This window comes from Anaerotruncus sp. AF02-27, from assembly GCF_003465835.1.
Lineage (GTDB): Bacteria > Bacillota > Clostridia > Oscillospirales > Ruminococcaceae > Anaerotruncus > Anaerotruncus rubiinfantis.
Window position 1 is genome coordinate 1 of the sequence record NZ_QSBX01000005.1, and the last position, 55454, is coordinate 55454.

Consider the following 55454-nt stretch of genomic DNA (forward strand, 5'->3'; position numbering starts at 1 on the left):
GCAGATACACACACTGGCGCATGAGTGCGCACATATCGCTCTGGGACACATTGGCCCCAGCGTGGACGCAGAGGAACAAGCGGAGCGGTTATCGTGCTTTATTCTGGGCTTTGCAAAGATGATGGCGCGGGAGGCGGCACTATGACGGCGAATGACTACATGGAAATTGTGACCCCGCTTATCAAAGAGGCATGGAGCGACGGGAAGGCCGGGAAGTACCGGGATGTCTGGGAATCATGGGCGACAGACAAGGCGGATACGATACAGAAGGCCATTGGTCATGTGCCCGGTGTAAATACAGTCGAGTTAATTCACATGATAGGCCGGGACTGTCTCGAAGCATGGGACAATGGACAGGCAAGCAATGGAGCACTCCGCTGAATTGAAAGTTTAAGCCAATGCCATTGGGCCCAAAATTGGGCTCAATGGTTCTTCTCATTGTGGGTATACCGTAAAGCGCAGGACACCTTATTGCAAGTCAATACGATTGACGCGCAAAGGGACTATCAGCCACCTCGTCCACAGGGGGGTGCGTCAAATTTGACGCAGGGGGACGATTTTTCATCTTCATTGTCTCCTGCCCGCCGTCAAGGCTCGGGAAATTTCCCTATACCTGCCGACAGCAGTGTCGCAAGGTTTGCTATCGACAGCGTTGTAGATACCTATTCGCCATTTTTGTCGAAAACTCCTTGTTTGCTTTATAAGCACCTAAAAAAACTAAGTGCAGCGCTGCACCTAGTTTTCAACCTTGTATATCTGGCGTTACAAAGTCTATAAGGCATATACAAATTAACCGCAGCGCTGCGGTTAATTTTGAACCTCGGTTCAGCGCTGAACCGAAGTTGATTATAGACAGCGGTGTCGCATACCAATCAGCTAGACAACACTGTCGCATTGAACCTACCGACAGCGGTGTCGTTAGTTTCGGTGCATGAAATTTCGTGCAGGGGGAGGGCTTGCCAAGCTAAACCTTCTTTCAGTATCTTGCAAATTGCAAGGTACTGACGGAAAGCTTCACAGTACCCGCGTTTTCAATGAGGACGGCATTGTCGTGGGGTGGTGAAACGCTACCTTGCGGTATCCACCACAAGTGGTGGGGCCGTACCAAAAAGTACAGGGATAGCGGGCGACACCGCGAGCCCCAGTTCTTCATAGTAAAATTTCCCCACGGGAATTTAAAATCTCATTTCGGGGATTTTCCATAAATGGCAGGGGCCTTGTGGTGTTGGCGATTATGGTTAGCCACTTGCCCGCTACCGGGGGACTTCGCTGTGGGTACTATTTGGCTAATTTGTATCCCTTAAAAGATAAGATTTAGGAAAGATAGAATAACAATTAACCTTTAACCTTGTGGTGTAGCGGGCTCCTGACAAGCTCGGTTTCCTAGTCATCGTAACGGGTTCGCGTGTACGAATTCCAAAAGATGGGTTCCTGCATTTCATACGCTACGGCAAGCCCGCAATGGAACACCTATCACATAGATTGAAAAATGCAGAACGGGAGCTTATATATGGTGTTGGGGGACAGCAAGCAGCGCCTGCAAGACCGCATGGACAAGGTTCTGAAAGGCGAATGCGCCCCGATGGGATTCGACTATGCGACCACGGCAAAACTCTGATCCGCCCGAAACGGCGGCCGTTCGACCGATGTCTTTGTTTTGGTTGCCGTTTTTTGTATCCTCTCCTTGCCGGTGGCAGTTCTCTTTTTCATTAACGACTATGAAACCATCTAAAAATCACCCTGAAAATAAAGATTTTCTATTGACATTTTTATAATGAACTGGTAAACTGCATTTAGGGAACGTTCCCAAATGATGCGGGAGGTGATTCTGGATGCAATTTTCCATCTGGGATGTGGCGGAACGGGCTGGCGTTTCAAAAAGTACAGTATCTCGCGTTTTGAATGGCGGTTCTGTCAGTGAATCCACCCATCAGAAGGTGATGGAAGCGATCCAGGAGATGGGTTACCGTCCCAATTATAACGCTCGCAACCTGCGTGGGAACAAAAGCACGGTCATTGGCGTGCTCTCAATGGGCGGTGCTATGTTCCGGGAACATTCCTTGTGCATTCGCTTTTCAGGTGTATCCGATATTCTCCAGCAGCACGGCTATGACCTGATGCTGGTTCACGACGATTACGAAAGTTTGAACGGCATCTATACCCCCAAATGCATGACCTATCTGAGTGAAAAGCGCATAGACGGCCTCATTACACTCGGTACCACTGACCAGATCGAGGAACAGATCAAAAGTGCGGCCAGCGTATTCCGCAATGTTGTCTATACCGGTGAGCGTGTCCTGAAAGACAAGGGCTTCCGGGTATATTTGGGGAATTATCACTACAGCTACGACTTATTTTCCATCCTTTTGGAGCAGGGACACCGCCGTATCCTGGTGATCTACGGCGATCAGAACAACACTCTGCAGAAATTCCGCAAACAGGCTTTTCAGGACGCCTGTAAAGCCCTGCACACGCCGGAACAAGACATCTGCCGGTTCTATAACCCCTATGTCGAGGACAGGTGGATCGTGGGTCCAGCGCAGGCGATGGAAAACCTTTACAAAACCTACAGGCAGGGCGGATATACCGCGCTCTTTGTCGACGAGACCACCGACACCCGCCAAATTCTGAGTACCTTCGGCCGTTATGGAATGTCCCCTATGCGGGACTATTCCATCGTGTCCATCGAGGGTGAGATAGAAGGTAGCCAGCAAGGGATGGAGATCATCACTTCGGTACATCTGCCGGACTATGAGTATGGCCGCCGGATTGCCGAACTTATGACAGAAGTGATCGAGAATGAATCCTTGGTCTGCAAGGATGTGCATATGGCTTATACGCTTGTCAGGGGCAAATCTGTTCAGAAGCTCGCCCCCAATAAGTGAGGGATTTTTTTGATTTCTTTTGGGAACGTTCCCAATTTGTTCTGTATACACTTTGCGTTCCGGAACCGCAGTGTGATAAGCAAAGATATGGGAGAGGAGGACTTTTTCCAGCGCAAAACCACTATTTTATAGGAGGATAGATGTGATGCAAAACAAAAAAGCGTTTCACTATGCCTTTGCCGTTGCAGGCGCTTACTGCTTAGTGATTCCGGCAATTTACCTGTTTAGCAACCCGTTCAGCCTGTATATGCTGCCAATTGTGGAGGATTTGGGAATCAGCCGCGGCATGTATTCCCTCCATCAGACGGTGCATGAGCTTATTTCCGCGGTCGCGTACTTTATGTATGTGCGCATCCAGAAAAAATTCGGCCTGCGCGAACTGGCCACAATGGGCCTTCTGTGCGCGGCGCTCTCGGCCATCTGTTATTCCACCGCACACAGCCTGCCGTTGCTTTTTATAGGCGGCGCACTCTCCGCAATGATCTGGCCGCTGGCCAGCCAGGTGACCGCGGGAAGCATCGTGAACAACTGGTTCGCCAAAAAGAGCGGTACTGTTATTTCGATCATCTTCGGATGCGGCAATATCGCTGGCTTCTTTAATGCCAAGATCATTGCCCACTGGATCGAGCACTATGGTTGGCGCCGTTCCATGTTCTACACCATGATCATCATGCTGGTTGTCGCTGCAATTGCATATCTGGTGATCCGCAGCCATCCCAGTGAGAAGGGTGTCCGGGCCTGGGGAGCTCCCGAGGGTACCGAAGGCGAACCGGCGATCACCGCCGAACCTGATCCCAACACGCTTCCGGGAGCGGTATTCAAGGACTCCGTCAGAAACGTCAAGCTTTACAGCGCTTATGCCTGGTGCTTTATCACCGGCATTATCGTGTACCCCGTCCAGGGTATCATCCCCGCCCAGCTTCAGGACATCGGCTTTGATGCCGCAGCCGTCAGCAGCGCGGTCGGAATTATGAGTATTGGTTCCCTGGTGCTGCTGATCCCGCTGGGGCAGGTGATCGACCGCTGGGGCATCCGTCTGGCCACCGTGGCCTGCGTCGCCTCCTATATCGGGATGATCGTGCTGCTTCTGACCATTACCCCCAGCGCCACCTTCCTTGCCACCGTGGCGGGCTTCCTCATGGGAGCGGCGATCCTGCTGTACACCATTCTGCCGCTGTTTATGAAGGAGGTCTTCGGATTCCGGGAATTCGCCAAGTTCATGAGCTATTCGGTCATCTTCCGAACAATCGGCAACGCACTCGGCTCGCCGATGCTGAACTTTGTGTATGACCACGTCGGCTCCTACCGAATCGTTTTGCTGATGTTCGCAGTAATCTCTGTGTTGCTTCTGGTGTTCGGTGTAATCGCCACAAGCAAAAAGAATCCGCTTTGGGTGGAAACCCGTCCCGGATATCCTGGCTATGTCGCTCCCAAGGAATCAGCCTCGGTTTAAAAGTGAGATCAGAAAAGAGGAGAAGTAACCATGCAATATACCCGTAAATTGGGCGCTTATGCCGCGGGCCTAAAATATGAAGACCTTCCACCCGAAGTGATTGAGCAGGCGAAAAAGATCACCCTTCATGTGATTGCTGTCGCCATCGCCAGCATGAACGTCCCCACCGCCCAGCGTACCGTGGATATGGTCCGTCAAAAGGGAGGAACCCCTGAGGCAACTGTCTGGGGAAGCGATGGGCTGAAAGTGCCTGTGGAAGAGGCTGGGTTTGCCAATGGTACGACCGCCGATACCCTGGATTGGGAGGACTGCACATGGACCGGGCATGCGTCCGCCGGCGTCATCCCCGCGGCCTTTGCACTGGCTGAAAAGCTTGGTTCAGGCGGCAAAGCCTATCTGGAAGCTGTTGTGGCCGCCTATGAGGTGTACCAGCGCATTGCCATGTCGGTACAGCCCGACCTGTCCAACTACTTCGGCAAAGGCAAGGGCTGGGGGCTGGTCTGTTGGCAGATCTTTGCTTCCACCGTGGCCGCCGCCAAAATGCTGAACCTCGACGGCGACGGGATTGCGGCCGCAATCACCAAGGGCGCTTATCTGACCCCGTTGACCCTGGGGGACACCGGTCTGACGGATACCTACCATGTGGCGCACGGCGTTTCCGCCCGGTGCGGCATCAACAGCGCCCTGCTCACAGAGATCGGCTTCGAACCCTATCTGGACGGCCTGGACGGCAACAGCGGCTTCTGGCGCCAGATCTGTGACCGTGTGGATTGGAGCTGGCTGGACCGGGATCTGGGATCCGACTATCTGATTATGCAGACTTTGTTGAAGCATTGGCCGGTAAACGTCTGGATCGAAGCCCCGCTGGACGGCCTGGATATTCTGCGCCGCCGGCATGGATTTGAAGCAGACGATATCGAGAAGATCCGCGTTTCTCCGCAGCTGGATATCTATACGGATAAGGGGATGACCCGGCCCTATGTCTTTATGCAGGCGCAATACAGCGTGCCGCATTGCTTCGCAGCCTATCTGGATAATCCCAACCCCTCGGAGAACTGGTTTACCCAGGAGAGCCGGGAGCCGGTGGGCCGTGTGGCGGAGCTGTCGCGGCTGGTGGAGTTCTTTGGGCCTGAGATGGATCGTTATGAGGCATTCCTGATCTTTATGGATCGGGATTTCCCTGAAACCACAGTGGAAGTTGTGCTGAAAGACGGGCGTACTGTGCGGGAGACGCTCAAATTCCCGAAAGGGCATCCTCAGAACAACTTCACCTTCCAGGAGGAACGGGAGCATTTCATGTATTGCGCGGCCCCCTTTATTGGAGCGGAGAAGGCACGGAAGTTTGTGGATGCGGTGGAGCATTTGGAGGAGTGCACTGACCTGCGGCAGCTTGCCCAACTTCTGATCCGGTAGCTGGAGCTTCGACAGGCTGGCGCCTAGGCGCCAGCCGTCCGCAGCTTTACGATTGAGGAGGGGTATCATGAGTAACAAAACTGAAAAAGCGAATGAAAAGCTCAGCTTTGCTGAATGTTATTCAACCGGGATCGGCATGGTGATAGGCGCAGGCATTATTACAATGACAGGCGTCTGCATCGGATTCACCGGCAGCGGTGTTTTTATCGCATATCTTTTGGCAGGTGTAGCGGTTCTGCTGGCGAACGGGCCGCTGCTGCTGACCGCGGCGGTGCTGCCCCGCACCAGCGGCAACTATGTGTACGCAAGCATGCTGAACCGAAAGCTTGGCGGAGTCTATGCCTGCATCATCTTTCTCACCGATGTCACAATCGGATATATGGGCATTTCCTTTGCAAATTACCTGGAAAGCTTGGTTCCAATCAACAAGACGGTTACCGCTCTGGTTGTGGTTACCATCTTCTTTGTGGCCAACCTGTTCGGTGGAAAAAGCGTGGCCCGGGTACAGACCCTTTTGAATATTGTGCTCGTATTGGCATGGGGGAGTTTTTTGGTATTGGGCCTGCCCCAAGTGAATCCTGCAAACTTCTCTCATGAAAACCTGTTCCCCAACGGTGCGGAGGGGATCAAAGACTCGGTGACCATGCTGGTATTTGCGATGGGCGGCGGTCTGTGGCTCACCAACAGCGGAGGTCGGGTGAAAAAGCCACACAAGACGATTCTGTTGGGCAACTTGGCAATTACCGGGTCAGCAATGCTTCTGTTCTCGTTGATCGCGGTGGTGGCAGCCGGCGTCCTGCCTTTGAGTGAAACGGCAGGACAGCCGCTCACTGTCGTGGCGCGGCAGATCTATCCCGGCAATACATACCTGTTCTTTGTGGTGGGCGGTGCCCTGATTGCCCTTGCAACCACCATCAACGCTTGCTTTCTCAACACAGCCAACGCGCTGGTGCGCAGCAGCGAAGAGGGATGGTTCCCCGGTTACTTGGGCCGGCTGAACCGGTATGGTGTGCCCTACATCCTGTTGAGCCTGCTGTTCGTCATCACCATTGCCCCCATCATCTTCGGCATCGACACCACACTTTTTTCCCGCATGACCACCGGACTCACCTATCTGACCAAAATTGTTCCGAACGTTGCATGTATCGCGGTTCTGCGGAAATACCCACAGATCTGGAAGGACTCCAAGCTGCATATGAGCACGCCCGTGCTGACGGTGTTCCTGTTGGTCTGCTATGGCACGCTGGGATGGATTGTTTATGAAAACATGAAGACCTATCCGCCTGTTCTGCTGGCCGTCGTTGTTGCGGTGCTGGGCATCACGATCCTGTTTATTACCTTCCGTGAAAAAGAGCAAATTCGTATCAAGGCGGAACGGAATATTTCTGATGATGACATTCGGTTTTAATCCCTTCCCGCGCCCCGTCCGGGAACATTCCGAACCTATAAAAATCGCCGGTCATTCGACCGGCGATTTTGCTTTCGTAAGGCAACCGCTGGCTCTGTCAGTGGTAAGGAAAAGGTTTTGGCTATGGACGAAAAAGGAACTCCCCGATAGATTAAAGTAAAGATCTGCCAACCTAACAAGAACAACGGGGAGGTCTTTTCTATGACAGAGAAAGACATAGGTGTCTTCCTTGTCCTCGTCGTCAGTGGTAATGCACTCAATCCAATGGTTCAGCAGGTCCATATCCCAAAAGACATTCTTCATCAGGTCCACCCGTTTGGTGTCCATCGTCGCCACATCCATGCTGATTTCGTCGGCCGGAATGGACTTGACCGCGAATATTGCCACAACGTCGGTCCAGTTGTTCGGGACGGTACGGCCTTCGGCCCGGCGCGGAACTTCCGCGTCTCAAAAGGCCGTCCGGCTTTCTGCGAAGTACGGACGGCTTCTTTCGCCAACTTTGAATTGCGGCCTGGCGTGTGGTTTCGCTGTAGCCGGTTGGAAAAGAATTGTCCTGTTCGCCGCGCCCATTGGGGAAGCCGCGCTGCTTCAGAACTTTTCCAGATCCGTACTTCACTGTCCGGCCTGTACCGGAAGCCGCGCCCTTCACAGACGCCTCCACCCGGCTCGCCGCCTCTGCGTTGGGGCTTTCCTCCTGCTCCCAGTCGGGCGCGGCCTGGTTCATCAACAGTAGGAATTCACTGTTGGAAATTATGCTTTTTGCTTTTTCAGATTTCAGGGCTTGGCCGAGATTCTGGAAGATTCCGGTTGCCAACGCTCCGTACTTTTTGTATCTCTTCCAGCTCACATCAAGGAAGCTGGTGAACCACTCGTAGGAGAACAGGACGGACAATTCATCAAAATAGAGCCATGTACGGCGGCCCTGCTTGCGGTTGTCCATGACGCGGTTCATCATGCTCTCCATGAGAGCGAGCATTCCAAAAGGCCGCAGTTGGGTCCCCAGGTCGGAAGTGTCAAAGGACGGGATGCGGTTTTCGGTGTTTAGGTTGGTGGGCTTCGCAAAAATATCCAGACTTCCCTTGATGAACAGTTCACTTGCTAGAGCTATTCTGTGCGCTTCCGGCTCCGGTTGGGCCGGTAGGATTTCGTAGAGGTTCACCAGAATGAGGGCTTTTTTGCGCCGGAATGCTTTTGGTAACGGATCGGCAATGAAAAATCCTATCAGGGAGTGCTCAGCGCGGAGCGTCACGCATTGGAGAAGCTGAGAAAATCTTTGCGGGCCGCGCCTCCATCGAATGCAATCAGGTTGACCTAAAGGGTCTACAGACCGAGCTTGCGGAGATCGACGAGAACCTTGTGCGGCACAACCTGAACCACATCGACGAAGCGGATCAGCTTTTGCGGCGCAAGGAGATTTACGAAGAACTGCACCCGGACACTAGGCCTGGAGGCGACAGAAAAAGCGAAAGTTTCAAACGGAAACAGTTTCCGTTTGATTCCACAAAATCTTTTGCCGCAGATACGGCTGCAAAGACCGGAATTACAGAGAGGGCTGTTAGAGGCAAAATACAGATCGCCAAGAACTTGACATCAGCGAGCGTAACGCAATCAAGCTGGCGCAGATCAAGGACGAGGACAAGCAGAAAGCGGCGGCACAAAGGCCCTTCTAACCTTGTTGTTTCCACATTTGATAAAGGTTACGGCCAGACCGTCTAAAGGCCGCTGCGCGGGCTTGCAAGCCGTTCACGCGCTAAGATATGGCTTTGTCACGACCGAAAAGTTTTCGTTTGCGATAATGTCCCCACTTGTGGCAGAAGCCGTCTCTGATACAAAGCCGTGCCCACTTGTGGGTACGCTCCACAAAAAATGGAGCGTCGCCACCAATGGCAACGATTGATAAAATAATCAACCGTGAAAAAATTCGTAGTTACTCTCCGTCCTTCGGGGCGGCTTTTTATTCTCGTTATGGTGGAGCAAAAATAGCAAAAGTAGCAAAAATGGAGTTTTCCCCACAAGTGGGGATGCTCACCAAATTTGGCGACCGTCGGCGATATAGATATAAAATTAGCGGGCAACCCACGAAGGGAAGCCCGCTTTCTTTATGCTTATTGAGCTTTTTTAATCTCTCTGATTTGGGAAGTATGAGCAGACACAACTCGCTCAAGGGTACGGATTCTGTCTTTGAGTTCGTCAATCTCATAGACCCGTTCGAGTTTTCGAGTGATTTCTCCGTACTGTTCAGCAATCAAGCTAATATTGTGGTCTTGATGCTCCAGTAGTACCCGTGTTTGGCGGCTATCTGTTTTGACCTGTTCAACGTCTTGCCTTACCTGCTCCACGTCATTCTCAATGCGATCTAGCCGCTCTCCGATGGGCTGTAATTTTATGTCCATCAGCTGTGAGAGCTCAGCGCGTAAGGAATCGTTATTTTGCTGCATCAACTGAGCAAGGGCCTTTAAATCATTCTGATCTAACATGGGGTTCCCTCCTACCTGACAGTTACGCTTTGCCTTTGATGAGCTGCAATTCAAAGGTGTTTCTGGCGGTGACGGTCTCCACGTCTTTGATGGAGCGCTCCAAAGCGTCGACTTTTTCAGACAGAGCTTCAGAGACGTGCTCGCTCGCCTCAGTGACAATTTCTGCAATTGCGGAATTGTTCTTTTGCAGGGCGCTGGCTATTTCCTCTTTTACGTATTCCTTCATTTCGGCAGTCTGCGCTTCCAACATGTTTTTTATTGATTCCAGCAGCATTTTTTCATCCATGTGCTCAACTCCCTTACTTTGTGAGTTAGATTATACCACGTTAAGGATTAGCCCACAATGGGCGATATTGCCAAAAGCGAACGGTTATTCTTCCGTCTGTTCCTCTGGGACATACTCCATGATGTCCCCCGGCTGGCAGCCTAAAGTGCCGTAAGGCATTGAATTCAAATAAAGGCCATGCTATAATCGCACTAGGCACTGTCGATCCCAGCGGCAGGCGGTTAAGTCTTAGCCCCTGAAAGGGGGCGTTGCTTATGGATTATGGTTGGGTCATCCTTGTGTTGATCGCAGCAACCGGATACATACTCGCAATAAAAAAGAAGTAGCCGCCCACACTCCTACATGTAGCGGCTACTCTTTGTAACTCTACTGGGGCGTAACCGTCTGTCGGCAGTGCCCTTTTGTATCTTTATTATATGAATTTTTTGTTGTATTGTCAAGCCGGGGCTGCTCCCCGGCCTTTTCTTTATCTCGCTCGATCTGGTTGCGGATTGCGCAAATTAATATTTCCATAAATAACTTGACTTTTTGCGTGACACTAATTATACTTTAGGTGTGGCAAAAAGTGAGGTGATGAAGTGTCCCCACGTACAGGAAGGCCAAAAGCAGAAAAGCCCAAGGATATCCGATACAGCGTCAGGCTGGACACGGAAACCGAAGCCAGATTGCAGGCGTTTTGCGATGAGCATAAAATCTCAAAGGGCGAAGCGATTCGGCAGGGAATCCATTTGCTTTTGGCACAAAAAAAATAAGAGCAACCGGGTGATTGTTTGGCGACGCTCCCCGATTACTCTTTGAACCAAACCCACAAGGGGCTTGATGAATCTATTATACATCAAGCCTTCTGTGAGTGCAACCAAAGGTACTGTAAAGTAAACATGAAAAAATAGGACCCGAAATCAGCCAATATCGCTATGCAACGAGCTGAAGCTCCCGTTTACGCTTTTTGGATAGCCTGAGTCCGGCGCACTGGGCCGGGGTAAGGTTGTTCAAGGTGGAATGAGGGCGGACGAAGTTGTAGAAGAAGATGAACATGGAAATGAGGTTGTTGGCAGAAGCGAAAGAGGAAAACCCCTGCTTGGTTTTGTACCATGCCTTAAACTGCTTGTTAAAGCACTCTATGAGGTTGTTGGTAATATCATCGTGGAAGCTCTCCACGCGGATATGCCGGACCCCATGCAGCGTCTTGACGGGCATCTGGTAGGCAAAATAGCGGTCGCTCACAATGGCCTGCGGAGTCCCCATAGGCTTCACGGCTTCCAGTATGGTAAAAGCCTGTGGGCTGTCCCTGTGGCGGTCCAGATGGAAGCCGAGGACAAAGCGAGTCTCGCTGTCCAAAATGAGCCAGAGGTAGTATTTCTCGCCCTGTATATTCACAACAGTTTCATCGGCGTGCCACTCGTCAGAGTTGAAATTTAACGCTGGAATGAGCTGTATCGCAATATTCTGGAACATTGGGGCGAAGCGGGTACACCAGTTGCTAATAGTCGTGTGAGACACCTGGACATTCATCACGGTACGCAGAATCAGAGCGATATTGCGGAACGAGTTCTTGCCCAGGTAGAACATGGTCAAGGCCATGAGGATCACATGGACCGGATAGCGCATCCGCTTAAAATCTGTCTTTCCAAAGAGCTTGGACATGGATGGAGCTGAGATAGCAGTAGGCTTTGGTACAAAAACGGAGTGGCGGCACTTCTTGTCTGTGCAAGTGTAGTGGATGTAATGCGTCCTATCGTGATGCACATACATTGCCTTTCCGCAAACAGGACACAGAGGATATTCCTTTGTTCGAGAGCGACCCCGTTGTTTCGTTGGAGTATCTGGTGCCCATTGGTGCCAACACTTCTTGCACTGGTACTTCTGATGCCCAGCTTTATCTTTTCCGTAGCGATTAAATCCCGTTTTGTTGTTGCACTTCGGGCAGCATCGTTGGTATAATTTTGCCATGAAGACTCGTCTCCTTTCTGGGAGTACATGTGTTTTGTGGTGAAACCATTGTACCAGAAGGGCTGACGGGTCTTCAACTTTCATTTAACTTTACAGTCCGCAACCAAATCACAGGAGGTATTTTTTATGATTCAGTTAACCGACAACCTAGTTGTCACGGCAGATCAGTATCAATACATTGTGGGTACGCCACGGGAGAACGGGGTGAAGCACGGTAAACTACGCAACCCGAGATATTAACTACCCTAGCGGGAGCGGTCAAGGGCGCGCTCTCCCAAGCGCTGCGCGATAAGGTAGCAGACGGCACGGTTACCACCCTGCGCGGCTGGCTGGATGAGTACCAGAAGATCACGGACGCATTCACAGAGCTTGTAAAGCCTCTGGAATAGGTGTCACGGCACGGGTAGGCGCGGTAGAGGGCCATAGCGCCGCCCGTTGGGGTAGTTTTACCTTTAAGGGGTATAAGCTCTTAAAACGGGCGCTATTCTCTTACTTTTAGAATTGCTTGACTTTCAATGCTTCACTTTTAGTATTGACTTCATCATTCAAGAATGATAGAATGACAAAGAAGGGAGGAATGAAAATCAAGACGTTAACAGTTCGGCTTGATGATTCCCTTCATCAAGAGTTTAAAATATACTCGATAAAGCAAGGAAAAGATATGCAGGCAATTCTAATTGAGTATATAAAAAAACTACTTGATGAAGATAGCCAAGCCAAATAAAAGAATAATGCATCCCGCCACCTTCCACAGCTACGAGATGCATTATCGTCCCACAACCACAAGGGTTTATGGTAAATCTATTCTACCATAAGCCTTCTGTGAGTGCAACCAAATCACAGGAGGTATTTTTTATGCGTCAGAAAATTTCGATCTCGGCTGAACTGATAGCGTGTTTGGCAGAGATCAACAGCGATCTAGGTTATATACTCGACGATGGAATTAACGATGATGCGCGGGAGAGTCTTGCATTTTTGCATACCAGAACTTCAACGTTAATTAATCGGGTGCAGCAGAGTTTGGCAGGTGAGAGCGCATGAATGCACCAAGGATGCGCTTTCCAGCGCAAACGCTGGCCGAGCTGAAAAAGGACGATCCCGACACCCCGATATCCTTGAACTATATCAGGCGGCTAGCCAAAAGCGGAAAGATATCCGTTGAGAAGATCGGTAGGCGCACACTGATAAACTACGACAGCTTACTTGAATATTTGAATTCTCTCGAAGCGGATGAGCCGATATTCGGGAAGATTCGCCGGATTGGATAGGAGGTATTCACATGACAGTAAAAGACGCGAGCACCCTGTCGGATTTAGCAAATATCAAGCAGAATGTCACCAAAGCATACCAATATGCCCGTGACATGCAGGATGTCTACATCGTAAAGACGGAGGAAGCGAAAAAGAACCAGCCTTTGTGTGAGGCCTACTGCTTCGCTGCTGAGCGCATGGATATTTTGCTTGACTATCTGGCGTTGTCCATGACGGATATCGAGCTTGCAGAGGAAGGCACACAGGGGCCGGATTTGGGCTTGTGAGGTGCCGGTATGGAAATAACCTCTGTCAAGCTTCGGGCGCTCTATAGCGGATCTGACCGACTGCGTGCGCTGGTGTCCGTGACCTTCGATAACGAGCTTGCCGTGCATGATATCAAGGTCATAGCGGGTAAAGAACGCCTGTTTGTGTCCATGCCAAGCCGGGAAGCGGACGGGCGGCATCTGGACATTGTGCACCCGATCAATCAGGCTTTCCGGGACAAGCTGGAGAAAGCTGTCCTGCGGGCCTATCATTTACATGATTAACAGAACATCAAAGGAAAGGACTTGATACCAATGGGCTTGAAAATAGAACGGAAGGAACAGCCGCTTAACACAGCAGTGGGAGACGAAATGCAATCCTTATGCGGTAGAATTTCTGATGAACTGTATATGAACGTTCGGCTTCCTCTTAAACTTGCGCGAACAGTGCTTTCGGACCAGCAAGGGCAATATTTTATAGAAGAATCGGCGGGCGAATGTCTAACTGACATGGCCTTTATTGCTGATGGCTATGGAAACGCCTATAATCGTAATGAAATCATAGTCGAGAATGTTCGTGAGGCTTACGATGCGCTCGATAAGATCATTGGTCGATTAAACGATTTTAACCAAAGATTGCAGAGATCGTGGGAGGTGCAGTCATGAAAAAGTATGACGAGCTTCCCGGCTTCAAACTGGCCGGTGAATACACCGATCCTGATATTGGCATCCCCCTGCCGGTCTATGAAATGCCAATGGAGAAGGCGGAGAGCTGGAACGCAAAGGCGAAACGGCTGAATATGCAGGAAGGCGCAGGGGCTCATGGCTGAGGTTAACGTCTATGTAAACCGGTATGCAGACTATGCCCGAGTGATCGGAGAGCGCCCATCAAGGTATGGAGACCGGGGGTTTGTGAGTTCCCCAAAAAACGGTATCTACATGGTATTCATCAACGAACGGGACGACATCGACGAGCAGATACACACACTGGCGCATGAGTGCGCACATATCGCTCTGGGACACATTGGCCCCAACGTGGACGCAGAGGAACAAGCGGAGCGGTTATCGTGCTTTATTCTGGGCTTTGCAAAGGTCATGGCAACCATGCAGGCATAAAATTAGCGGACAGCTTTTGATGGCTGTCCGCTTCTTTTTCAGAGATATACTTTACTGAGATCGGTTCCCACAGAAAGGCCTTTCATAAATGCGAGCCGGTGACAGATCACACCGAACCGCCGCATAATTTCCTCCGGGGTTGCGTCAGCTGGGGGCTTCGGCATCTGCTCAACGATCAATGCAAAATCCTGCTCAAAGTCCTGCCGGATGATCCCGGCCAATTCGTTTGCTAGTTCAGTCATTTTCGCTGTCCTCCTTCAACAGTTCGTAGGGTTCCACTTCCAGGGCCTGTGCAATCCCGACTATGGAGCATAGTGTCGGGTTGCCGTTGCCGTTTTCAATTCGGTTTAAAGATTTGACGCTCAGCCCGGAGTGATATGCTAAGTGTTCCTGGCTGACGTGTCTTTCCTGTCGAAGCTGCTTGATGCGCTTCCCCAAGATGTCGTATTGGTACAATGTTTTTCCTCCCGTCCTGATAAGCATTTTGGTGCTTATTTGGTGTTTGTAAACACCAGCACAGAAGGGAATAGGTTAGATCAGAGAACAAAAACATGTGGAATAATGCCTGTAAATAGGCATTTCTTAGAGTATCCCAGATACAACTAAATGTTGTTTTTCAAGTTCAAGTCTTGTCACCTCGACCATCTACAAACCCATATGAATAGCTGATTTGAAGCTATTCATATGGGTTTGTTTTTTGTCTGAATAAGTGCCAAATAGGCTGAAATTACATTGAAAATGGGCGTTATGCTTGTCAAATGCTCGTCAGAACGTGTGTTCGATCTGCTTTAACCTTCTTTAATTTTCAGGGTTTTTACCTCCTTGTAGCGCCTTTCTTGGGATCTCACTGCAGGATCCCTTTTTAGATATTCATCCAGTTTGTCCATGTTTTTGCACTTAAACTTTTTGTCGAGATGTGTATAAATCCTCAACGCGATTTTGATGTCCACATGTCTGGCTTGCTGTATTGCCGTAAATAATTATCCATTCCTGCAAGACACATCATAGTTATAGCTGTTATTGGTGGGATCAGGAAGGGGACTCCGTGCAGATTGTGTTTGCTTTTATATTCTTCCGGGATGTTTCCGCACCTCCTATTTAAGTCGGCAAAATAGCTTTCCCACATTCTTTTCCACTCGTTGTCAGATATCATCAGGCCGCGAACGGTGGTGCAAACGAGATCGTCAGACTTTGCGTTTCAGAATGACAGCCGAATTCAGACGGTCACAAACGCATCCGCCGCAATGGACGGCACGGACCCGAAAAGCGATGAAAGCCGGTTTCCCCGGATTGACAGCTCGCGCAAAAAACCGCGTACCAGTGGGAATGCCTACGATTATGAAGCTTGGGCCTGTGAGGTGAGCGGTGTGGGATATGCCAAATGCACACCGATACAATACGGCCCGGGCACGGATACCTGATCTTCAAGCTGCTGGATGCCGGGACTAGATATGAGCCGATAACGCAGCCAAAAAAGACCACATCGGGCGCGAAGTTTCCCTTTGCGTTTTTGCACCAGCCGGAGACGATCCCAGAATAGCAGACTGGATACACGGAGAAAATTGCGGATATCAAATATCCGTGGCTGAGCGGGACGCTTTGCAAACGAAATATGGCGGGTTCGTGACCGATATACGGGCAGTGACCAGCAAATACAGGGGGTAACAGGATTGGATGATTTGGCGGTAAGACTGGCCGAAGTAGACCAGCGGGGAAAGTCTAATACCCATCGGATAGACGACCTTGAAAAGCGGACGGACACCTTGCAGGAGCTGACAACCTCAGTGAAGCTGCTGGCGGCGAACATGGAACGGATGGCGTCGGAACAGATGAAGCAGGGGGACAGGCTCACAGCGCTGGAAAAGCAGCCGGGGGGAACGCTGGAACAGTATGACGAGGACAAATCTTCACCAGCGCGGTATCCACCCTGTCAGGCGGGCTTGTGGGGGCACTGGTGGCAATGATGATTAGATAGAAGAAGCTGCAACGGTAGCGATACAGAGGAGAAATAAAAAGACGGGGCATGTGCCCCGTCTTTTTATGTAAACGCTGAATTATTTTTTGATCAGTGCTTTGTCAGTGATAATGATATGCCCTGCACTTGTGGTTGTGAAATGCAGATAACCGGATTTATCGAGCCAGTAATTTGGTGCCTGAATTAAAGTGATCGTCTTTTTGGTCTTATCATAGGCATAGAATTGCAAAGTTTGTCTGTTGAGCTTTGAAAGATCAGGCTTCACTGCGAAAGTGACCGGCATTCCAAACGTTCCGGCCTGGTCAAACTTGATGATTGCCATCTGGTTTGAATAGATCTTTGCAAGCGTTGCTCGGATAACGCTGTCATCGGTCTTTAGGCTGAACTTGAGATTTGCCAGAGCAGTCCATTTTGTGGGATCAAAAGTTGCGCGATACTGAAGCACGTTTTTCTGGGTTGTGCGGTCAATCTTCCACTTTTCGAGTGAAAGGGTAGAGGTCACCGTAACGCCTTTGTTTGCGGCAGCGGTAGCTGCTGCTTTTGCGACAGCTTTAGCCGTCTGCGGAGAAACTTCGGTGCCGACTTTGATGGTGGCGTTCGCAGAGGCCATGTTGAGTCCCGCCTTTTTGGCGGCGGCGATTGCATTGCTGACTGCGTTTGTGGTGCTTTTGGTCGCTGTGGCAGTTTTCACAAGACTGACGTTTGCAGTTCCGCCCGCTCCGCCGCCACCGCCTTTGCCACCACCACCGCCGCCTTTTCCGCCACCGCCGCCACCACCGCCACCGCCACCGCCGGAGGAGGATGAGGAGAGCAGCTTTGTATCGGAGATCAGATAAGCGCCAAGGGAGGAAACATTTGCGGACCAACCCGCGATGCCGGTGTTCTGTGTGTCGGTGCGGTAGGAGAACTTACTGGTGATATCGGCCAGCGTGTCACTGCCACTGATAGAATAGACATAGCAGCCGGAAGAGGACACACCGGGTCCGCCGAGCGTCAGGGTAACGGAACCGCCGGGAAGGGAGGGGCTATTTTTGAAGGTGTAGAACCAGAGGTTGGCTCCGGCCAGAATCTTGTCGCGGTATTTGTAGTGAAGCGTACCATTCGGCCTGGTTGTCATTTCCAGCTGTGAAAAGGCGTCCGGAACCGTTCCGGGGAATTTGACAGCAGCCCGCTTATACCAGATCAGCGGATTGGTGCTGCCTTCGTCGGGAAGGTAGGGATTGCTGCCGCCGTCTCCGACGACAAGGGTTGCCTCATTGGGCAGCGGACGATCCACATTGTTTGCAGATATTACGCTACTCCCATAAACAACTTTGTTTCCCGCCTTGTCGGAAAGTGGGATTCTTGTAATGTAATAAGTGCAGTTTTCTTTTGTGCGGTAGCTGTCAACTGGATTTTCATAGATATAAACATTGTCTGCCGGCGGTTTATCCGGATCGCCCACATATTTTGCGCGACTTCTCAGATGCTCGCCGGTATAGATGGTTTTGATAAGGATGTAATTCTCGGGAGATTCCGGATCGAACCCCGACCCGCCTTCATCGGTGATCGTAAGGGCGATTCTGAGGGTGGTATCTTCCCGGACATTTACACTGGTGGGAGTAATTTCCACCTTTTCGAGGACGGGCGGATAGTCGTCGCCCAGGCTGCTGCCCGTTATGGTGAGCACATTGCCGCATAGGCTGGAATCCAGCTTCTTCGTTGAGGAGTTCTCGTCGTAATCATCAGAATAGGCCTCATTAAAATATGAGCGGTAGTTGCCGTTACAGTCCTCAAGGTCCAGATATTCCAATTTCCAGTTGCCCACCGAGGCATATTTGGAAATGGTGACGTCCGTCTCATAAAAGCCGTCCGCTGTCAGACAGGCGGACAGATCGTTCGGAAAATCAATATCAACCTGTTGCCCGGGATGTTCCGGATTGGAAAGAACACCATCGATATATCCCACTCCGGAAAGATCATCGGTTATTTTGAGGCGGAGCTTTACCTTGACATCCTCCCCGGAAAGCGTGATTTGAGGGGGCACAATTTCGACGTCCTGCGGAACCGGTGGAGTGGAATCGCCGCCGCTGGTTTCCACCGCGAAGCCGACCTGCCAGTCCCTTGGCAGATCAAGGACTTGCTGCCAGGTCGGATGGGCCTCCCGAATGGCATCCGTGCCATACCGCTTGTCGTTTGCCCAGCAATCCAGCAGCTGAAGCTCATAGACGCCGGGATAATCATAGTGGGGAATTTCCTCTGTGCCGACAAACGTGTAGATGGATTCATTCGTCTGGCTCTCATCCAGATCGCAGCGAATGGTGATTGTCTGTTCGGGAGAGCCTTCGATCTTCCAGAACTCCAGAATGACGGCTGCGTCGCTGTCCTTGAAGAATTCCTGATTTGGGCTGTTCATTAGGACCTTTGCCGTGACGATTGCCGGGGAATTCTCCCGTGTCGGCGCGACACGTTCCGGAGAAATGGAAACAGAAATGATCTCCGAATCAGGGACAGAGCAGGTTAACGAGAAAGTTTTCGGGATGGAACTTGCGACCGGCGCAGGAACAGGATCATCATTTATCTCAGCAGGGGGACTGGATTCCTCTAAAACGTCAGCATCCCCCTCATCCGGATCTATCGATTCTTCCGGTTCCATGGGTTCATTTTCTTCAGAAGGCCGGGAGGGCGCCGCTTCTTCCCCGGAAGCTTGTATTTCCTCAGATGTTGTCTCCAGAGATTCCTCCCTGGGCGTTTCGGATTTCTCCGGCGCGGGGTTCCCAGCGTCCGCGGTGATAGGAACTTCAGAGGGTTCCGACAGGTTTGCTTCTATAGCAAACGCGGCAGTGAACGGGCTGAATATTAACGTGACTGACAATAAGCTTGCTATCAGGATTTTCATCATTTTGCCCATTTTTTCATCTCCCATATTTCACACTTTATTCACAGTATAGAAGAGCTGGAAAAGAAAGTCAATTAAAAGTACAACGGGAAACGGAATTTTGCTGAAGGTTCATTAAAAAGCGAAAGATAGATTGCCGGGGGATTCTGACGGAGATATTCAGGATGTTCCGCAATAATTTTTTCTGAAGCGGATGAAAAAGTATGGTATGATAATGGCACAGGATAAGGGTGGGGAGCAGGTCTGAATCCGCAAGCGATATCCTTTCCCTTCGCATGTTTTGTGGATCATGCTGCATCCTGCGATATTATCTTGCAATAAAGTAAATAGTAGTACAATGCGAAAAGTAGCGCTGCACGGTGACAGAGAACGCTGCCCACAAATTTCCTGTATTATCTTTTATATTGGAGGTTATACAATGGAAATTGGAGAAATTGTTGGCAGGAAGATCAAAGCTTATCGCGTCCGGACCGGCAAAACACAGCTGCAATTCGCAATGGACGCCTACATGAGTGCATCCTATATCAGCCGTTTTGAGCGCGGCCTGGTAGATAATCCGACCAGAGCTACCTTGGAACACCTGGCGGATACGCTTGGCATCACACTGGAAGAATTGATCCGTTCGGAAAACACAGATGATTCTTCCCGCCTGGAATCTCCAAAGGAAAAGCTGGGACTGAACAATCCGGATTTCCTGAAACGGTACAGTGATCTTTCCGGAGCACAGCAGCACCGGGTTTATCGGATTGTAGGACTTTTGCTGGGCCTGAATGAACCGTAAAACGCCCCGTGGCGGCACGGGGCGTTTTGGGGAAGATTTTATTTTGTTTTGCAGGATAAGCGTATCAGATTTTTGAGAAGCACACAACATATCTTAGTGTCAATCGCCTGATAAGATGATCCCATTCATGTGAAAGGGAACAGGGCGCGCGGCGGAAAGCCGCGTGCCCTGTTTTGACCGGAAAAAATGGATTTACTGGCCGCGCATCAGATTTTCCGCGCATTTGCGCAGTTCGTCAATGTTGTTGAATGTGACGCTTGCCTGTTTCATATTCTCCTGAACCATGATTGGGAGCGAATCGAAGTATTGTTGCATTTCCGGGGAACCAAAAGACATCTCAGACATCAATAATCACCTTTCCTGTTTTGAAATTTTCAGTCGTCGCCGCGCAGCAGGTTTTCCGCGTAATCCTGCAGGCTTGCAAGCGAATTGACACTGCCCGCGCGCTGGCTGATCATCTCCCGCACATAGTCCGGCAGGGATGCGTAATATTGCCCGGCGGCCTGGTCCTGTTCGATCAATGCGTTCAGGTCCGGATATTTTTTTGCCATCGGATCACCTCCGGCATTAGTTTGCGCGCAGAATTTCCCAATATACATGAAAACAGCGGGATCACAAACCGATCCCGCCGTCTGTTATTCTGTTTTCAAACCGGCTCCATCAACACCCTGAGAATCCCGCCGCAGACCATCCCATCCTGGGTTGCGTCCCTGTTGGTCATGTTGCATTTGACGATACGCGCCCTCCCTTCGGCAAGCACATCGGGCGCAAGGCTGATCACCCTGGCCTCGCCCGCGCCCCCGCCGATGGTTCCAGAAAGTGTCCCATCCGCGTAGATGAGCAGTTTCGCGCCAAGTCCGCGCGGCGCGGAACCCTCCTTCCCGATGATGGTTGCAAGCACTGCGGGTCTGCCGTCCGCGAGCGCCGCGAGCGCGTCCGGCGCGATCCCGCCGCCCGACGCGCCGGAACGCACCTGGATGATTTGGGCAGCGATGCAGACCGCAATTTCAGCGGGTGTTTCAGCGCCGATGCGCAACCCGATCGGGGAATACACGCGCGCAAGCAGATCGTCTGCGTAGCCCTCCTGCCGCAGCTGGTCCATCACCACCTTTACTTTTTTGCGGCTGCCGATCATTCCGCAGTAGGAGAAACGGTGATCCAGAATTTTGGTCAGGCAGAGACGGTCGTCCTTATGGCCGCGGGTGATGATGACGAAATAACTGCCATCGCCATAGTGGATCTGCCGCATCGCGTCGTCAAACGGCAGGCAGAGGATCTCCTTTGCCGCGGGGAAGCGCTCCCGGTTTGAAAATTCCGGCCGGTCGTCGATTATGGTCACGTCGAAGTCAAGCATGGCGCAGATTTCGCAAAGAGGCACCGCAATGTGCCCGCCGCCGCAGATGATGAGCTTTTGCCGTGCGGACATCTGTTCAGCAAGCAGCGAAACGCCGTTGACTTCGGCAGTGCGGGGAAGCGGCCCATCGCCCAAGGCGCGAAAATTTTCCCTCCAGAAACCTTCCAGCGCCGGGTTTTGCGGGGTTATTTTTTCACCGCAGAGGAACGCCTTCTCGGCCGTGAGGTCATGTCCGGAAAGCGTCCCGTCGGTCACGGTCGCCATAAGCGCGCTGCCGCCGGACGCAAGCAGGCTGCGCAGCGTTTCATAAAACTGCCGGCTCATTTGCGTTCCCCCTTGCTTTGGAGATGGAGGATCGCCTCCAGCACGCCGCCCGCGATGGCGCGGGCCTTGTCCGAAATGGTGTAACAGTAATCTGTGATCCCGCGCGGGTCAATATCGCCGGATTTCATCCCCCGGTGAACCGGCGTAGCGGGCGGGAGCATCCCGCGCACCACGCCGGAGATGTTTGCCGTAACCGGTTCGCCGTCGACCGCCGCGACCAGATCACCGGCCTGTACATGCTGTCCGATTTCGGCGGATGGGGTAAAGATTCCGTCCCGGCAGGCCCGAATGATCCGTTCGCTGGTGTAGCCGCCGATATTGCCGGGGACACCGGTATTCTCAGCGGCTCGTCCTTCAAAGATCACACGGCCCAGATTATGTCCGCGTTTTGTCTCAATAACCGCATGGCAGTCAACCCCGGCGGTGAAACCCGGTCCCATTGCCACCACCACCGGGGCGTCGGAAATTTTTGTGCCGGTATTCCGCTTTGCGAGGATCGCGTCAACCAGCGCGTCCGGAGAAAGTTTCGTCCGGCAGGCGCATTCAGGATCAACCAGGACCGCGATGACACCTTTTCGGGTAAACGCAAGCGCCTCCTCAGGACTGTGGGCCAGTTGCGCTTTGACCCCTTCCACGACCGCTTCACCTTCATAGATGGCGCGGGAAAAGGCCACCGTGCGCCGCACGGTGGTGGGTTTTGCAATTTCGGTCATCACGACTGTAAAGCCGCACCGGTACAGCCGGTGCGCGACGCCAGAGGCAAGATCGCCCGCGCCTTTGATCAAAATCAGCATTTCAAAACGCCTCCTGTTGCAGGGATGCGACAATCGTGCTTGCCACGCCGCCGCTGCGCAGAAGCTCTGCAATCTGTTCGCCGAGCTTCTGTAATTTTGGGGTGTCGGCCTGATTCAATAAAACGGTGAGCCCTTTATAGTGTCCGTAGCCGCCGAGCAGCAGCGACGCCGCAACCATCGGATCGACATTCTGGTTTGCAGACAGCCCGAGTGCCTCCACCGCGCGTTCATAACGCTGGCAGACCCGGTGCAGTGGCTGACCGAGCGCCGAAAGCCCGGCCACGGCAATCACCCGGTCGGTGCCGGGCAGGATAACCGGTTCGGTGTCGTTGGGGAACTTGACCGGCATCCGATGGGAACCGTCCGCCTCGTAAAGGAGCAGGTCGGCGTTCTCCCGCAGGTGACGCAGCACCTGCGGGCATGGCACGGAAAGTTTCCCCTCTGGTGCGGGTGTTCCGGCGATGATAATCCGGCCGCTTTGGAAGGCGCGGTCGATCCCGGGCAGATCCTCTTCCACCGTGACAAACAGATCATCCTGTTCGCCGGGACACAGGATATGGGTTGTGGTGGTGACCGCGACGCGCAGGCCATCCCGCATTGCTTCCCGCGCGAGCGCGAAGAGCAGCGTCGTCTTTCCTCCCGCGCCTGCCAATGCCACCGAATGGGTCTCCGCCGGGGCTATCGAAAGAGACTGCATCAATTTTCCCATAGTTTTATCCTCCCAAAAGCCGCAGGCAAGATACCATGCAGACATAAGTTTCCTTTATCTTTCAGTATACCAAATTTGGCGGTTCAAGTCACGAAAAATCCGTTTTTTGGAGAGAAAACCGGTCCGCGAAATAAGCAATGCCGCAGGCCTTGTTTTTTCCAGTTTCTTCGGGTATCATAAATCTAGCTACAGGAAAGGAGGGATCCATACGATGGCAGACCAGGTGAAAAGGCTCACCCAGATGACCAGTTCCGCTGGTTGAGCGGCCAAAGTCGGACCGGGGGTCCTTGCACAGGTTCTGTGCAGTTTACCAACCTTTCACGATCCCAACCTGCTCGTGGGATTCGATACGAGCGACGACGCGTGTGTTTACAGACTGCGTGATGATCTGGCCGTTATCCAGACGGTTGATTTTTTTCCGCCGATGGTGGACGACCCTTATGCATTCGGGCAGATTGCCGCGGCAAACGCCCTTTCGGATATCTATGCGATGGGCGCCAAACCGTCGCTTGCGATGAACCTGCTTTGTTATCCCTCCTGCCTTGCACAGGAAACTGTCCAGGCGATCCTTGCGGGCGGCTACGAAAAGGTGAAGGAAGCCGGCGCGGTGATCGCGGGCGGACATACCATCCAGGATCCGGAACCCAAATACGGGCTTTGCGTCAGCGGATTTGCCGATCCGGCAAAGATTCTGCGCAACTCCGGCGCACAGCCGGGCGACCTGCTTATTCTCACAAAGCCGCTTGGCATTGGCGTGATGACCACTGCCGCAAAAGCGGATCTGCTGACCGCGGCGGAATTTTCTCCGGCAATCGAAAGCATGTCCATGCTCAACCGTGCCGCCTGTGAATATATGCTGCGGTTTCCGGTGCACGCCTGCACTGACGTGACCGGCTTTGGCCTGCTGGGGCACGCTCTGGAGATGGGCCTGGGCAGCGGGGTGTCCATCCGTCTCTTTTCGGATGCGCTGCCACTGCTTCCAAAAGCGCGGGAGCTTGCCGAGATGGGAATCCTTCCGGCAGGCGCCTATGAGAATATGCGCTATATGCAGGGGAAAGTAACCTATCGCGGAAAAGTTGCCCGTGTCCTCCGTGACCTGATAGCCGATCCGCAGACTTCGGGCGGGCTTTTGATCGCGCTTTCGGCAGCGCCGGCGCGGAAGCTCTGCGAACGGCTGGCCAACGAGGTCACGCCCTGGGCGCGTATTGTGGGCGAAGTGGTGGATCACGGGGAAAATACAGTGATCGTGGAATAAAACCGGTTGGGCGCTTTTGGGCGGCTTGACGGTTTTGGAAAAGCGGCACGGCGTGAGCTGTGCCGCTTTTCATCTGCCCTTACAGGAATGCCGCGATTCCCACACCGCGCCGGACCGCCTTTTTTGGAACTTTTTTGAGTCAGCTCTTGCGTTTTTTCAAAATCTTTGCTATAATACTTAAGCATTCGCCGGTATGATGGAATTGGCAGACGTGACGGACTCAAAATCCGTTGGTAGCGATACCGTGCCGGTTCGACCCCGGCTACCGGCACCAAGCAATCCGAAATATGCATGGGGATATGGCTGTTTCGGGATCGGAAAAACGTCCGCGTCGCGCGGGCGTTTTTTCTTTTTCCCGGTCACAATTTAACCCGTGGAAGTTTACAGCATCAAAAAAGAAAGCCCCCGATACAGGCAAGCAGGCCTGCATCGGGGGCTTTCTTTTTTGATGCAATTTTGTCATCCGCAGTTTACACTGACAGAAAAACATGTTTGCGGAAAAACGGTACAAAATAGGCGTAAGGAGGAATTTGAATGAATTATGGTTATGCCCGTGTATCCACCAAAGATCAGAATGCAGAGCGGCAGTTAATCGCGCTTGCGCCCTATGAGATCCCTCCCGAAAATCTGTTTTTGGATATGCAAAGCGGCAAAGATTTTGAACGGCCGGCATATAAGCGGCTGCTGCGAAGGCTGCGTCCGAGGGATGTCCTCATGGTGAAAAGCATTGACCGGCTGGGACGGAACTATGAGGAGATCCTTGAACAGTGGAGGCTGCTCACCAAAAAGAAGCACGTGGATATCTTCGTCCTGGACATGCCTCTTCTCGACACCCGAAAAGGCAAGGATTTGACCGGGACGCTGATCGCTGATGTGGTGCTCCAGCTGCTCAGTTATGTGGCCCAGACCGAACGCGAAAATATCCGGCAGCGGCAGGCGGAAGGGATTGCGGCAGCCAAGGCAAGAGGCGTGCGGTTTGGGGTGCCGGCAATGGAAATCCCGACTGAATTTTATCCGCTGCATACCAAATGGCAGGATGGGGAATATTCCGCGCGCCAGGCGGCACGGCAGCTGGGGGTGGACCCCAAAACTTTTTTGAAATGGACGAAGAAAGTCTCTGCAGAGGATTTTTTTGTGGAATAAACTAGACTTTTTTCCACGTTTTGGGACTCGGCTTTTTCAATAAAATACATATGGACAGTCCCCCTGAAAGTCCTCTTTTTGCACAAATTTTAAGCCGTCTTTGTTTTGTTTTTATTATACCGCAGGTGTGGATGAAAGTCTACTTTCATCCACACCTGCTTTTTTTGTGCCAAAAATCATCTTTCAGGCAAACCGCAGGGTCGTCTGAAAATTCCAAAAGCGCAATCCTGGAAAGGAGAAGTGAGTGATGTTCACAGGCCAAAATCAGCTTCCAAGCAATGCGCCGGTCACGGTGGTCTGCATAGACCGGATCCTGAACGGACTGCCGGTCGGTACCTTCTATAACGCTTACCAGCCGGGGCCGGCCGCTTTCTGGGGGATGGGGGAACTTGTTCTGAAAATGGATGCCCTGTTCGACCTGATCGGATTTCCCAATCCTGCTTTCCAGCTGCGCAGTTTCCAGCGAAAAGACGTCCCGCGCCGCCGGGCAGCGCCTGCGGCTTCCGCCCTCCGGACGTATTGGGAACCGGAGGCGTTTGCGGCCTGTTCCGGGGCGCTGGGAACCTTTGTGATCCATCCGCTGTACCGGCAGAACGCGAGCTGGCAGGGCTATGTGGAATGGCTGGAAGGAAAAAAGACGGAATCTTTCCGCAGTGCGCTGGAGCTGATGCATTTGGTGGATCAGGCAATTGGAAAAAGGCGGGTTGACAAGCAGGTTTGCCGGAACGCGGCCGATCTTTGATGAAATTCATTTGGAGAGGAGTGGTGTGGTGGAGGATTCGCGCGGCCTGATGAAGCATCTGTTCTCTGTATCGGGGATGGATCTGGATACGCTTCAAAAGCTGGCCGCGTTGGGTGCGCTGCGCACCTGGCTGAGCAGTATCCCGGAAACCCGTTTCCGCGCAGCACAGTGGGAAGACGCTCTGTCCCTGCTGTTTCAAAGGCGGCTGCGTTTTCGATCGGTCAGGGAGGCGCAGCAATGGGCTGCGGAGTTTGATTTTCTGCATGCAGAAAAATGAAAGGTGGTAAACATGAAAAACAATTGGAAGAAACGATTATTGGCAGCGCTGTTGACGGCGATTTTTGTTGTAACGCTGCTGCCGGTGGGGGCATTCGCTTATGGACCATTTGATTCGGTGCCTTTAAATTTGAGAATTTCCAGCTATGGGGCTCCATTTTGGAATCCGAATGAACAATCACATTCGGTTAACCCGCTTAATTGGACAAAGTATATCAGGCGCGACGCGGTAGGCTCTAACAATGCAAACGGCAGCGCACGCGCCTATTTCCAGGGTTCCAATGAAAACGGATGGCAGCTTTATCTCGATGTTAAAATTGGAAACTACACAGAGACTTTTCCAATCAACGCCTATGTCCATAATAAAGATATGAGCCAGGCTTCAGGTAATGTGACATTTGGCTTCAGTTTTAATACGCAAGGCGGAACGTCCTCTTACATTTCTATCAGTGGTGCAAAAGATTTTCCAGCACCTGATAAACCCAGCAACAGCACTGTGGAATCTCTTCTAAGGAATAATGCGGTTAAGATCGACTGTACCAACAGTACAGCCAGCCACCCGGATCAAACCTACGGACTGATCACTGGCAGCTATTCGGTTGGAAACGTACAAGGCTCCAACGGCAACTATACAGTCTCAGTCACTGTCACGCCGTCACTTTATGTGATGAAATATAACGCAGATACAGATGTATCCCACAGCCTCGATCCGGCGGGTCAAAGCAATCAATCGATCGCGCTTTCCTATAATGGATCTAACTGGGCTGTTTCTGGCACTGTCCCGGTTACTTATACAGTGAAGTGCCAAACACTGACGCAGAAGTATCCGGTTCTGTACGATGGAAACGAGCCGCCCGCCGCGGCGGCGGGAGCGCAGAATATCCCGGAGGACACCAATACATATGAAGTGGACGCGGACGTTCCTGTTTCCACACAGGAGCCCGCCTTGGACGGCTATGACTTTTTGGGATGGGCACAGTCCCCGTCCGGCGATGTCGTCACCGGAACGGTCAAGATGGTGGAGGGCGGCCTGACCTTCTATGCGCGGTGGAGGGAGGCCGGAGGCCAGCCTGGAGAGGCCCCAAAGCCGCCTTCCGCGGAAGAGATCGCCCGCCAGCTCGAAGTGGTAACTCTGTACTGTGAGACAAAACCGGAGGAACATCCGCAAGAACACTATGAAACAAAAGCGGATTCGATCGAAGTGGACGAACCGCGACAGGGCGCGGACGACGTTTGGACAGTGACCGCCAGAGTCTATGCCGGGAGCTATGTGGACGACTATAACGCAAACATCGCGCCGGGCCACAACCCCACCAGAACCTACCAGACCATTACGCTGACATGGTTTCAGACCGGGGATGATCCGGAAGGCACGTGGGATGTAACGGGCGGGTCCCCGGTAAGCTTTACCCTGAAATGCGACGGTACCGGCCCGGATGATCCGGAGCCGTCCCATTCCACAGGAAGCTCCGGCGGCGGTGCTCCCGACCGGTTTTATACGATTGTCTCAAGCGCGGATGAAGGCGGCCGGATTGTGCGCGAAGGTGTGCAGAAAATCCGGGAAGCGACCGACCGCCGTTTCAGCATCTATCCAGACGAAGGCTGGGAGATTGACGAAGTGCTGGTCGACGGCCGGCCCGCAAAACTTGAGGAGGACGACAAATACTGGTTCCGTGAGGTTCGCAGGGATCATACCATCCATGTATCCTTCCGGCAGATCGTCCCTGCGCAGGCCCCTGAAGCGAAACCTGTTCCCAGCACAGGGGCTATTTGAAACAGAGCTTTTACAGGTTTTCGCGCGCCAAAAAGCGTGGCCGTTTTCTTTCTGAAAACGGCCACGCTTTCCTGCTGGAGAGGAAGGAACATTCAGTGAGAGCTGATATATGCGGAACGTACCGGCAGGCGGATCGAAAGCCTGTCCGCCGATCTATAGAGGAAGTTCACAAAGAGAATTGTTCTGCTGCTGCCAAGCAATTCGATGAGGGAGGGGAAAAAACGCACAAAAAACTGATTCATAATGGAGTCCTTTCTTGCTTTTGGGGTGCTGTTTTTGATGTTTTCAGTATACCGGCAAATTGTGAAGCAGGTTTGTGTTTCCCAATAACGAATTGCGAAATGTTTGTGAATGCGGGATGAACCCGGATGAGCTTGCATCCGGGCAAAAGGCGTCCTATAATGGGTCATAGGGATCATTTACAAGCCAGTATCCCCTGGGATACGATTGGGAGGAGCATACGGAGATGGAGAAGGATTTGCCGGCCTGCCCGGTGGAAACAACCCTGATGCTGATCAGCGACCGCTGGAAGGTACTGATCATCCGGGATCTTTTGGATGGGACCAAACGTTTCGGTGAACTGAAAAAATCGATCGGCCATATCACCCAGAAGGTGCTGACGGCAAACCTGCGGGATATGGAGGCGAGCGGGCTGCTCACCCGGAAGGTCTATGCCGAGGTGCCGCCGCGTGTCGAATACACGCTGACCGAAACAGGTTACAGCCTCAAACCGATTCTGGACGCGATGGTTGCCTGGGGAACCGAATACAGGGCGAAGGCGGGCTTGTAAGCAGAAGGAAAAAGGGCCGTTCCGTTTGGAACGGCCCTTTCCATTTGGATTTCATCGGGATCAACAGCTTTCCGCAATTTTGTAGAGCAGCCTTTTGGTATCTTCCCAGCCGAGACATGGGTCGGTGATCGATTTTCCGTAGACCTGTTTGGAGCCGATCGGCTGGCTGCCTTCCTCGAGGTAGCTTTCGATCATCACACCCTTAACCAGCTTTTTCAGATCGGGATTGTAGTTGCGGCTGTGGAGCACCTCGCTTACAATGCGGATCTGCTCCTTGAACTGTTTATTCGAATTTGAATGGTTGACATCCACGATAACCGCGCGGTTTTTGAGGTCGAGTTTTTGGTACATTTCCAAAAGGCGCACCAGATCCTCATAGTGGTAGTTCGGGATGCTGCGGCCGTATTTGTTGACTCCGCCGCGCAAAATGACATGGGCAAGGTCGTTGCCGTCGGTGGTGACATCGTTTCCGCGGTAGATGAAATTGTGGGAATGCTGAGCTGCGATCACCGAATTGAGCATGACCGAAAAGTCGCCGCTCGTGGGATTTTTCATCCCGATGGGAATATCCATGCCGCTCGCGGTGAGGCGGTGCTGCTGATTTTCCACCGAGCGCGCGCCGACCGCTTCATAAGAGAGCAGGTCGTCAAGATAGCTGCGGTTTTCCGGATAGAGCATCTCGTCGGCGGCGGTGAGTCCGGTTTCCGCGATCGCGCGGATGTGCATCCGGCGGATCGCGATGATCCCGGCCAGCAGGTTCGGCGCTTTATCCGGCTGCGGCTGGTGCAGCATCCCCTTGTAGCCTTCACCGGTGGTGCGGGGCTTGTTGGTATAGATGCGTGGGATCACCATCAGCCGGTCCGAAACTTCGGCGTTCACCTTGGCCAGCCGCGAAACGTATTCGCAGACTGCGTCCTCGTTGTCGGCCGAACAGGGTCCGGCCAACACGATGAATTTGTCCGATTCGCCGGTGAAAATTTTACGGATTTCACAGTCGCGTTCTTCTTTTATCCTTGCGAGCCGCTCCGGCAGCGGATATTCCGCTTTGAGAAAAGCCGGAAGCGGCAGCTCTTTGTTCAGGTGCATTGCCATTGGGAAGCCTCCATGTTGCTCAAAATCAGGGACACATCATCCCTTTAAAAGGGTAATGCGAAACCTGCCCAATGTCAAGGGAAAATGCCGTAAACGGCATGCTTATTTTGCATGGCGGTCCCGGATGACCTTGCCGGTCTGGATCAGCACGGTCGGCAGGAAGGCAAGCAGCGCCACCGTGCCGAGCTGTGCGGGAGACATCGCTTCCACCAGGAAAAGCCCCTCCAGAAACGGCAGCAGCAGGACGGCGGCCAGCAGCAGCACGCCTGCGGCAAAGGCCATCAGCGAATAAGGGTTTGAAGCAAGCCCCAGCCGGAAGATCGAACGGCTTGAGCGGCAGTTAAAGCCGTGGAAAAGCCGCGCCAGCGTGAGGGTGGAGAAGGCCATCGTACTCGCGAGCGCCGCGCCGCCGGGCAGCCCCAGGTAGAAGGCGGCCATTGTTACAATGGCAATGAGCAGACCCTGACTGCCAATTGCGCCGAGCAGCGACCGGTTGAGGATCGGTTCCTTTGGGTCGCGCGGCTTTTGGCGGATGAGATCATCCCGCGCGGGCTCCATACCGATAGCAATGGCGGGAAGGCTGTCGGTGAGCAGATTGATGAACAGCAGATGCACCGGCGCGAACGGCACCGGCAGGCCCATCAGTGAGGTGTACAGCACACAGAAGATGGCGGCGGTATTGCCCGAAAGCAGGAACTTGATGGCGTTTTTGATGTTTGCGTAAACGTTGCGGCCGTTCACCACTGCCTTGATGATGGTGGCGAAGTTGTCGTCTGCCAGGATCATCGAGGCGGCGTCCTTGCTCACTTCGGTCCCGGTGATGCCCATTGCGACGCCGATGTCCGCTTTTTTGAGCGCGGGTGCGTCATTCACGCCGTCGCCGGTCATCGAGACGATCGCGCCGCGCCGCTGCCAGGCCGAAACGATACGGATTTTGTGTTCGGGGGAGACGCGCGCGTAGACCGAGATGCGGGGAAGCTTCGCGTCGAGCGCTTCGTCGCTCATCGCGTCAAGCTCAACTCCTTCTACCGCAACGTCGTCTTCGCGGAAAATGCCGATCTGTCTGGCGATCGCGGCGGCGGTGACTTTGTGGTCTCCGGTGATCATGACCGTGCGGATACCGCCCGCCGAAGCGTCGGCCACCGCCTGTGCCGATTCAGGACGCGGCGGGTCGATCATCGAGATGAGGCCGATGAAGGTGAATTGATCCTCATCCGCAAAAGTGAGGTCGCGCACCTCGGGCATCTCGCGGCAGGCAAACGCGAGCACACGCAGCCCTTGTTCCGAAAGCTGCTGGTTTACCCGCAGAATATCCGCTTTTCCGTCCTCGTCAAGCGGCTTCACGCCGTCGCGGGTGAGCACGCTGACCGAACGGTCAAGCAGTACGTCGATCGCGCCCTTGGTGTAGAGGATGGGAGTATCTCCATCCATGTGCAGGGTGCTCATCAGCTTGCGGTCGGAGTCGAACGCGAGTTCGCGCAGGCGCGGATGCTGCCGGCGGTAAGCGTTTTCCTCCACGCCAAAATAATCGCTCAGGCGGATGAGCGCGACTTCGGTCGGGTCGCCGATCTCAGCGCCGGTCTCCTCGTCGGTGGTCGCGTCGCTGGCGAGCACGGCCGCCTTCAGAAGCTGCCGCTGCGGATTTTCCGCAAGCTCGAGCGCCTGCCCTTCAAAGAGTTTGCCGTCGGTATAGATCTTCTGTACGGTCATCTTGTTCTGAGTGAGGGTGCCGGTCTTATCCGAACAGATGACCGAGACCGAACCGAGGCTTTCGACCGCCTTGAGATCCTTGATAATGGCATTCTGGCGGGCCATCTTCTGGGTGCCGAGGGCGAGCACGATGGTGACGATTGAGGAGAGCGCTTCAGGGATCGCGGCGACCGCGAGCGCGACAGCGAACATCAGCGCGTCGAGCAGCGGCATCTGCCGGTAAAGCGAGAGCCCGAACACAATGGCGCTCACAATGAGGATGATGACGGCGAGCTTTCCGGAGAAGCTGTCGAGGTTCTGCTGGAGCGGGGTTTTGCGCTGCTGCGTGGCGTTCATGAGCGCCGCGATGCGGCCAAGTTCGGTTTCCATGCCGGTCGCGGTGACCACGACAGTCGCGCGGCCGTAGGTGACGAGCGAGCCGGAAAAAACCATATTTTTCTGGTCTCCGAGCGCGACTTGCCCGCTTTCAATCGTGTCGGCATGTTTTTCGACCGCTTCAGATTCACCGGTGAGCGAGCTTTCGTTCACTTTGAGCGAGAAGTTTTCGAGGATGCGCCCGTCAGCGACCACCAGATCGCCCGCCTCGAGCAGCAGGATGTCGCCCGGAACCACCTCCCGGGAAGGAATTTCAGCACGCGTGCCGTCGCGCAGCACCCGGGCCGTCGGGGAGGACATCGCCTTGAGGCTTTCGAGCGATTTTTCCGCCTTAAAATACTGAACGGTTCCGAGAATGGCGTTGAGCAGGATGACAGCAAAGATGACGATGGTGCTTTCACCCTGCCCGGAGGCGAGCGAGATAATTGCCGCCGCGATCAGGATGATGACGAGCAGGTCTTTGAACTGCCCCAGGAAAACGGCGAGCATGCTTTTTTTGCGCCCTTCGGCGAGTGCGTTTGGGCCGTGCTTTTCAATTCTGGCGGAGGCTTCGGAAGCGGAGAGCCCGCCGGGCGGCGCCTCCATTGCCTCGAGTGCCTTTTCGGGAGGCAGGTTGTAAAACTTGCTGGTCATGTCATATCTCCTTCTACATATTTTCTAGTGTTTCAAAAGCGGCGTTTATTTATACCGCCTTTACCAATCATGCGTTTGCGGGAAAAATAAAAAGACCTTTGGACCGATCCGCGCAAAGCTGCGCAAACCCGTCCAAAAGTCTTGTTACCGTTGCCGGTGCGCGCCGCCAAGCCTTTTTTGGAAGGCTGTGATGTTGGCGGAGCGTCTTAAAACTACTCCCTTTTGCAGACGCCATATGATGTTAAAATAATCATAACTTGCATCCTGGTCAGTGTCAAGCGGATTTTGGTTAACAATTTGTGAAGAATGTCGGAAAGCATTGCGGAGCGTGGTTCGGGCATGCTAAAATAGGCGGGAATCAGATTGTCGGACGACAGAAAGCTTGACAGAACCTGCAAATGCGCTATAATTTCCAAGGATTCCTCTGTGTTATGTCGCATAAGCAAATAAGGAAGGGATCTTTCCGGGATGTTTAAAGAAAATCAGCGGATTTTTGTAACGCTGCTCAAATGTGTCGATATCGCGGCCGAGCTGTTTTCGATGCTGGCCGCGTACGCGCTGCGTTTTTATGTGCTGCACGGCGACCCGGCGAACTTCGGGCTCGATTATTACCTGCAGATGCTGGCGGCCGCGCTTCCGCTCTATTTCATGCTCTACCACGGGTTTGAGCTCTATGACGTTTTCCATTATAAATCGATGGTGGCCGAAACCCAGAAGGTGGCCTATGTCAATTTGATCGGCGCTGCGTTTTTGTTCCTGCTCAGCTTCTTTATGCGGGCGATCGATATTTCACGCATGGTCATCCTCTTTTTTGTGCTGCTCAACACCCTGCTCACCGGGGGCGTGCGCATTGCCATACGCCTTTCGCTGCGCTCGCTGCGCCGGCAGGGGCAGAATCTAACCCGGCTGCTGATCGTTGGATGGAATGAAATCGCCGGGGAATTCTATGACAAGATCATCGGCGACCGCAATTTCGGCTATGAAGTGATCGGTTATCTCAGCGACCGGCCGTTCGCAACCGGCGAACGCGGCGTGCCGCTGCTCGGGGAGCTGCGGGAGCTGGAAACGATCCTGCGAAGTGGCGCCGCAGACGAGGTGGTCATCTCGCTCGAATACAGCGAATACCGGCTTTTGGGAGGCGTGATCGAGGTCTGCGAGCGGGAGGGGGTCAAATCGAGCCTGCTGCCGTTTTATGCAAAGTATCTTCCGGCGCATCCATATGTGGACGAAATCGACGGGATGCCGCTCATCAATATCCACCGTATCCCGCTCGACAACCTTTTCAACCGGTTTTTGAAGCGCGGCTTCGACCTTTGCGGGTCTCTTCTGCTCATCCTGCTGCTGTCGCCGCTGATGCTTGTGGCGGCCGTGGGAATCCACCTGTCGTCGCCCGGGCCGGTAATCTACAGACAGGAGCGCATTGGACGCAACAAAAAGAGCTTCACCATGTATAAATTCCGGTCGATGCAGGCGGATAACGCGGGCGACATGACCACCTGGGGCAGCCGCCGGGATGACCGGCGCACCAGGTTCGGCGCGTTTCTGCGCAAATTTTCGATCGACGAGCTGCCGCAGCTGTTCAATGTGGTCAAAGGGGAGATGAGCCTGGTTGGCCCGCGCCCTGAACGTCCATTTTTCGTAGAGAAATTCAAAGAGGAAGTTCCGCTTTATATGCTCAAGCATCTTGTGCGCCCGGGTATCACCGGCTGGGCACAGGTGAACGGCTGGCGTGGGGACACCTCGATTATTGAACGGGTGAAATGCGACGTGTTTTACATCGAGAACTGGTCTTTTATGCTGGATGTCAAGATTCTGTTGATGACCCTGACCAGAGGGATTGTCAATCCCTCTGAAGATCTCTAGGAGAGAAATGGCAAAAGCGACCAAAATGCAGGAAATCCAGGGAAATACTGCAAATCCTGATTGACAGTCCCTGTCAAACGAACTATAATCATACCGTTTTTATGGAAGCTTTACAGGCCGAATGGCCAAGTCGTTAAAGGATGTATCACATGGATATGGAAAAGATACCCCGGCGGGCGAATCCCGGCTGGTGGGTTGCAATTTTGGGCGTGTTGATCCTGATCGGATTGGTTGGGATTGGCGCGTGGAGTTACTTTCAGTCGAAACTGGACCGGATCAACTACACCGGCAACGAAGTTGCGGAAGAGGAATGGAAAAACGAAGATGGCACCAAGGCGAGCGGGATCGCGGCGCTCGAATACCTGAACATTCTGCTGCTCGGTACCGACGAACGCGCAGTCGGCGGTACGAGCGAGGATTTTGAAACCGGCCTGCAGGCGGGCGCGCGTGCCGACGCCTGCATGCTTTTAAGCCTCAATCTGAAAAAACACACGGCGCGGCTGGTGAGCCTGGAACGCTCGATCGGCGTGGAGATAGAAGGCGCGCCGGGCGGTGAGGACTGGCTGACCCATGCGTTTGCTTTCGGCGGCGCCGACGCGATGCTCCGGGCGGTGCGCGATCAGTTTGAGATCGACGTGCGCCGGTATGCGCGGGTCAATGTGAGCTCGGCGTCCCAGCTGATCGATGCGATCGGAGGCGTGGACATCACCCTCACCGAGCAGGAAGCCGCCGCGCTCAATGGCGAAATTCCCACCAATTCGACCACGCGCCATCCCGTGAAGCCGGGCCTCAACCATCTGGACGGCTTCGATGCGCTCGCATATGGCCGCCAGCGGCTGATAGACAGCGATTATGTGCGCGTTCAGCGCCAGCGCAACGTCCTGCAGGCGGCGATCAACCAGACCAAAAGCCTGAATCTGAAGGAGATTGACGCGCTGCTCAATGTGGCGTTGCCGCTTGTGGAAACCAATTTTACCAAAAAAGAAATCACTTCACTGGTGCCGAAAGCGCCGGGCTTTCTCGGTGTACAGCTTAAACAGATGACCATGCCGCTCAAAGGGATGGCCGGCAGCAAGCTCACTGATGACGGCCGCAGTATGACCATGCTCGACCATGAGGAAGCGGTGCGGATCATGCACGAATTTCTCTATGGAGATTTCGATCCGGCGGAATATGAGGTTTCGCAGGAGGTCGTAAACCGTATCTGGCAAAAACAGCAGAAGGACTACGCCGAATGGGCTGCCGCGCATCCGGAAGCGTTCGCGTCCTCTTCCGAGGATGAGGATATGGATGCGGAGGAATCCGAAGATGAGGAAGATACCCGGGACGACAAGGAACGTGCGGAGGATGCCAAAAAGAAGAAAACATCCCCGAAAAAAGACCGTTCCGAACAGGCGGACAGGGACTCCTCTAAAAACGCGGACGAGGAGCCCGACGACCGCGCACGCTCCGCTTCCCGCAGCGGCCGGGATTGACGCAAGGAGGGTTTCCCGCGGGAAGCCCTTTTTTCGCGGCTGGAAAGGAAAGGCTGGAAATCAGGATGAAAAAGGTGCTTTTCTGCGCCTCCACAGTCTCCCATATCAAAAATTTCCATCTTCCTTATCTGCGCGCCTTCGAGGAGCGCGGCTGGGAGGTTTGGGTGGCAGCCGGAACGGCTGAACCGGTTCCGTTTGCAGGCCATGTGGTGGAGCTGCCGTTTTGCAAGCGGCTCATGAGCCCGCGCAACCTGCTGGCGATCCTGCGCGCCCGGCGGCTTCTGAAACGGGAGGGGTTCGATCTTGTGAGCGCGCATACCACCCTTGCGGGCGCGGTGATCCGCGCGGCGGTTTTGACAATGCGAAAGCGCCCCAGGGTCGCCTACACCTGCCACGGCTATCTGTTCTCCGATAAAGGGGTGCGCAAATGGATTTACCTGCTGCCGGAAATCCTCTGCGCGCGCGTGACTGGTACGCTCATGGTCATGAATCGGGAGGACCGCGCGCTTGCACGCAAATACCACCTGTGCCGCGGACGGCTTGTCCCAATCCCGGGAATGGGGTTCGACGGGGCCCGGTTTGTCCCGCTCCCTGCGGCAAAGCGGCTGGAAAACCGCCGGGAACAGGGATTTTTGGACAGCGAAGTGCTGTTTATTTATGCGGCGGAATTTTCAAAGCGCAAAAATCAGAGGCTCCTGCTCGAAGGGTTTGCGAAAGCGCTGCCGGAGATGCCGCGGGCAAAACTGCTGCTTGCCGGAAACGGGGAAGAATTGGAAAATTGCAGGAAATTTGCACAAAAGCTGCAAATTGAAAATGCGGTACATTTCCTTGGGAGCGTTGCGGATATGGCCGCGCTCTATCCGCTGTGCGACGCGGTGGTTTCCACGAGCCGTTCGGAGGGCCTGCCGTTTCATCTGATGGAAGCGATGTCCTGCGGCCTGCCCGCCGCTGTGAGCGATATCAAGGGCCACAGGGAGCTGGTGGACGCGGGAAAAACAGGATTTCTGTTTCCATCGGAAAACGGGGATCTGCTTGCGAAGGCGCTTTTAGAGCTTTATAACAGCCCTAGAAAGCGGACAGAATACGGGAAGGCGGCGCGGGAAAAATCCCGGGGCTTCACGTTGGAGGCCGCCGCGCCGAAAGTGCTCGCCGCATATGGGCTTTTGGAAAAGTGAGTGGGAGGTGTTCACATGCCGCGCGTTTCGGTTTTGATGGGCGTTTACCTGCCGGGAGAGGGGACTGCCGGTCTTGCGGCCGCTGTCGAATCGGTGCTCGCGCAGACCTTTTCCGGCTTTGAATTTCTCATCTGCGACGACGGCTCGTCCGCTGCGGCGCAGGCGCTGCTGGACGGTTACGCCGCGCGTGACGGAAGGGTGCGGGTCCTGCGCGGCAGCGGCGCGAAAACTCTGCCGGAGAAGCTCAACTGCTGCATCAAAGCGGCTCGGGGCGAACTCTTTGCGCGGCAGGACGCGGACGATCTCTCCCTGCCGAAGCGCTTTGAAAGTCAGGTCGCGTTTTTGGACGCGCATCCGGAAACTGCCTTCGTGGGCTGCAATGTGAATATCTTCTGCGGCGGGGAAACCTGCGGTGAACGCAGATTTCCCGAATACCCCCAAAAGGAGGATTTCCGGTTCTCAATGCCGTTTATCCATCCTTCGCTTATCTTTCGCGCGGATGCGGTGCGCGCCGTGGGCGGCTACAGCGAATCGAAGCGGGCGGTGCTCTGCGAGGATTACGACCTGCTTTTGCGTCTCTATGCAAAGGGCTATACCGGATATAATTTGCAGGAGAAGCTGTTCTCCTACCAGGTGGGCCCAGACGATTGGAAAAAACGCAGATACCGCCACCGGGTCAACGAAGCAGTCACCCGTTTCTGCCGGTTCGGGGAACTGGGAATGCTGCCTGGCGCGCTGCCATATGTGATAAAGCCGCTGGCGGTCGGGCTTTTGCCGCACGGGCTTGTGGAAAAACTGAGACGGAGGAGGAACGCCTGATGGAACGGGTACTGACGATCGCGGTGCCGTCCTATAATATGGAAAAGCACCTGCCGAAGAACCTGCCGTCCTATGCGGATGAGCGGTTAGCTGGAAAAGTGCAGGTAATCGTGCTCGACAATGCCTCCGAAGATGAGACCGCTTCCATCGCACAGGGTTTTGTGGACCGTTATCCGGAGATTTTCACCCTCCTGCGGCGGGATTCCCGGGGCTACGGCGGATCAATCAACGCGGCGATGGCGCTGGCACGGGGAAAATATTTCCGGATTGTCGATGCGGACGACTGGGTCGATACCGAAGAATTGGTGCGGTTCGTCGAAAAGCTGCGCGACTGCGGTGCGGATGTGGTGCAGACCAACTACCGACGGGTCGTGATGGGAAGCGGGGAGGAACTGCCATTTCGGTTTTCCGGCGTGGAGTACGAAAAAGTCTACACGGGATTTTCCCCATGCCGCGAAAATGCGCCCTGCATCCATTCGACCACCTACCGTACAGAACTTCTGCGGGAGAGCGGTTTTCAGATGCAGGACGGGATCTTCTTTGTGGACGAGGAATATGTGATCCTGCCCTTTCTCTCTGCGAAGAGCGTTGTCTATTACGATCTTGACATCTACCGCTATCTGGTCGGCAATCCGGCGCAGTCGACTTCGCCGAAAAACCGGGCGAAATATGCCGCCCACCGCGCGCAGATCGTCCGGCGGCTTTTGGAGGTCTACGGGACGGCCAAAATGTCCCCGGACGTGCGAAACTATTGCTTTTTCCGCATTGCGCAGGCGGCGGCCGACCATCTGACCACCCTTTACATCTATCTGCCCGACCGCATGGCCGGGCGTAAAGCGGGGATGTCATGGGAAACCTATGTGCGGGGGAAGAACCCGGAAATCTATGCGGCGATCCGCAAAAAGGGCTTTTTGCTGCGGCAGCTCAACCGGCTGCATGTGGGGCTTTCGGGCTATGAAAAACTCAAACGAATCCTGCTTGGCAGGTGAAACCTGACGGAGAAACAACAATGAATGAACTGAACGCGCAGCTCGATAAATGGAAAAAATATAAAGCGCTGCTCATACGGCTGGTGCAGCGGGATCTCAAGGTAAAATACCGCCGTTCGGTGCTCGGGTACCTGTGGAGCTTACTCAACCCGCTGCTCATGATGGTGGTCATGTCGATCGTCTTTTCGTACATGTTCCGGTTCGACATCCCCAATTACCCCATCTATCTCATCACCGGTCAGATCATGTTCACCTTCTTTTCTGAATCCACTAACATGGCGATGGGCTCGATCATCGGAAACGCCTCGCTCATCAAGAAGGTCTACGTACCCAAATATATCTTCCCTGTTTCGCGGGTACTTTCCTGCTTTGTGACGCTGCTTTTTTCGCTTGTCGCGGTGGTGATCGTGATGTTTGCGACCCGCACGCCGGTCACGCCGGTGATTCTGCTGTTCCCGCTGCCGCTTTGTTATGTGCTGCTTTTCTCAATGGGAATCGGGCTGATCCTTTCGGTCTGCGCGGTGTATTTCCGGGACACGACCCATCTCTATGGGGTCTGCACCACTGCCTGGATGTATCTTACCCCGATTTTCTATCCGATCGCGAGCATACCGGAAACGGTGCAGCCGCTCATCCGGTTAAACCCCCTTTTCCAGTTTATCGACTGCTTTCGGGAGATCGTGCTCTATGGACGGCTGCCGACGGTCCAAAACACGCTGGCGAGCTGTTTTTGGTGCGCTGCGGCGCTGCTGGTGGGCATGTGGCTTTTCAAACGCAAACAGGCAAATTTTATCCTGCATATCTGACGCGCAAAGGACGGTGAAACCATGGACGCACAGCAAACTGAAAATATTGTGGAAGTGCAGAACGTCTCGATGCGCTTCAACCTTTCGCGTGAGAAGGTCGACAACCTCAAGGAATATGTGGTCAAAATGCTCAAGCGTCAGCTCCTGTTCGACGAATTTTACGCGTTGCGCAATGTGAGCTTCACCGTGAAGCGCGGCGAGCCATTCGCCATTATCGGCGAAAATGGCTGCGGCAAGAGCACGCTGCTCAAGGTGATTTCCGGCATCTTCTATCCGACGAAAGGGTCGGTCACGGTGCGCGGGAGCGTCGCGCCGCTCATTGAGCTGGGCGCAGGCTTCGATATGGACCTGACCGCGCGGGAGAATATTTTCCTCAACGGCGCGGTGCTCGGCTACGACACCGCTTTCATGGAGTCGAAATATCAGGAGATCATGGATTTCGCGGAGCTCTGGGATTTCGCGGACGTGCCAGTCAAGAACTTCTCCTCCGGTATGGTGGCTCGGCTCGGCTTCTCAATTGCGACGATGGTTGTGCCGGACATCCTCATTGTAGACGAAATCCTTGCGGTCGGGGACTTTTTGTTCCAGCAGAAATGCGAGCGCAAAATGCAGGAAATGATCGACGCGGGCGCGACGCTCATCTTTGTTTCGCATTCTTCCGATCAGGTCAAAAAGCTCTGCAAGCGCGCCGTTTGGCTCAAGCGCGGTGTGGTGCAGATGATTGGGGACGCAGGGGAAGTGACCGACGCCTATATCCACGATATGGAGACCGGCGGACACGGGCTTGTGAGCGTGGCGGAATCGGAAGCCGCCGCGCAGGAAATTGCGCCGCAGCGGCCGCCGGTTCCCACGCCGCCGAAAAAGGAATATCCCTTTCTGAATTTCCTGCGGGTGTTGGCGCTCGCGATGGTCGTGTGGGACCATCTGGGCCCCTTTCGCAACCCGGACTGGCGGCTCGGGCAGCTGGTGGAAAACACTCTGAACCGCCCGCTGGGCATCGTCCAGTCGTTTGGCGGGCTCGGCGTGATCCTCTTTTTCCTGGTGAGCGGTTATCTGCTTGCCGCGGGGGGCGGGGGAGGGCGGCTCGCCTTCGGTGTGAAACGGGTGCTCAGGATCTTTCCACCGCTTATCCTCTCGTTCGCGAGCTTCTACCTGTTTCAGTATCTCGTTTCGCTCGTGACCGGGCCGACCTGGTGGGCACAGTTTTCGCCGCGCCAGTGGGTGATGGGCGCGACGCTTGCAAATTATTTTGTGGGTGTGCCGGACGTTATCAACGGTACGACCTGGTTTTTATTCCCGACGCTGCTTTTCTATCTGCTTGGCTTCCTCTTTTACCCTTGGATCAGACGCCATCCATTTGCTGTTGCCGTGGCAATGGAAGCGGTGCTGGCGGGCGGCTACTGCGCTGCCCTGTGGCTGCCGCTGCCCGACGCGGCACGCAATGTGATCGAACTGTCCTGGTATGTGGCGTTTCCGGTCTGCGGGATGCTGCTTTACTACCTCAAAGAGGGGAAGATCGGCTTCTGGAGCTTCGCCGTGCTCGGCGCCGTCGATTACCTGCTGCTTTTAAAGGGGATCGCATTCTTCAAGCCCGACTACTATGAACAGTCGCCGTACCTTGTCTCGTTTGCGTACGCGTTTTTGCTGTTCGCTGTGGCGATGCTGCTCGACGAAAAGCTCCGCCCTAACACTCTGGTAGATGGCGTGGCGGAGCTCAGCTTCTCGGTCTATCTGACCCATATGACCTATGGAAGCCTTGCGATGACCCTGCTCGCGCCGCGTACCGGCTATACAGCCGCGTTCCTTCTGACGCTCGTGTTTGTATTTCTTGTTGCCGCGCTGCATTACCGGCTGGTGGAAAAGCCCGCCGCCACGCTTTCGCGCAGGCTTTTGCAAATCTTGAAAGGGGACCCGTAATGCCGAATATCAAAATCCTGATTTCCTGCCATAAAGAGGCCGATCATCCCGAAAGCGAAATTCTCCTGCCGATCCAAGTCGGCGCGGCGAACGCGAGGGTGCGTTTTCCGGACATGCTGCACGACGACGAAGGGGAGAATATCTCGGATAAAAATCCGATGTACTGCGAGCTGACCGCCCAATACTGGGCGTGGAAGAACCTGGACGCGGACTATTACGGCTTTTGCCACTACCGGCGGTATTTTAATTTTTCGGATACCGTTTATGAAGAAGACCCATGGGGAAACGTCCTCGAAGATTATGTCGATGCGAATGCCGCCCAAAAATACGGTTTTGACGACCAGACGATAGCGGATCTGGTCGCGCGGTATGATGTGATCACCACGACCCGCAAGGATCTGCGCAGGATGCCGGAGCGTTTTTCCTCGGTGGACGACCAGTATGCGAAGGCGCAAAAGCTGCACGCAAAGGACCTGCAAACCATCCGGGAAATCATCGACGAGAAGTTCCCGGCCTACTCTTTGGCGGCGAAAAAGCATTGTGAGGGGCACACCACCAGCTTCTGCAACATGTACATCCTCAGAAAGGAAATTTTTGCGGATTACTGTGCGTGGATGTTCGCCGTACTCGCGGAATTTGAAAAACGTACCGATATGTCCCGCTACAGCCAGGAAGCCCTGCGCACGCCGGGGCATCTTTCGGAGCGCCTGTTCGGCATTTATTACATATATCTGCAGGAACGGGGCAGAACGCTTAAAACAAAGGAATTGCAGTGCGTCCTTTTCGCGGACACCGACCCGCAGCGGATGCTCGCGCCGGCGTTCCCGGAAAATGAAATCCCGGTCGTGTTCGCGGCCAACAACAACTTTGTCCCAGTCGCGGCAACCTGCATCCAGTCGGTGATCGAGCATGCCGCCCCGGGCAAAAATTATGATCTCGTGCTGTTGGAATCGGATGTGACCAGAGAGAATAAGGACATCCTGCTGGGCATGCTAAAAGGGAAACCGAACATTTCCCTGCGGTTTTTCAATGCCGCGCGACTGCTTTCCGGTTATGAACTTAAAGCGAATGCCCACATCAGCGTGGAGACCTACTTCCGCTTTTTGATCCAGGAAATCCTTCCCGGGTGCGGTAAGGTGCTGTATCTTGACTGTGATCTGGTTGCGCAGGAGGACGTCGCAAAGCTCTATGAAACCGATGTGGAGGGATATCTGCTCGCTGCGGCGCGCGATCCGGATTTTCTCGGACAGATAAACGGCGCGAACCCGGCGACCGCCGCATACTGCAAAAAGGGCCTTCCGATGAAGGACCCCTACAATTACTTCCAGGCGGGCGTGCTGCTTTTTAATACGGCGGAAATGCGGAAGGCATATTCCCTCTCCGAGTGGCTGACCTTTGCAACCCATCCCTATAAATATAACGACCAGGATGTGCTGAACCTTTACTGCGAAGGCCGGGTGAAGTATCTCGACATGGCCTGGAACCTCATCACTGACTGTGACCACTACCGGGTGAACAATGTGGTGGTCTATGCGCCGGATGCTGTCTACAAAGAATATCAAAAGGCCCATGCGGCGCCGAAAATCATCCATTACGCGGGATTTATGAAGCCATGGCACCGTCCGGACGAGGACCTTGCGCGGTATTTCTGGGATTATGCGCGCCGCACGCCGTACTATGAGCAGCTGATCTTCCGGATGGACGCGGGCAATGCCTGGCATGTGGCCAACGGTCTTTACCGCGAACGCGGCCTGCGCGGATTTTTCCGCGGGATTCTTGGCCTGCCGCGGCGGGTGGTTGACCGTTTCCTGCCGAAGGGCAGCGCTGGGCGGGAAAAGCTCAAAAAAATCTATCACATCTTTGTGAAAGCAAAATAGTGGGAGGACTGGCATGAGATACGACGCAATCATTGTAGGCGCGGGATTTTCCGGCGCGGTTGTGGCCAGGGAGCTGGCGGACGCGGGCAAGCGGGTGCTCGTTTTGGAAAAACGCAGCCATATCGGCGGAAATATGTATGATTCCACGGACGAAAACGGCGTGCTGGTCCACTGGTACGGGCCGCATATTTTCCACACTTCTTCGCAGGAAGTTTCACAGTATGTTCAGCGGTTTTCAGAGTGGTTTCCATACGAGCACCGGGTGCTCGGAAAAATCGACGGCCAGCTCGTGCCTATCCCGTTTAATTACCGGTCGCTCGATACGCTCTATCCAGCCGAACGTGCGAAAGCGGTCAAAGAGGAGCTCTCCTGTATGTTTCCGGGAAAGCGTACCGCGTCGGTGCTCGACCTGATGAATGCGGAAGATCCGGTCGTTCGGGAGTTTGGGCAGTTTGTGTTCGAGAAGGTGTTCCTGCATTATACCGCAAAGCAGTGGGGGACTCCGACCGATCAGGTTGACCGGTCGGTTATCAACCGGGTGCCGGTCGTGCTCGGGGACGACGACCGGTATTTCCAGGACAGCTGGCAGTATATGCCGGTGGACGGCTACACACCGATCTTTGAGAAGCTGCTGGCGGGGCCGGGGATCGAGACGCGGCTCTGCTGTGACGCCAAGGAAGTCCTGACGCTTGATATTGACGGAGGAGAGATACATGCGTGGGGCGAACGGTTCCATGGCCCGGTCGTCTTTACCGGTGCGATCGATCAGATGTTCGGCTACAGGTTTGGGCCGCTGCCGTACCGTTCGCTCGACCTGCGGTTCGAGCAGAAGGATTGTACGAGCTTTCAGCCCGCCGCGGTGGTCAACTATCCGAATGAGGAGGCATTCACCCGCATCACCGAGTTCAAAAAGCTGACCGGTCAGCAGATTGCTGGCAAAACCACCATCCTGAAGGAATACCCGCTTCAATACGATCCGCATGGAAAACGTGGGAATATCCCGTACTACGTCATTGCGAATCCGGAAAACCAGGCCCGTTACCAGCAGTACGCGGGACTCGCCCGGAAGCTGCCGAATTTTTATCTCTGCGGCCGGCTCGCGGATTACCGCTATTACAACATGGATGCGGCGGTCCTGCGCGCCTTGCAGCTTTCGCGGAAGATCCTGGGCGAATAAAGAAAAATGTTTGTAAAAAAGGCCGCGTCCAATCGGACGCGGCCTTTTTTGCAGTTTTCAGCCGAAAAAGCGTTTTATTTCCGCATCGGCGCTTTCTGGGGAATCGGAGCCGTGGATGACGTTCATTGAGGTGGAGGTGGCGTAATCCCCGCGGATCGTCCCAGCGGTAAAATCGCAGGCTTTGGTCGGGCCCATCAGGGTACGCACGCCGTGAATGGCGTCTTCGCCTTCGACGATCATGGCGAACACCGGCCCGCTGGTCATGTAGGCCAAAATTTCAGGGAAAAACGGTTTGCCGGTCAGATGTGCATAGTGCTCCCGCAGGATCGGCTCGGAAAGAGTCATGGTTTTGGCTTCGCAGATGCGGTAACCCTTGCGTTCGATCCGGTGGATGATTTCGCCGATGAGCCCGCGTTTGACGGCATCGGGTTTGAGCATCACAAAGGTTCTTTCAATCATAGCGGTCATGGTCCTCCTTTACAAAATGGGATGGCGCCGGTTGCGGCGCGGTGACGTTTCACACACATTATAAGCCCGGCCCCTTCCGGGGAAATTTCCGAATGAGGAAATAAACGATTTCCCGGATTTTCAAAAACAAACGGCGCGCAAAATGAGAATACAGTTTGAAAAACGAAAGGTTTTACAGGTAAAATGCAGTCCCATTGCTCCGGAAACAGGATGTTTTGGAGGAAGAAAGGATTTTTGTTACCAAAATCAGGAATAAATTGGAAGAGAAAAAAAGTTTTATTTGAAAAGCGAGAATATTTTTAATTTTGGAAAAGTGTTCACTTTTGGACATTTTGACCGATTAAAAGGAGGCCGCGGTATCAAATAATGATAAAAGAATTCAACTGATCAAATCATTAATTATTAAAATGCCACAACGTCGAGGGGGTATTTCAAATTGACTTCTCGGAATTGCACATTTATGATGAACATAAAGAGTTCGAAAAACACAGACCATTTCTTTGGAGAAGCGTGTTTTCGAAACAAATTTTTCAATATTTTAAGGGAGGAAACACGGCATGAATGTGACCAGAAACGATGTGGAAAGAATCATTGACGCTTCCCTGGGTGCAACTCCGGCCCCAACACTTGACCAGGTGTCGGAATTTGTAAAGAAGACCCTCGATTATAACTTTGCAACCACCCTGACAGAACCATTCTTTATCAAGTACAATGCGGATATCCTGCATGCGGCGGGCAAACAGCTCGTCAGCGTCATCTCCTACCCGCTTTACGGCATGACCCACGAGGCAAAGCTCGCGCAGGCCAAGCAGGCGCTTGCGGATGGTGCGGATGAACTGGATGTTTCGATGGACATCAGCGCCTTCAAATCCGGCCGGTTCGACTACGTCAAAGAGGACCTGAAACCATTTGTCGACCTGATGGAAGGCAGAATCATGAAGATGATCTACGGCGCGACCCTGCTGACCGAAGATGAGCAGAAACACGCCGCTGAAATCGCCATCGAGCTCGGTATCCCGTTCCTCAAGACCAACACCGGCTACGGCTATGTGACCACCATCGAGCAGGTCAAACTGATCAAGGACAACTTCGGAGACGACATCAAAGTTATGGTTTCGGGCGGCGTGCGCACCAAGGAAGACGCGATCGCAATGATCGAAGCCGGCGCGGCCCGCATTGCAACCAGCTCGCCCTTCAAAATTGTTGACAGCTTCAACGCTTAAGAATAAAGGAGGAGTTTCAGATGAATAAAGCAGAGTTAGCCCGGTATATCGATCAGACCACCCTCAAACCCGGCAATAGCGAAGAATTTGTGACCGCGTTCTGCGAGGATGCAAAAGCCAATCATTTTGCAAGCGTCTGCATCCTGCCGAATATGATCCCGACAGCGGCAAAAGTCCTCAAAGGCTCTGACACCAAGGTCTGCACCGTCATCAGCTTCCCGCTCGGATTCGACGCTCCGTCGGTAAAGATCGCGGAGTGCAAAGACGCCCTGCGTCTTGGCGCCGAGGAGATCGACCTTGTGATGAACGTCTCCGCGCTGAAGAGCGAACGCTATGATATCGTGGACGAAGAGCTCGAAGGCGTTGTCAAGGCAAGCCACGATGCCGGCGCGATCGTGAAGCTCATTATCGAAACCCCGCTGCTCACCGAAGCGCAGATCGTGAAAGCCTGCGAGCTGGCAGAGAAACATGGCGTGGATATTGTAAAGACCTCCACCGGATTTTCCGCGATGCTGCCGCGTTCCACTTCGGTTGACGATGTGAAGCTGATCCGCAAATCGATCAAGCCGACCACCGGGCTGAAAGCGGCGGGCGGCATCCGCACCACGGCGGACACACTGGCGATGATCGAAGCCGGCGCCACCAGAATTGGCGCAAGCGCAGGAAAGGAAATCGTTGACGGACTCTAAGCGTTAGAACGAAACCAGACAAGGGGTACAGCCATGAAGAACTTAGTGAATGTTAGAGATATCAAACTGAAAGTTCCGGTACGGGACTGGCAGGATGCGGTGATAAAAACCGGTTCCATCTTAGAGCAGAATGGTTACGTCAAACATGAATATGTGGACGCAATGATCCAGACGGTAAAGACGCTGGGCCCGTATATCGTGGTTGCCCCAGGGCTGGCAATGCCTCACGCGAAAAGCACCAACGGGGTGCTCAAAAGCGGTATCAGTATTATGACTTTGGCCAATCCGGTGGAGTTTGGAAACGAGTCAAACGACCCGGTTCATATGCTCATCGGATTGGCCGGGACCAACGACAGTCTCCATCTGGATATCCTGCAGGCGATTGCAACCATTTTCGAGGATGAAAGTATGCTGCAAAAGATGGCCGCCTGCGACAATGAAGAAGAGATCGCAGAAATATTTAATAATGTGGAGGTTGAAGAATAATGTTGCATGTGGTAACGATTTGCGGCTGCGGTATGGGCAGCAGCGTCATCCTGAAGATGAACGCGGAAAAAGCGCTGAAAGAACTGGGCATCGAAGCTAAGCTCGAAGTCAGCGACATCACCACCGGCAAAGGCGCCGCGCGCACCGCAGACCTGGTCCTCATCGGCCATGAGCTGGCCTACCTGATGCAGGGCATCGACAAGCCCGTGATCGAGCTGAACAGCTTCGTCAACAAGCAGGAGATCCGTGACAAACTGGAAGCCTACGGAAAGGCGAACGGCCTGCTTCCGGAGTAATACCAAGTCTTCTATAGAAAGGTTCTTGCGAAATGGACAGTTTCAAAGATAAAGTTGTCATAGTCACCGGCGCGGGGCAGGGTGCGGGCAGGAAGCTCGCGACCCGCTTCTATGAGGAAGGTGCGATTGCCTGTCTTCTCGACCTCAACGGGGAAACCCTGGCCAAGGTCGTCGAGGAAGTCAATCCTGACCGCGAGCGCTTTGTGACCTATACGGTCGACATCAGCAACAGCGAACAGGTCACCAAGGCAATTGACGACATCGGCAAACGCTTTGGAAAAATCGATGTGCTTATCAACAATGCCGGCGTGCTCCACAAGGGCATGATCGAGACCGCCACCGACGCGCATCTGCAGCTCATGGTCAATGTCAACCTTATGGGCCCGATGTACTGCACCCGCGCCGCGATCCCGTACATGAAAAACCGCGATGCGAACATCATCAATGTCGCATCGATCCTCGCCACCTTCCCGAACACCGGTTCCGGCGCCTATGGCGCTGCAAAAGCCGGAATGATCCTGCTGACCAGGGTCTGGGCCGCGGAGCTTGCGCCTTACGGCATCCGGGTCAACTGCTATGCGCCGGGTGTGCTGAACACCCCGATGGCGGAGGACGTTATCAAAAACCGCGCCGAGTCGAAACTCTGCCAGATCCCGCTGCGGCGGTTCGGAGAGACCGACGACGCGTTTGATCTGGTCAGCTTCTTCTGCTCGAAGCAGGCGAGCTATATCACCGGACAGACCATTGGCCTGGATGGCGGAATCTGGGCGACACAGACCCCAACGGCGGCATGGAAGCTCTGATCGCTTCCTGAAAATACATAAGAAGCCTATAAACCGGAAAGAGTTGTGTGAAAAGGAGGGTCCCCATGAATTTTGCAATCAATTTTATCACCAATGTTCTCGGAAACCCGACCGTAATGCTTGGCCTCATCGCCTGTATTGGCCTTCTGTTCTTGAAGAAGGGCTTCGGTGACGTCGTGATGGGCACGGTAAAGACTATGATGGGTTACCTGATCCTGAGTGCAGGTACCGGCATCATTGGCCCGCCGATCACCCTTCTGACAGAACTGGTTCAGAAGGGTCTGGGCGTTGACGGCGTCCTGCCGCTTTACTGGGTGGTATATTCCGAATCGATGGCCAAGTTCGGCACCGAAGCGGCGCTGATCTTCATCATCGGTTTCGTCGTAAACATCCTGCTTGCGAAGTTCACCCCCTGGAAAAACCTTGCATTGACCGTGCACCTGCAGCTGTTCTGGACCGGCTTTATGGCGAGCGTCCTGTGCAGCATGGGCTTCCCGACCATGACGGTTATCATCGCGGGCGGTATCATTTCCGGTATCTACTTCTGGATTGCAACCACTATTTCGGCCCATTACCTGAAACCGGTCACCACCGAGCACTGCAACTTCGTTCCGAGCGCAATCTCGCTCGTGATTGCGGGCGAATGCGGACGGCTCTTCAAAAAGGGCGGAAAATCCACCGAAGAGCTCAGCTTCCCGGCTTCCCTCAACTGGATGAAAGACAGCATCATTGCCTGCTGCATGGCAATGATGGTCATGAACTTTATCTTCACCTTCGTCGCGGGCGCGGATGTTGTCCGCGGTCTGGCGGCCGGCGTTCCGTGGGTCCTCTATGTGATCCTGCAGTCCCTGACCTTTGGCGGCGGCATCGCGGTCATCCTCTATGGCGTGCGTATGATGCTGGCGGAACTGATCCCGGCGTTCTCGGGCGTTGCTGAAAAGATCCTGCCGAATGCTAAACTCGGCCTCGACTATCCGACCGTTTTCCCGTATGCGGGCACCGCGGTCATGGTCGGCTTTATCTTCAGCCTGCTCGGTTCGATTGTCGCGACCCTGATCATGGCATTCACCGGCTTCTCGCCTGTGGTTGTCCCGGGCGTCCAGATCAACTTCTTTGAAGGTGCGCTGGTCGGCGTCTACGCGAATGCGCATGGCGGACTGAAAAACTGCGTGCTCAGCTCCTTCATCACCGGTTTCCTGCTTCAGTTTGCAGTTGCGATCACCTTCCCGCTCACCGGCCATCTGATGGCGACCGGCGGCGCGTACGAAGCGATGGACTTCAACACCGTTGGATTCGTCGTTGCGAAAGTTGCATCCCTCTTTGCATAACCGTTAAAAACGTGTTATCATAACTATCATGTTGTCCCTTTTCCTATTCTAAATGTGACCCGCAGGCCATGTATCCTCAAAACAATCAGGATACATGGCCTGCAAACTCAAAAATGATGATTCGGGAGGCCCCAATGCAAGACGCGCAGGCATATTTGGACACCATCCAAAGGGATGGGTTCCTCGGCCCGATGTTTTCGTCCTATCTGCTCGCGAAACCCTATTACGCTGACAGGGTGGTGCTGGATTTTGGATGCGGATATGGATGGGGGAGCTTTTTGATCTCTCAGCACTGCCGTCGTGTGACCGGCTACGACATCGACCGGCACCGGGTCCGCTTTGCGCGGGAAACCTTCCGAAATGAAAACCTGGAGTTTTTATCAAGCTCCAAAGGCCTCATGCGCGGCGGATACGATGTGATCTGCCTGTTCCAGGTCCTCGCACACCTTGCGCAGCCGGAAAAAGAGCTGGAAAAGCTCTTGGAATATCTCAGGCCGGGCGGGATTCTCCTGTTTGGGCTGAAGGAAAGCGCGGCCGGCGCGCTCAGGCTTCTGGAAGAATGGGGAGGGGAACAAAATCTCATCCGGCTCTACCGCACCCGGCGTTACCTTTCCGATGCGGACAGCGTGATCGAAACAGGCTATCAACTGCCATGCAAAGGGGAACCAGACGATGGACAAAATAAACCTGCTGATTTTTGACGTGGACGGGACGCTTGTGGATTCCCTCTGCGGGGCCACGGCTTCAGTCAACGTCATCCTCGCGCGCAACGGGCTGCCCCAGGTAGCCGCGCGGGACGTTGCAACCTATATCAACCACGGCGGCGAGCATTTTATTTCCCATGCGGCCGCCACAGAAGATCCCGCGGTGATCGCCCGGTTGCTTTCGGAGTTTACACAGGAGTACCATGACAACTGTTGGGCCCCGCCGTATGAAGGCGTTTTGGAAACGCTGGAAGTCCTGCAAAAACGAGGGAAAACCTTGGGAGTCTATTCCAACAAGATGATCTCTGTCGCACAAAAACAAATGGAGCTGATCCGTGCCGATGCCCTCCTCGACTTTATCTGCGCGGATGACGGCAACACGGTCCTCAAACCAAAGCCGGATGCGATTTTGCAGATGCTTAGGCGCACTGGCTGCCCGCCCGGGGAAGCGATGATGGTGGGGGACAGCGAAGCCGACCTGATGGCGGGACACAGCGCGGGGATCAAAACCTGCTTTGCCGCCTATGGGATTGGAAAACTGGAAAATTCGCCGGTAAAACCGGATTATGTAATTGAATCCTTTGCACAACTGCTCACTCTGATGGATTAGGGGAAGACCATGCTCTACAAACGCTGCATCGAAACAATTGAACAGCTGATCGATTCGGAAAAACCGATAACCATCGCTGAACTGGCGCGGGACCGTTCGGTCAGCGCGCGTACCGTACGTAATGATCTGGAAATCATCGACGAATGGCTTGCCGGGTTCGGGCACGCGCCAATCACCCGGGTGCCGAGCGTCGGGGTTTTCCTGGGCGACGCGGACGGCATGGTCCGCATGCGCCTGAAAACAGGCAATGCAAACAACTATATCATGTCCTCGCAGGAACGGGTGCGGGTGATCATTGGGATGCTGCTGACCGGCGAAACCAAAACCAGCATCACGGCCATTGCCGAAAAGCTGCAGGTCAGCGGCGCAACCATTTCCAACGACATCCAGAAGGTCAAAAAATGGATGGACGATTATGGAATCCGCATGGTCTCAAAACCGCATATGGGCATCCTGATGCAGGACAGTGAACGCAATATCCGCCGTGGCTGTGTGATGCTGCTGCGGGAGGTGCTCGACGCAGGAACCCGCCAGCAGGAGCTGATCGGCGCGCATTTTATGCAGGCGCAGGCGGCATTCAACCATTACCGGATGGATGCTTTCAGCGAGGCGGTCTCCCTTTGGCGGGAGGAAATTCTTAAGATCATCGCTCAGCTGCAGGAGAGCGACGGGGTCAGCATTTCGGACAATGGTTTCTGCGCCATGTTCCTCTATCTGCTGATCAATTTCGTGCGGGTGCGGCAGGGCTTTTCCCTTCAGTTTACCCCGCAGGAGCGCCGGATGATCTATGGCAAATCCGGCATCGACTATAAGCGTATCCGCTGCTTCATTAAAATGCACACCGGGCTGGAACTCGATGAAAACGAGATGCTGCAGATCAATGTCGAGTGGATGTCGCTGCGCAAGTTCGGAGCCTCTCCGAATGTCAACGTGGACAATGTGCTGATTTCCAAAGAGCTGATCGAAGCGGTAAAGATCGGACTGGATCTTGAATTTGAAGCGGATGAAAACACGATTCTGGAACTGGCGACCCACCTGAGCGTCATGTCCTACCGTTTGATCCTCAACGTACCGGCGGAGAACAATCCTGTGCTCAATGAAATCGAGGCGGCCTTCCCGGATGTCTGCGCGGTTGTGCGGGAGAAACTCCAGGAGGTCATGCAGAACAAGATGGGCCCCGTGAGCGACAGCGTCTGCGACCGGGAAGCGGTTTACATCGCGATGCACATCATCGCCTGTATCCATAAGAATACCAAGTCGGAGGAGATGAAAAAGGACGTCATCATTGTCTGCGGCAATACGATCGCGACCTCCAAAATCCTCGAAAACCGCCTCAAAGCGCTTTTTTCCAATGTAAACGTGGTGCGCACGATTTCTTATAACGAGTTTGTGAACGCCGCGTCTCCGCTCGACTGTGACCTGATTATTTCGACCCTTCCGCTGGAAAGCACGCATTACCAGTGCGTCACAGTCAACCCGCTTCTGAAGCTGGAAGACATCAATAAACTGATGAATGTATTCATGCTGCGTATGCAGAATGTGGATATGAATAAATATATCGGCGCGACCATCAATATCGCGTCCCGTTCCCTGAAGCTCTCTCCAGAGGAAAAGATCAAGCTCTCGATCGAGCTTACCAGGGATATTGAAACCGAAATGCAGGACCTGAGCCGTAAACGCAGCCCGACCCTGGGCACCCTGCTCACTGCCGACCTGGTGCGCACCGGCGTCCCGGCGAGAAACTGCTATGAAGCGATCCAGATCGGGGGCGACCTTCTGCGGCGCGCAGGGCTCATCACCCAGGAGCACATCGACCGCATGATCCAGCTCAAAAAGAAGCTGGGGGGCTACATCGTCATCGACCAGGGGGTGGCCATGCCGCACCTGTTGGTGCCGGAGCTGGAAGGACCCTGTATGAGCCTGATCACCCTGGAAAAACCGGTGCGGTTCCACAATGCGGAAAACGATCCGGTCGACTTGGTGATCGTGCTGCTCTCAAACAACAACACTTCGCATATCAAGGTGCTGGAAGAACTGATCGAGATCCTCAACCAGCCGGAAAAGAAACAGGCAATCCGCCGCGCGGAAAATCCATATGAGCTTCTGGGACTGCTCTGAGACCCAGGAAACGAATTAGATGAAAGGTTTGATGTTTTATGATTACCAGGCAGTTTAAGGTCACCAATCCGAGCGGGCTGCATGCCCGTCCTGCCACCGATTTTTCCAAGATTGCGCAGAGTTTCAAATCCTCTGTGGAGATCACCTTCAAAGGCAAAACCAAGAATGCAAAGAGCACGATCAGCATCATGGCGCTGGGCATCAAACAGGGAAGCACAATCGATGTGGCCTTTTCCGGCGAAGATGAACAGCAGGCCTGTGAAGCAATCGAAGCGCTGGTGGCGGCGAACTTTAACGAGTAAGCGAAGGGGGCCCCTTGTATGAAAGGTATCTGTGCATCTCCGGGCCTTGCGGCGGCGAAACCGTTCCTGGTGAAAGAGCAGGAGCTGCGCATCCGCCGCAGCCGGGTTCCAAAGGACGCGATCGAAGCAGAAAAGAAAAAATTTTATAGTGCCGTCGAGCGCCTGCGGCAGAAGATGAACGATTTCCTGTCAGACCCGGAGCGGGAGCTCTCGGAGGATGAGCGCAAAATCATGGGCGTGCATGTTTCGCTGCTCGACGATCCCAGTCTCATCGATGAGACGGTCTCGATTATCGAAAACGAACGGTTTAACTGCGCCTACGCGCTCAGTCAGAACGTCGACGCGATCGCGTTGGAACTGGGCGAGGTGGACGACGAATATATCCGGGAACGGATCATGGACATCAAGGATGTGAGCACAAGCCTTTTGAAACGCATCCTCGATGTCGAACCGGCCGACCTGACCCGTCTGGAGGAGGATGTAATCCTGATTGCGCGGGATCTGGAACCCTCCCAGCTCATCTCGGCGGACAAACGTTTCCTGCGCGGGATTGTTTGCGAACAGGGGGGCGTGACTTCCCACACGGCAATCCTGGCGCGCAATCTCGGCGTCCCGGCGGTGTTCGGGGTCAGGGATGCGATGAAGTCCTGTCGGAACGTATCGATGCTTGTCGTCAACGGCACGATGGGCACGGTGGACTGCAACCCGGAACCGGAAGAGCTTGACAAGGTGAGAAGGCGCATTGAAAGCCTGCGGGAATTGCGTCAGGATCTGGGGCGGTACGCCACCGTGGAGGGACGCTCGCTTGATGGGAGACGGATGGAGGTCTGCGCGAACATCGGAAGCGCGAAGGACGCGGCTCAGGCGGTGAAAAACGGCGCCGAAGGCGCGGGGCTTTTCCGCACTGAATTCATGTTCATGCAGGAGGATGTCCCGCCTTCAGAGGAAATACAGTTCGAAACTTATAAGGCCGCGGCCGAAGCGCTCGGTACCAGGCCGCTCATTATCCGCACGCTCGATGCCGGCGGCGACAAGGAAATCGAATACCTCCATTTAAATAAGGAAAACAATCCGTTTCTGGGATATCGGGCGATCCGAATCTGCTTAAAGAACAAGGATCTTTTCAAGACCCAGCTGCGCGCGATTCTGCGGGCCTCGGCCTACGGAAACATACGCATCATGTACCCGATGATCTCCTCGATCGAAGAGCTGCATGCCGC

General features: G+C 53.9%; 59 protein-coding genes and 1 tRNA gene (1 of these 60 running past the window's edge). 44 read left to right on the forward strand and 16 right to left on the reverse strand.

The annotated features are described in order from the left end of the window. The first annotated feature begins 141 nt into the window (after nt 1–141). The 5 genes from DWV16_RS05785 to DWV16_RS05805 all read left to right on the forward strand — a co-directional run bounded on the left by DWV16_RS05785 (nt 142) and on the right by DWV16_RS05805 (nt 7159). Nucleotides 142–381 carry a hypothetical protein gene (locus tag DWV16_RS05785; protein WP_118478155.1) on the forward strand — a complete coding sequence of 80 codons (240 nt, stop codon included), beginning with the start codon at nt 142–144 and terminating at the stop codon, nt 379–381. Between the two features lie 1451 nt (nt 382–1832). Next, nucleotides 1833–2885 carry a LacI family DNA-binding transcriptional regulator gene (locus DWV16_RS05790; protein ID WP_118478157.1) on the forward strand — a complete coding sequence of 351 codons (1053 nt, stop codon included), beginning with the start codon at nt 1833–1835 and terminating at the stop codon, nt 2883–2885. A 145-nt stretch (nt 2886–3030) separates the two neighbouring features. Then, nucleotides 3031–4338: an MFS transporter gene (locus DWV16_RS05795; RefSeq protein ID WP_118478159.1), complete on the forward strand. Its 1308-nt coding sequence runs from the start codon at nt 3031–3033 to the stop codon at nt 4336–4338. 30 nt (nt 4339–4368) lie between these two features. Beyond that, nucleotides 4369–5751 (forward strand): MmgE/PrpD family protein, encoded by a 1383-nt coding sequence (locus DWV16_RS05800; RefSeq protein WP_118478161.1) that lies wholly within the window; start codon nt 4369–4371, stop codon nt 5749–5751. Between the two features lie 67 nt (nt 5752–5818). Next, entirely contained in the window at nt 5819–7159 is a 1341-nt protein-coding gene (locus DWV16_RS05805; RefSeq protein ID WP_118478163.1) for an APC family permease, read from the forward strand. A 256-nt stretch (nt 7160–7415) separates the two neighbouring features. Here DWV16_RS05805 and DWV16_RS05810 read toward each other — a convergent pair whose 3' ends face one another. The 4 genes from DWV16_RS05810 to DWV16_RS05830 form a co-directional block, all read right to left on the reverse strand. Further along, a complete protein-coding gene (locus DWV16_RS05810; protein ID WP_147349432.1) occupies nt 7416–8318 on the reverse strand; it encodes a hypothetical protein in 903 nt (300 codons plus the stop codon). Nucleotides 8319–9264: 946 nt separating this feature from the next. After that, nucleotides 9265–9636, reverse strand: a complete 372-nt coding sequence (locus tag DWV16_RS05815; RefSeq protein WP_118478167.1) for a hypothetical protein — start codon at nt 9634–9636, stop codon at nt 9265–9267. Nucleotides 9637–9658: 22 nt separating this feature from the next. Next, nucleotides 9659–9922, reverse strand: coding sequence for a hypothetical protein (locus tag DWV16_RS05820; protein WP_118478169.1), 264 nt, complete (start codon nt 9920–9922; stop codon nt 9659–9661). Nucleotides 9923–10834: 912 nt separating this feature from the next. Further along, on the reverse strand, nt 10835–11872 hold the full coding sequence (locus DWV16_RS05830; protein WP_118478173.1) for an IS6 family transposase: 1038 nt from the start codon (nt 11870–11872) through the stop codon (nt 10835–10837). A 577-nt stretch (nt 11873–12449) separates the two neighbouring features. On the opposite strand from DWV16_RS05830, the gene DWV16_RS18985 reads away from it, so the two are divergent. The 8 genes from DWV16_RS18985 (at nt 12450) to DWV16_RS05860 (ending at nt 14504) form a co-directional block, all read left to right on the forward strand. Continuing rightward, on the forward strand, nt 12450–12596 hold the full coding sequence (locus DWV16_RS18985; protein WP_158572793.1) for a hypothetical protein: 147 nt from the start codon (nt 12450–12452) through the stop codon (nt 12594–12596). A 131-nt stretch (nt 12597–12727) separates the two neighbouring features. Beyond that, nucleotides 12728–12913, forward strand: coding sequence for a hypothetical protein (locus tag DWV16_RS05835; protein ID WP_118478175.1), 186 nt, complete (start codon nt 12728–12730; stop codon nt 12911–12913). A gap of 11 nt (nt 12914–12924) precedes the next feature. Continuing rightward, on the forward strand, nt 12925–13140 hold the full coding sequence (locus DWV16_RS19835; RefSeq protein ID WP_370218894.1) for a helix-turn-helix domain-containing protein: 216 nt from the start codon (nt 12925–12927) through the stop codon (nt 13138–13140). Between the two features lie 11 nt (nt 13141–13151). After that, on the forward strand, nt 13152–13409 hold the full coding sequence (locus tag DWV16_RS05845) for a hypothetical protein (RefSeq protein ID WP_118478179.1): 258 nt from the start codon (nt 13152–13154) through the stop codon (nt 13407–13409). A gap of 9 nt (nt 13410–13418) precedes the next feature. Continuing rightward, nucleotides 13419–13673 carry a SpoVG family protein gene (locus DWV16_RS05850; RefSeq protein ID WP_118478181.1) on the forward strand — a complete coding sequence of 85 codons (255 nt, stop codon included), beginning with the start codon at nt 13419–13421 and terminating at the stop codon, nt 13671–13673. 30 nt (nt 13674–13703) lie between these two features. Next, entirely contained in the window at nt 13704–14054 is a 351-nt protein-coding gene (locus DWV16_RS05855; protein WP_118478183.1) for a hypothetical protein, read from the forward strand. Next, nucleotides 14051–14218: a hypothetical protein gene (locus DWV16_RS18990; RefSeq protein ID WP_158572794.1), complete on the forward strand. Its 168-nt coding sequence runs from the start codon at nt 14051–14053 to the stop codon at nt 14216–14218. The genes DWV16_RS05855 and DWV16_RS18990 overlap by 4 nt, the downstream gene beginning before the upstream one ends. Next, nucleotides 14211–14504 (forward strand): ImmA/IrrE family metallo-endopeptidase, encoded by a 294-nt coding sequence (locus DWV16_RS05860; protein ID WP_118478185.1) that lies wholly within the window; start codon nt 14211–14213, stop codon nt 14502–14504. Before DWV16_RS18990 ends, DWV16_RS05860 begins: the two co-directional genes overlap by 8 nt. 38 nt (nt 14505–14542) lie before the next feature. Here DWV16_RS05860 and DWV16_RS05865 read toward each other — a convergent pair whose 3' ends face one another. Together DWV16_RS05865 and DWV16_RS05870 are read right to left on the reverse strand one after the other, a co-directional pair. After that, on the reverse strand, nt 14543–14746 hold the full coding sequence (locus DWV16_RS05865; protein WP_118478187.1) for a hypothetical protein: 204 nt from the start codon (nt 14744–14746) through the stop codon (nt 14543–14545). Beyond that, nucleotides 14739–14960, reverse strand: coding sequence for a helix-turn-helix domain-containing protein (locus DWV16_RS05870; protein WP_158572795.1), 222 nt, complete (start codon nt 14958–14960; stop codon nt 14739–14741). The genes DWV16_RS05865 and DWV16_RS05870 overlap by 8 nt, the downstream gene beginning before the upstream one ends. 710 nt (nt 14961–15670) lie before the next feature. Between DWV16_RS05870 and DWV16_RS05875 the strand changes: the two genes are divergently transcribed. Further along, nucleotides 15671–15925 carry a baseplate J/gp47 family protein gene (locus tag DWV16_RS05875; protein WP_187116741.1) on the forward strand — a complete coding sequence of 85 codons (255 nt, stop codon included), beginning with the start codon at nt 15671–15673 and terminating at the stop codon, nt 15923–15925. Nucleotides 15926–16174: 249 nt separating this feature from the next. Beyond that, a complete protein-coding gene (locus DWV16_RS05880) occupies nt 16175–16468 on the forward strand; it encodes a hypothetical protein (RefSeq protein ID WP_118478193.1) in 294 nt (97 codons plus the stop codon). Nucleotides 16469–16558: 90 nt separating this feature from the next. Here DWV16_RS05880 and DWV16_RS05885 read toward each other — a convergent pair whose 3' ends face one another. After that, nucleotides 16559–18874 (reverse strand): hypothetical protein, encoded by a 2316-nt coding sequence (locus DWV16_RS05885; RefSeq protein ID WP_147349433.1) that lies wholly within the window; start codon nt 18872–18874, stop codon nt 16559–16561. Nucleotides 18875–18887: 13 nt separating this feature from the next. Here DWV16_RS05885 and DWV16_RS18835 point away from each other — a divergent pair, with 13 nt between their 5' ends. Beyond that, nucleotides 18888–19409: a hypothetical protein gene (locus tag DWV16_RS18835; protein WP_147349434.1), complete on the forward strand. Its 522-nt coding sequence runs from the start codon at nt 18888–18890 to the stop codon at nt 19407–19409. Nucleotides 19410–19775: 366 nt separating this feature from the next. Further along, nucleotides 19776–20138 (forward strand): helix-turn-helix domain-containing protein, encoded by a 363-nt coding sequence (locus tag DWV16_RS05890; protein ID WP_158572796.1) that lies wholly within the window; start codon nt 19776–19778, stop codon nt 20136–20138. 192 nt (nt 20139–20330) lie between these two features. Here the strand turns inward: DWV16_RS05890 and DWV16_RS18995 are convergent, their stop codons facing one another. The 5 genes from DWV16_RS18995 to yqeC all read right to left on the reverse strand — a co-directional run bounded on the left by DWV16_RS18995 (nt 20331) and on the right by yqeC (nt 23319). Next, nucleotides 20331–20483, reverse strand: coding sequence for a hypothetical protein (locus DWV16_RS18995; RefSeq protein ID WP_154018911.1), 153 nt, complete (start codon nt 20481–20483; stop codon nt 20331–20333). Between the two features lie 29 nt (nt 20484–20512). Then, nucleotides 20513–20689, reverse strand: coding sequence for a hypothetical protein (locus DWV16_RS19300; protein WP_187116742.1), 177 nt, complete (start codon nt 20687–20689; stop codon nt 20513–20515). A gap of 95 nt (nt 20690–20784) precedes the next feature. Beyond that, entirely contained in the window at nt 20785–21816 is a 1032-nt protein-coding gene (locus tag DWV16_RS05895; RefSeq protein WP_118478199.1) for an XdhC/CoxI family protein, read from the reverse strand. After that, nucleotides 21813–22610 carry a selenium-dependent molybdenum cofactor biosynthesis protein YqeB gene (gene yqeB, locus DWV16_RS05900; protein WP_118478201.1) on the reverse strand — a complete coding sequence of 266 codons (798 nt, stop codon included), beginning with the start codon at nt 22608–22610 and terminating at the stop codon, nt 21813–21815. Before yqeB ends, DWV16_RS05895 begins: the two co-directional genes overlap by 4 nt. A 1-nt stretch (nt 22611) precedes the next feature. Then, nucleotides 22612–23319, reverse strand: a complete 708-nt coding sequence (gene yqeC, locus DWV16_RS05905; RefSeq protein WP_158572797.1) for a selenium cofactor biosynthesis protein YqeC — start codon at nt 23317–23319, stop codon at nt 22612–22614. Between the two features lie 211 nt (nt 23320–23530). Here yqeC and selD point away from each other — a divergent pair, with 211 nt between their 5' ends. From selD to DWV16_RS05935, 6 genes are all read left to right on the forward strand, one after another. Beyond that, nucleotides 23531–24574 (forward strand): selenide, water dikinase SelD, encoded by a 1044-nt coding sequence (gene selD / locus DWV16_RS05910; protein WP_118478205.1) that lies wholly within the window; start codon nt 23531–23533, stop codon nt 24572–24574. A gap of 187 nt (nt 24575–24761) precedes the next feature. After that, a tRNA-Leu gene (locus DWV16_RS05915) sits at nt 24762–24848 on the forward strand. 260 nt (nt 24849–25108) lie between these two features. Continuing rightward, the gene (locus DWV16_RS05920) at nt 25109–25717 is read left to right on the forward strand and encodes a recombinase family protein (protein WP_118478207.1); all 609 of its coding nucleotides are present in this window, start codon (nt 25109–25111) and stop codon (nt 25715–25717) included. Nucleotides 25718–25964: 247 nt separating this feature from the next. Beyond that, complete coding sequence (locus tag DWV16_RS19525; RefSeq protein ID WP_243007275.1) at nt 25965–26459, forward strand: hypothetical protein; 495 nt, start codon at nt 25965–25967, stop codon at nt 26457–26459. Beyond that, a complete protein-coding gene (locus DWV16_RS05930; RefSeq protein ID WP_147349435.1) occupies nt 26407–26736 on the forward strand; it encodes a hypothetical protein in 330 nt (109 codons plus the stop codon). Before DWV16_RS19525 ends, DWV16_RS05930 begins: the two co-directional genes overlap by 53 nt. Nucleotides 26737–27231: 495 nt before the next feature. Continuing rightward, a complete protein-coding gene (locus DWV16_RS05935; RefSeq protein ID WP_147349436.1) occupies nt 27232–28509 on the forward strand; it encodes an InlB B-repeat-containing protein in 1278 nt (425 codons plus the stop codon). A gap of 92 nt (nt 28510–28601) precedes the next feature. Here DWV16_RS05935 and DWV16_RS19000 read toward each other — a convergent pair whose 3' ends face one another. Next, entirely contained in the window at nt 28602–28751 is a 150-nt protein-coding gene (locus DWV16_RS19000; protein ID WP_158572798.1) for a hypothetical protein, read from the reverse strand. A 224-nt stretch (nt 28752–28975) separates the two neighbouring features. Between DWV16_RS19000 and DWV16_RS05945 the strand changes: the two genes are divergently transcribed. Next, entirely contained in the window at nt 28976–29299 is a 324-nt protein-coding gene (locus DWV16_RS05945; RefSeq protein ID WP_066460102.1) for a helix-turn-helix domain-containing protein, read from the forward strand. A 60-nt stretch (nt 29300–29359) separates the two neighbouring features. On the opposite strand, the gene DWV16_RS05950 is transcribed toward DWV16_RS05945, so the two are convergent. Both DWV16_RS05950 and DWV16_RS05955 read right to left on the reverse strand, forming a co-directional pair. Further along, the gene (locus DWV16_RS05950; RefSeq protein WP_066460101.1) at nt 29360–30391 is read right to left on the reverse strand and encodes a 3-deoxy-7-phosphoheptulonate synthase; all 1032 of its coding nucleotides are present in this window, start codon (nt 30389–30391) and stop codon (nt 29360–29362) included. A 102-nt stretch (nt 30392–30493) separates the two neighbouring features. Next, nucleotides 30494–33109, reverse strand: a complete 2616-nt coding sequence (locus DWV16_RS05955; protein ID WP_118478213.1) for a cation-translocating P-type ATPase — start codon at nt 33107–33109, stop codon at nt 30494–30496. Nucleotides 33110–33577: 468 nt separating this feature from the next. Here DWV16_RS05955 and DWV16_RS05960 point away from each other — a divergent pair, with 468 nt between their 5' ends. The 9 genes from DWV16_RS05960 (at nt 33578) to glf (ending at nt 45207) form a co-directional block, all read left to right on the forward strand. After that, nucleotides 33578–34972, forward strand: a complete 1395-nt coding sequence (locus DWV16_RS05960) for an undecaprenyl-phosphate glucose phosphotransferase (RefSeq protein WP_118478215.1) — start codon at nt 33578–33580, stop codon at nt 34970–34972. 155 nt (nt 34973–35127) lie between these two features. After that, nucleotides 35128–36447: an LCP family protein gene (locus DWV16_RS05965; RefSeq protein WP_158572799.1), complete on the forward strand. Its 1320-nt coding sequence runs from the start codon at nt 35128–35130 to the stop codon at nt 36445–36447. Between the two features lie 65 nt (nt 36448–36512). Next, nucleotides 36513–37622, forward strand: a complete 1110-nt coding sequence (locus DWV16_RS05970; protein ID WP_118478219.1) for a glycosyltransferase family 4 protein — start codon at nt 36513–36515, stop codon at nt 37620–37622. Nucleotides 37623–37637: 15 nt separating this feature from the next. After that, nucleotides 37638–38441 (forward strand): glycosyltransferase, encoded by an 804-nt coding sequence (locus DWV16_RS05975; protein WP_066460096.1) that lies wholly within the window; start codon nt 37638–37640, stop codon nt 38439–38441. Beyond that, complete coding sequence (locus tag DWV16_RS05980; RefSeq protein ID WP_118478221.1) at nt 38441–39430, forward strand: glycosyltransferase family 2 protein; 990 nt, start codon at nt 38441–38443, stop codon at nt 39428–39430. Before DWV16_RS05975 ends, DWV16_RS05980 begins: the two co-directional genes overlap by 1 nt. A 20-nt stretch (nt 39431–39450) precedes the next feature. Next, nucleotides 39451–40236, forward strand: coding sequence for an ABC transporter permease (locus tag DWV16_RS05985; RefSeq protein ID WP_118478223.1), 786 nt, complete (start codon nt 39451–39453; stop codon nt 40234–40236). A gap of 21 nt (nt 40237–40257) precedes the next feature. Further along, on the forward strand, nt 40258–42153 hold the full coding sequence (locus tag DWV16_RS19840; protein ID WP_158572800.1) for an acyltransferase family protein: 1896 nt from the start codon (nt 40258–40260) through the stop codon (nt 42151–42153). Then, entirely contained in the window at nt 42153–44030 is a 1878-nt protein-coding gene (locus tag DWV16_RS05995; RefSeq protein WP_118478225.1) for a DUF4422 domain-containing protein, read from the forward strand. The genes DWV16_RS19840 and DWV16_RS05995 overlap by 1 nt, the downstream gene beginning before the upstream one ends. Before the next feature lie 13 nt (nt 44031–44043). Further along, nucleotides 44044–45207 (forward strand): UDP-galactopyranose mutase, encoded by a 1164-nt coding sequence (glf, locus tag DWV16_RS06000; RefSeq protein ID WP_118478227.1) that lies wholly within the window; start codon nt 44044–44046, stop codon nt 45205–45207. A gap of 57 nt (nt 45208–45264) precedes the next feature. Here glf and ndk read toward each other — a convergent pair whose 3' ends face one another. Continuing rightward, on the reverse strand, nt 45265–45666 hold the full coding sequence (gene ndk, locus DWV16_RS06005; protein WP_066460091.1) for a nucleoside-diphosphate kinase: 402 nt from the start codon (nt 45664–45666) through the stop codon (nt 45265–45267). Between the two features lie 566 nt (nt 45667–46232). Between ndk and deoC (DWV16_RS06010) the strand changes: the two genes are divergently transcribed. From deoC (DWV16_RS06010) to ptsP, 11 genes are all read left to right on the forward strand, one after another. Continuing rightward, nucleotides 46233–46898: a deoxyribose-phosphate aldolase gene (deoC, locus tag DWV16_RS06010; RefSeq protein ID WP_066460090.1), complete on the forward strand. Its 666-nt coding sequence runs from the start codon at nt 46233–46235 to the stop codon at nt 46896–46898. Nucleotides 46899–46918: 20 nt separating this feature from the next. After that, nucleotides 46919–47587, forward strand: coding sequence for a deoxyribose-phosphate aldolase (gene deoC / locus DWV16_RS06015; RefSeq protein WP_066460089.1), 669 nt, complete (start codon nt 46919–46921; stop codon nt 47585–47587). A gap of 33 nt (nt 47588–47620) precedes the next feature. Next, nucleotides 47621–48073 carry a PTS sugar transporter subunit IIA gene (locus DWV16_RS06020; protein WP_066460088.1) on the forward strand — a complete coding sequence of 151 codons (453 nt, stop codon included), beginning with the start codon at nt 47621–47623 and terminating at the stop codon, nt 48071–48073. Further along, nucleotides 48073–48369, forward strand: coding sequence for a PTS sugar transporter subunit IIB (locus DWV16_RS06025; RefSeq protein ID WP_079988328.1), 297 nt, complete (start codon nt 48073–48075; stop codon nt 48367–48369). The genes DWV16_RS06020 and DWV16_RS06025 overlap by 1 nt, the downstream gene beginning before the upstream one ends. Nucleotides 48370–48401: 32 nt before the next feature. Continuing rightward, entirely contained in the window at nt 48402–49172 is a 771-nt protein-coding gene (locus DWV16_RS06030) for an SDR family NAD(P)-dependent oxidoreductase (protein ID WP_066460087.1), read from the forward strand. A gap of 65 nt (nt 49173–49237) precedes the next feature. After that, complete coding sequence (locus DWV16_RS06035; protein WP_066460086.1) at nt 49238–50500, forward strand: PTS transporter subunit IIC; 1263 nt, start codon at nt 49238–49240, stop codon at nt 50498–50500. Nucleotides 50501–50634: 134 nt separating this feature from the next. Then, nucleotides 50635–51201, forward strand: coding sequence for a bifunctional 2-polyprenyl-6-hydroxyphenol methylase/3-demethylubiquinol 3-O-methyltransferase UbiG (locus tag DWV16_RS06040; protein WP_066460085.1), 567 nt, complete (start codon nt 50635–50637; stop codon nt 51199–51201). Further along, entirely contained in the window at nt 51173–51814 is a 642-nt protein-coding gene (locus DWV16_RS06045) for an HAD family hydrolase (protein WP_066460084.1), read from the forward strand. The genes DWV16_RS06040 and DWV16_RS06045 overlap by 29 nt, the downstream gene beginning before the upstream one ends. A 9-nt stretch (nt 51815–51823) precedes the next feature. Then, complete coding sequence (locus tag DWV16_RS06050) at nt 51824–53932, forward strand: PTS sugar transporter subunit IIA (protein ID WP_118478229.1); 2109 nt, start codon at nt 51824–51826, stop codon at nt 53930–53932. A 38-nt stretch (nt 53933–53970) separates the two neighbouring features. Beyond that, on the forward strand, nt 53971–54234 hold the full coding sequence (locus DWV16_RS06055) for an HPr family phosphocarrier protein (RefSeq protein WP_066460082.1): 264 nt from the start codon (nt 53971–53973) through the stop codon (nt 54232–54234). 18 nt (nt 54235–54252) lie between these two features. Next, nucleotides 54253–55454, forward strand: partial view of a phosphoenolpyruvate--protein phosphotransferase gene (ptsP, locus tag DWV16_RS06060; protein ID WP_118478231.1) — the 5' portion only. It continues 538 nt past the right edge of the window; only the first 1202 of its 1740 coding nucleotides appear in the window; its start codon is at nt 54253–54255; its stop codon lies beyond the right edge, outside the window.

What these genes read in the sequence shown, in the direction of transcription:
- DWV16_RS19300 (WP_187116742.1), bottom strand. Translation starts at nt 20,689, where the DNA reads ATGGCAAAAAAATATCCGGACCTGAACGCATTGATCGAACAGGACCAG.
- DWV16_RS05985 (WP_118478223.1), top strand. Translation starts at nt 39,451, where the DNA reads ATGAATGAACTGAACGCGCAGCTCGATAAATGGAAAAAATATAAAGCG.
- DWV16_RS19840 (WP_158572800.1), top strand. Translation starts at nt 40,258, where the DNA reads ATGGACGCACAGCAAACTGAAAATATTGTGGAAGTGCAGAACGTCTCG.
- DWV16_RS06030 (WP_066460087.1), top strand. Translation starts at nt 48,402, where the DNA reads ATGGACAGTTTCAAAGATAAAGTTGTCATAGTCACCGGCGCGGGGCAG.
- DWV16_RS06040 (WP_066460085.1), top strand. Translation starts at nt 50,635, where the DNA reads ATGCAAGACGCGCAGGCATATTTGGACACCATCCAAAGGGATGGGTTC.
- DWV16_RS05845 (WP_118478179.1), top strand. Translation starts at nt 13,152, where the DNA reads ATGACAGTAAAAGACGCGAGCACCCTGTCGGATTTAGCAAATATCAAG.
- deoC (WP_066460089.1), top strand. Translation starts at nt 46,919, where the DNA reads ATGAATAAAGCAGAGTTAGCCCGGTATATCGATCAGACCACCCTCAAA.
- DWV16_RS05955 (WP_118478213.1), bottom strand. Translation starts at nt 33,109, where the DNA reads ATGACCAGCAAGTTTTACAACCTGCCTCCCGAAAAGGCACTCGAGGCA.
- DWV16_RS05950 (WP_066460101.1), bottom strand. Translation starts at nt 30,391, where the DNA reads ATGGCAATGCACCTGAACAAAGAGCTGCCGCTTCCGGCTTTTCTCAAA.
- DWV16_RS05785 (WP_118478155.1), top strand. Translation starts at nt 142, where the DNA reads ATGACGGCGAATGACTACATGGAAATTGTGACCCCGCTTATCAAAGAG.
- DWV16_RS18990 (WP_158572794.1), top strand. Translation starts at nt 14,051, where the DNA reads ATGAAAAAGTATGACGAGCTTCCCGGCTTCAAACTGGCCGGTGAATAC.
- DWV16_RS05975 (WP_066460096.1), top strand. Translation starts at nt 37,638, where the DNA reads ATGCCGCGCGTTTCGGTTTTGATGGGCGTTTACCTGCCGGGAGAGGGG.
- DWV16_RS05805 (WP_118478163.1), top strand. Translation starts at nt 5,819, where the DNA reads ATGAGTAACAAAACTGAAAAAGCGAATGAAAAGCTCAGCTTTGCTGAA.
- DWV16_RS05860 (WP_118478185.1), top strand. Translation starts at nt 14,211, where the DNA reads ATGGCTGAGGTTAACGTCTATGTAAACCGGTATGCAGACTATGCCCGA.
- DWV16_RS05890 (WP_158572796.1), top strand. Translation starts at nt 19,776, where the DNA reads ATGGAAATTGGAGAAATTGTTGGCAGGAAGATCAAAGCTTATCGCGTC.
- DWV16_RS06055 (WP_066460082.1), top strand. Translation starts at nt 53,971, where the DNA reads ATGATTACCAGGCAGTTTAAGGTCACCAATCCGAGCGGGCTGCATGCC.
- DWV16_RS19000 (WP_158572798.1), bottom strand. Translation starts at nt 28,751, where the DNA reads ATGAATCAGTTTTTTGTGCGTTTTTTCCCCTCCCTCATCGAATTGCTT.
- DWV16_RS05920 (WP_118478207.1), top strand. Translation starts at nt 25,109, where the DNA reads ATGAATTATGGTTATGCCCGTGTATCCACCAAAGATCAGAATGCAGAG.
- DWV16_RS05820 (WP_118478169.1), bottom strand. Translation starts at nt 9,922, where the DNA reads ATGGATGAAAAAATGCTGCTGGAATCAATAAAAAACATGTTGGAAGCG.
- DWV16_RS05795 (WP_118478159.1), top strand. Translation starts at nt 3,031, where the DNA reads ATGCAAAACAAAAAAGCGTTTCACTATGCCTTTGCCGTTGCAGGCGCT.
- deoC (WP_066460090.1), top strand. Translation starts at nt 46,233, where the DNA reads ATGAATGTGACCAGAAACGATGTGGAAAGAATCATTGACGCTTCCCTG.
- DWV16_RS05945 (WP_066460102.1), top strand. Translation starts at nt 28,976, where the DNA reads ATGGAGAAGGATTTGCCGGCCTGCCCGGTGGAAACAACCCTGATGCTG.
- glf (WP_118478227.1), top strand. Translation starts at nt 44,044, where the DNA reads ATGAGATACGACGCAATCATTGTAGGCGCGGGATTTTCCGGCGCGGTT.
- DWV16_RS05850 (WP_118478181.1), top strand. Translation starts at nt 13,419, where the DNA reads ATGGAAATAACCTCTGTCAAGCTTCGGGCGCTCTATAGCGGATCTGAC.
- DWV16_RS05970 (WP_118478219.1), top strand. Translation starts at nt 36,513, where the DNA reads ATGAAAAAGGTGCTTTTCTGCGCCTCCACAGTCTCCCATATCAAAAAT.
- DWV16_RS05800 (WP_118478161.1), top strand. Translation starts at nt 4,369, where the DNA reads ATGCAATATACCCGTAAATTGGGCGCTTATGCCGCGGGCCTAAAATAT.
- DWV16_RS18995 (WP_154018911.1), bottom strand. Translation starts at nt 20,483, where the DNA reads ATGTCTGAGATGTCTTTTGGTTCCCCGGAAATGCAACAATACTTCGAT.
- DWV16_RS05960 (WP_118478215.1), top strand. Translation starts at nt 33,578, where the DNA reads ATGTTTAAAGAAAATCAGCGGATTTTTGTAACGCTGCTCAAATGTGTC.
- DWV16_RS05895 (WP_118478199.1), bottom strand. Translation starts at nt 21,816, where the DNA reads ATGAGCCGGCAGTTTTATGAAACGCTGCGCAGCCTGCTTGCGTCCGGC.
- DWV16_RS05995 (WP_118478225.1), top strand. Translation starts at nt 42,153, where the DNA reads ATGCCGAATATCAAAATCCTGATTTCCTGCCATAAAGAGGCCGATCAT.
- DWV16_RS05815 (WP_118478167.1), bottom strand. Translation starts at nt 9,636, where the DNA reads ATGTTAGATCAGAATGATTTAAAGGCCCTTGCTCAGTTGATGCAGCAA.
- DWV16_RS06045 (WP_066460084.1), top strand. Translation starts at nt 51,173, where the DNA reads ATGGACAAAATAAACCTGCTGATTTTTGACGTGGACGGGACGCTTGTG.
- DWV16_RS06050 (WP_118478229.1), top strand. Translation starts at nt 51,824, where the DNA reads ATGCTCTACAAACGCTGCATCGAAACAATTGAACAGCTGATCGATTCG.
- DWV16_RS05980 (WP_118478221.1), top strand. Translation starts at nt 38,441, where the DNA reads ATGGAACGGGTACTGACGATCGCGGTGCCGTCCTATAATATGGAAAAG.
- DWV16_RS05790 (WP_118478157.1), top strand. Translation starts at nt 1,833, where the DNA reads ATGCAATTTTCCATCTGGGATGTGGCGGAACGGGCTGGCGTTTCAAAA.
- DWV16_RS19525 (WP_243007275.1), top strand. Translation starts at nt 25,965, where the DNA reads ATGTTCACAGGCCAAAATCAGCTTCCAAGCAATGCGCCGGTCACGGTG.
- yqeC (WP_158572797.1), bottom strand. Translation starts at nt 23,319, where the DNA reads ATGGGAAAATTGATGCAGTCTCTTTCGATAGCCCCGGCGGAGACCCAT.
- DWV16_RS05855 (WP_118478183.1), top strand. Translation starts at nt 13,704, where the DNA reads ATGGGCTTGAAAATAGAACGGAAGGAACAGCCGCTTAACACAGCAGTG.
- DWV16_RS06035 (WP_066460086.1), top strand. Translation starts at nt 49,238, where the DNA reads ATGAATTTTGCAATCAATTTTATCACCAATGTTCTCGGAAACCCGACC.
- DWV16_RS05965 (WP_158572799.1), top strand. Translation starts at nt 35,128, where the DNA reads ATGGAAAAGATACCCCGGCGGGCGAATCCCGGCTGGTGGGTTGCAATT.
- DWV16_RS05830 (WP_118478173.1), bottom strand. Translation starts at nt 11,872, where the DNA reads ATGGCAAAATTATACCAACGATGCTGCCCGAAGTGCAACAACAAAACG.
- DWV16_RS19835 (WP_370218894.1), top strand. Translation starts at nt 12,925, where the DNA reads ATGCGCTTTCCAGCGCAAACGCTGGCCGAGCTGAAAAAGGACGATCCC.
- DWV16_RS05835 (WP_118478175.1), top strand. Translation starts at nt 12,728, where the DNA reads ATGCGTCAGAAAATTTCGATCTCGGCTGAACTGATAGCGTGTTTGGCA.
- DWV16_RS05885 (WP_147349433.1), bottom strand. Translation starts at nt 18,874, where the DNA reads ATGAACAGCCCAAATCAGGAATTCTTCAAGGACAGCGACGCAGCCGTC.
- ndk (WP_066460091.1), bottom strand. Translation starts at nt 45,666, where the DNA reads ATGATTGAAAGAACCTTTGTGATGCTCAAACCCGATGCCGTCAAACGC.
- DWV16_RS18985 (WP_158572793.1), top strand. Translation starts at nt 12,450, where the DNA reads ATGAAAATCAAGACGTTAACAGTTCGGCTTGATGATTCCCTTCATCAA.
- yqeB (WP_118478201.1), bottom strand. Translation starts at nt 22,610, where the DNA reads ATGCTGATTTTGATCAAAGGCGCGGGCGATCTTGCCTCTGGCGTCGCG.
- DWV16_RS06020 (WP_066460088.1), top strand. Translation starts at nt 47,621, where the DNA reads ATGAAGAACTTAGTGAATGTTAGAGATATCAAACTGAAAGTTCCGGTA.
- DWV16_RS05865 (WP_118478187.1), bottom strand. Translation starts at nt 14,746, where the DNA reads ATGACTGAACTAGCAAACGAATTGGCCGGGATCATCCGGCAGGACTTT.
- DWV16_RS06025 (WP_079988328.1), top strand. Translation starts at nt 48,073, where the DNA reads ATGTTGCATGTGGTAACGATTTGCGGCTGCGGTATGGGCAGCAGCGTC.